Source organism: Neolewinella marina (genome assembly GCF_002631205.1).
Classification (GTDB): Bacteria; Bacteroidota; Bacteroidia; order Chitinophagales; family Saprospiraceae; genus Neolewinella; species Neolewinella marina.
This window is the reverse complement of record NZ_PDLO01000012.1, coordinates 1-57,671: the sequence shown is the minus strand read 5'-3', so window position 1 is coordinate 57,671 and position 57,671 is coordinate 1. Positions and strand designations below refer to the sequence as shown.

The following is a 57,671-nucleotide window of genomic DNA, read 5'->3' as shown; positions in this document are numbered from 1 at the left end:
GTCCGCCGGAAAACTCTTCACCTGGGTAAAGGCTCCCTCGTGCTGGAAGACGGGAATGAAGTTGGTCCCCATCTGGTAGATGTTCCGGTGGTCAAAACTGCCGTCGCCGAACAGCAGGAGGTACCGCAGGTTCGGGTCTCGCTCGTACACCATGCGGACGAAGTTGCGGATCGCGGCCGGGTCGTCGCGGCCTCCACTGAACTCGTGGTAGATCTGCTGGGTGGTGACGAGCTGTACGGTGTACCCGTTGTGGCTGCGCCGGTGGTCCGCCAGTTTCTCGGCCTGGGCCAGGAAATCGGGGTGGGTGACGATCACCATGTCGGCCGTGCGGATGGCGTGGAGGTTCTGATTGGGGACCTGGCCCAGCGCCACGGGGGTGAGCAAGGAGCTCCCCGGGCGGAAAGCAACGTATTCATACAGCTTGCCACCGGCTGGGGCGTTGAACGCCGATCCCGCCAGGGATGCCTCCCGCACGTCGGCCCCGTCGATCCGCCACACCCGGGCGTCGGCCGGCAGGGTGCCCCCGAAGCGGTAAGTGACGGTAGCCTGCTCCCGGGTCCGGGTATCGCGGAAGGCAAACTGCTCCTGGTTGGCGAAAGTCAGCCGCCGCCGGCCCCGGAGCTGGATCCAGTCGAGCCACCCCTCGCTGCGATCCGTACCGGCCGGGATCGGGTAGATCACCGATACGTCCACCTGGGGTCCCGTAGCGGGGGCCGTCCCGTTGAGCTCGGTGGGTATGACGGCCGAGCGCTGCTCTTCGGCCCCGAACACCACGGCCGCGGCCGTTCCGCTGCTGATCTGGCTGCCGTTCACTTCCAGCACGAAGCGGCTGCTCGCGGCCGAGCGCAGGCCCATGCGGGCCCGGACGCCCAAAGGCTCTTCCGTGACGAGGTCCGGGAAGGTGACCAGCTTGGTAAACTTCTTTTCCCGGGAAACCTTGAAGAACTCCCCGAACCAGGTCTGTCCCGACCCGTGGTTGTTCCCGCCCAGCTCGTGGAGCACGTTATAGCGGTCTTCCTCGTAGTGGAAGAGGGCGTCGTAGGTATCGGTGACGGCACCCCCACCGGCCCCGGCGGCCAGCGGAGTTACCCGGCGCCCGCGCCCCGCGCCCCCGATCTGCAGGTAGTAGTAGCTGCGCTGGGTGTAAATGTTGGGGGTAAAGGAAAAACGGTCGGTGACCGGGTCATAGCTCCGCGCATTGGGGCCCTCGGCGTAAAGGAGGATGTAATCTCCGCCGTCGAAAGTACCGTCGCCTTCACCGGCTATATATACGGCCTGCTCGTAGAGGTCGTCGGGCGGCATGGCGTTCACCGTTTCGGGGAGCATACCGCCGGGCTGACCGTAGATCTTGATGTCCCGGGGGTCGATGCCGCCGAGGTTGGCCACCTTGAGCTGGTCGGCGAGGAAGGAACGGGTGAGCTTGTGCATTCCCGTAGTCGTCACCGCGAATCGGTAGATCTCGCCTTCGCGCAGTACGGATTGGGATGCAAAAGTGGTCCGCCCCGCCCCGGGGCCGGTCGCCGCAGCGGGCGTCAGGCGCAATTCCACGGACAGCAACCGCTGGAGGCCGGCCGGCGTACGAATGATGGCCGGTCCGCTGACTTTCCCTCGCCAGCCCTCCGGTTGCCGGACCGCGCTGTACGCAAAGGTGAATTCCGTAAGGGGTTCGGCGGCGAAGCCCGCGGGTGCCGTGAAGGGTTCGCTTTCCAGGCCGATGATTTCCACCGACTGCGCCGCCCCCGAGCCCACCGGGAAGGTGTGGACAAAGGAGGGAAGTTCCCCCGATTTCTCCACGCCGGGACCGCTGGTTCCGGGAGTATGGAGGGTAAACGACAGGATCACCCGTCGGCTTCCCTCCCATTCGATGGTGGTCGGCGGGTTCCAGCGGAGTTCCTGACGGATGCCGGACTGGGCCGCGAGCGAGAGCGAGAAAATCAGGCAAAAAAAGGAAAGAAAGTGCTGCAGCATGGTTCGGCCTTGGACCTGAAAATAAGATACGCTCCCGGGGCGGAAACGTTGTTCCCGCTGGCAAGATTGCCGGGGGGGTGGGGCGGGCTGTCGGAGTGCCGACCGCCGGATGAGGAAATTTGGAAAGTGGCGGTTCAGCGATTAGCTTTAGGCATGCGCACCCTGGGTATCGTATTGGTCTGGCTGTTTTGCTGTTTCGGCCGGGGAACGGCCCAGGATGCGGTATTCTCCCAGTTTTACGCCTCCCCCCTGCAACTGAACCCGGCCTTCGCCGGAGTAAGCGCCGCGCCGCGCATCACCCTGAACTACCGCAGCCAGCACACCAGCTACCCGAGCGCCTTCACCACCTTCGCGGCGAGTTACGAGCAACCCATTCAGAACTCCCCGTCCAACTTCGGCTTCCGGATGCTGACGGACAGCCAGCTCGAGGGGCTCTACCGCAACAGCCAGTTTGCCTTCGTCTACGCCTACGAGGTCCGGATCAACCGCGACTTCTACGCCCGCATCGGGCTGAGTGCCGGACTCCTCAGCAGCAAGCTGGATTTTGGCGGACTCATTTTCGGGGACATCATCGACCCGGCCACCGGAGCGGGTGGCGTCACCCAGGAAGAACTGGCCGGCGTTTCCAAAACCTCGGTGGATCTGGGAACCGGCGTGCTGTTCTACGCCCACAACGTATACGGAGGCCTCAGCATCGAGCACCTCAACCGCCCGGAAGAGGGATTGCTGGCCCTCGACAACAACCTCTACGCCGGACGGCCCCAGCGGTTGAGCCTCCATACCGGAGCCCAGTTCGACGTCAAACGATACAGCAATCCGCGGCGGCCCGTCTACGTGACACCCAACCTGCTGTTTACCAGCCAGGCCAGTTTCCAGCAATTGAACGTGGGGGCCTACTTCGGGTACGGTCTTTTCTCCCTGGGAGGGTGGTACCGCCACGCTTTCGGGAACCCGGACGGCTTTATTGCCGCGGTAACCTTTCGTGAGGACATATTAAAAATCGGCCTCAGCTACGACAGCGTGATTTCCGGGTTAAGGAACGTGCCGGGCGGACTGGGAGCCACCTTTGAACTGAGTTTTGCCATTGATTTCGGCAGCAGCGCCGAGGTGCAGCGCCGGCGTTACGCCGATCGCTACAACGATTGCCTTGGTATGTTCCGCTAATCCTTTAACAAATTAGCAGAAAAGCCATGGAAGTGGTACATTTGGCGCATTAGTATCCGGTAGGCACAAAAAAAGCGCCAACCGGATGGCGGTTGGCGCTGTCGTTATAATTTCGCTAAACCGGTTAGCTGACACGAGGCTAGTTATGTCAACCACTCCTTTGATGAAATTAGAACCCCACATTCAAGGGTTGCGAACTATAACTAAAGAGACACTATGAACAAACACAATTTCATAAAACTCAAGAATTAGATCTTTAAAAGGGTAGTTTTAGGTGTTTTTCCGTTTTCGATGATACAAATATAGAGGGGGGTAGGGCACGAAAAACAAGCAAAATCGCCTCTTTTGAAGCACGTATTTTGGCCCGTTTTTGGGGGGTACTTTTGCTAATTGATTGATTAGCTTTATCTTAGAGGCTCCGAAATTTGTCACAAACCCCCATTTTCGGAACATCCCGATGGAAGATATTAGAGAGCTTTTAGAGGTTGCCCCCACGAATAAAGTGGGAAAACTTCTGAAAATCACCCAGTTAAAGGGCAAACCGTCGATGATCGGCGAGTTGCACACACTGGTTAACAAGGGCGATCTGACCGAAGAAGAGGTCGTCGAGCGCCTGTACGGCAAGGATTACACCCCGAGCTATCCGGCCTACCGGGCCCTGAAGGGGCGCCTGCGGGATTTGTTGACGACGGCCATTATGGACGACAACGTCTACTCCTCCAACTACCGCACCTACGACAGCGCCCTGGTCAATGGCTATCAGCAGCTGAACCTGATCACCCTGCTGATGAACCGTCGGGCCTGGCAGAGCGTGAAGTACCTGGCTCACCTGACCCTGCGGCGGGTACAGGAGTACGAGATCCTGCCGATCAACAGCCGGCTTACGTCCATTCTCGCGGGCCTTTACCTGGGGGTGGGCTTCGATGAGAAGCAATTTCTTAAGTACCAGGAGCAATCCGACTACTACGCCGAAGCCGAACAGGTACTGAACAAGGTGACGAGCTACTACCGGGAGATGCGGCGACTGATCTACGCCCACAAGCTCTTGCCCAACGAGATCGGCAGCAAGGTGGCGGAATTCGTCGCGGAATGTGAACCCCTCGTGGTCAAGTATCCCAAGGTGTCGGCCATGCAGGCGACCTTCTACATTATGAAGGTGCACGGGCTAACGCTGCTGGGAAATTACCTGGAAGCCATCCAGACGGCCAACCGGGCGGAGACGGTACTGCTGGGCTGTAAGGGTGCGGGTTATCAGTCTTTGTCGCTGATGGCGCTCACGCGGGTGGAATGCTCGGTCAAGCTGCGGGACTTCAAGGAAGGCTACCTGCAGGTAAAACGGGCCCGGACCATGATCGCCGAAAATTCGATCAACGACCTGAAACTTTCGGAATACGCCATTACGCTGGGATTGCAGACCGGCCACTTCGACTACGCCTACGAACAGCTGGCGCAGGTAGACCGGCGGGCACTGGACCGCATGCTGAAGCAGCAACACGTAGAGTACTGGCTCATCCTCGAGGCGTACATCAACATCCTCGTGCTGGCCGGAAAGATCGATCCGGAGAAGATGAACGGCAAGCTGCCGGATTTCAAGCTGTACAAGTTCGTCAATAACGTCCCGTCCTATTCCAAGGACAAACAGGGGATGAACGTCCAGATTCTGATCCTCCAGGTGATTTACTTCATCATCCAGAAACAGTACGGAAAGATCATCGACCGGACGGATGCCCTGGCGCGGTACGGAAGCCGCTACCTGATGAATAACGAAAACCTGAGGAACAACTGCTTCTTTAAGCTGCTGCTGACCGCTGAGAAGTGCAACTTCCATCGCGCGGCCACGACGCGGAAGTCCAATAAAACCTACCAGAAGATGACCAGCCCGCAGGCTAAGCTTCTGGGCAGGGCGAACAGCACGGAAATCGTGCGGTACGAAACCCTGTGGGAAGTTGTGCTCGACAACCTGGAAACTACGAGTACCGACGGAAGAAAGCTGCGGGCGAGGGCCAAGTAAGGATGGCAGCGGCGTCGGAGTGGGGCCCTCGGAAGGGTCTAGTAGATGATATCTTCAACCATGAGTAAGGGTTTTGTGACCCAGCGGGCCATGTGTATAGGTGTTTGGGAAAAATCTTGGCTGCTTCGCCTTGCTACGGCTAAATCGTAAATCGCCCAGGGTGTTCGAAGCAGGCGGATAAAAATTTCGTTCGGGTAGTTTTGTGGCACTGGGCCGACAAATGGTGCCGGAACTTAACGAGCCGGCGGTCACTGTATTGCCGGTTTCGATAAAAGGGAACAGCAACTGCCGTTCTGGGGGGATGTCCGGCTGGCGGACATCAGGTCATTGGTCCTGTCGGGTGACCTGACTAGGCGCGCATGATGATGTCCTCGACAACGATGCTGTTGCTGGCCATTTCGGCACCGCGCATGATGATGTCCTCGACGACGATGTTGCTGCTGGCTACCTCGGCACCGCGCATGATGATGTCCTCGACGACGATGTTGTTGCTGGCTACTTCGGCACCGCGCATGATGATGTCCTCGACGACGATGTTGTTGCTGGCCATTTCGGCACCGCGCATGATGATGTCTTCGACGACGATGTTGTTGCTGGCTACTTCGGCACCGCGCATGATGATGTCCTCAACAACGATGTTGTTGCTGGCTACTTCGGCACCGCGCATGATGATGTCTTCGACGACGATGTTGTTGCTGGCTACTTCGGCACCGCGCATGATGATGTCCTCAACAACGATGTTGTTGCTGGCGACTTCGGAACCGCGCATGATGATGTCTTCGACGACGATCTGGCTGGACAGGCTGCCGAGAAAGTCGACGGCGGCTTGGGCGGTTTGGATTACTTCGGGGGAGAGGAGTTCGTTAAAGAAAGACATGACACTATGAAATTGGAGATGAGAGAGATTGGGGGCCCGTAAACGGGTAGTTTTTCGGTGAGAGGGCGGCAGTTGCTGTGGCGGACTCTTACAGGATGATATCTTCTACCATGGTGGGATGAATTATGGCGTGGGACGGCCGGGTGAAGGTGGTTGGTGTGGTTTATTTCACGAGATGCACAATCATTGTGCGTTATCGATGTCCCAAAGATGCCATGCCGGGGTGCCCCACAAACAGGCACTTTTCGGTCGATTCAAACACGAAAACGGGGGCTTAAACAATCGCATTCTCCCTAAAACACTGAAAGCCAATGGTTTGCACCATTGGCTTTCGCAGCGTCCGTAACGTAGGAACGAATTTTATATTTCCTCTTCAGGAAGATTTTCTTGTAAAAAATCTCCTTTCCGGCTTCTGCCCGGAGGTCCCAGGCGCTCAAACGTGCTTTCCGGGGGCGGCCCGAAGCGGCCGCGGCCCTCGGCTTCGTCGTCGGCGTCGTAGGCTTTGATGATGGCCTTGACGAGGCGGTGACGGACGACATCCTCTGCGCTGAGCCGGATGACCGCAATGCCCTTGATGGGGGCCAACAGATTGATCGCCCGCCGCAAACCAGATACCTGGTTGCGGGGAAGGTCTACCTGACTGAGGTCTCCGGTGACGATACACTTGGCGGAAGGACCCAAACGGGTCAGAAACATCTTAATCTGGGAGGTCGTGGTGTTTTGCGCCTCATCCATGATTACGAAGCAATTATCCAGCGTTCGTCCCCGCATGTACGCCAGGGGAGCGATTTCTATTGTGCCGTCCTCCCGAAATTTGTCCAATCGTTCCCGGGGGAGCATGTCGTCCAGGGCGTCGTAGAGGGGGCGCAGGTAGGGGTCGATCTTGTCCTGGAGGTCGCCCGGCAGGAAGCCCAGGCTTTCGCCGGCCTCCACGGCGGGGCGCGTCAGGATGATCTTCTTGACCAGCTTGTTCTTGAGGGCCCGGATGGCCAGTGCAACCGCCGTATAGGTCTTGCCGGTACCCGCGGGGCCCACCGCGAAGACGATGTCGTTGGCTTCCGCCGCTTCGATCATCAACATCTGGTTGGGGGTGCGGGCCTTGATGGGGCGCCCGTTCCGGCCGAAGACGATGGTCTTGTTCTTGCTGCCCGTGCCCAACCTGGTCTGGAAGGGATTTTCGCCGGCCAGGAGATCCTCCACGGTATGGGTACTCAGCTCGCGGTTGTCCTGCAACAACCGCATCATGAGTTCCAGATGGTGTTTAATCTGCTGGGCTTCCGGTTTCTCCGCCTTGATCTTGACGTTGGTACCCCGCTGGGTAACCGTAGCCTGAGGATAGGCGGCACGGATCAGGTTCAGCTTCTTGTTGTTCTCGCCAAGAAGCTCTACGGGGTCGACCCCGTTAATGGACATTACAATTTCGCTCAAACGTATAAGTTTTGGCCGTGAGGAAAGGTCACGGCAACTGGCTTATTAAACTGAAATTGTAAGGTCAAAGTTTCAGGAACGCGTCAGGTGCGCACCCTGAAACGTAACGCCCTCAGTCCGTTAACCGATTGCAGGGGGTCCAGCACTAGGTACTCGATTTCGCCATCGATGTAGCCCGCCTGGTGGAGGTAGCGGAGGTAGTCGTCGTACTCCTCCCGGTCGCGATCCTGGAGGTAAACGATGCTCACCATCCCCGGCTGGGTGAGCCGTTCGCTGCCCTGGTGGATGGTGGCCTTGTCGATCCGCTTTTTGAGGATTTCGTAGCGGACGTTGTAGTCGCCATCCACGTCGAACCGCTTTTCGTCCATGCGGAAGCGGATGTTCAACGGGGAGGTATAGGCGAACACCAGTTGGGCGGTCCGCAGGGGCATGGGCAGGGTAGCGCTGTGTTCCGCCACCCGGCGGGTCAGGTCGCAGAGGTCGACCAGCTGGCTGAGGCGCAGGTTCTTCAGGTGGATGTTGGAGAACTTTTGCCGCTTGAGCAGGCTCTGGCCGGCGTAGATTTCGTATTCCACCCCGTCGGTCTTGTATTTCTCGAAGTAGTGGGGCAGGATGCGCTGGGCGGCCTGGTTGCGCTCGGTCAGGAAATCGCTGATGAGGCGGTTCAGGCTGTGCACGCTCTGCTCGTAGTCGCGGCGCACGCGGTAGAACAGGCCCAGGTCGGGGCTCAGCTGGTCCTCGTATTGCTGGTAAAGGTCGCGGAGCTCCGGCAGTTGTTGGCCCAGCTGGCGCACCAGCGGGGTGAGTTGCTTCTGGATGAAGTCGCCGATCCGGATCTCGTGGCTGTTGTCGAAGTCACCAAGGGTGGTCGCCAGGTGGGTGTCTAGCGTCATGATCACCTGGTCGATGATGGGGAAAACCGCAAGATCCAGGGCCCGCACCAGGAACAGCCGCCCGGCCCGCAGGTTATCGATCAGATCCTGATAGATGGCGGCGTTGCGCAGGTTGCTGCTGCCCACGATGTCCGCCTGCCCGTACAGGGGGAATACTTTTTTGAAGCGGATCTCCTCGTTGATCTGGGGCAGCCCCTCTTCCTGCCGCTTGAGGATGTTAAAGGCCGCCTCGGTAAAGCGCCACTCCACGGTGGGGTGGAGGCTGGTGAACTGCTCGCGCATGATCACCTCGATGAGGTTATCGATGTACTCCCGGCTGCGCTCCACGGCCGTACGGAACAGTCCGCGGATTTCCTCAAACTTCCGTTCCATGAAGGCATTGAGGGCGTAGGGCACCGGACTGGCCAGTTCCACCAGCCCGATCACGTTCTTTTCCTGGCTCAGCAGGGGGGCCAGCAGCATGCTGCGGTAGCCCAGGTCGATGAGTTTGTCTTCGAGAAAGGTAGTAGTGGGCAGGTCACGCAGGTCCTGGATGACCATCATTTCCCCGGAGCGAAAGACCTGGTCGTAGATGCTGCCCGCGTAGTTTCGGTCGGTGAGGCGGTCCACCTCATCCGAGAGCAGGTTGTACCGGATGCGGTATTCGTGGTCGATGGCGCGTTCGATGGGGTAGTCCACGGCCGTAAGCCCCAATTGCAGGTGGGGGCGCTGAAAGTGCAGCCGCACCAGGTTCGCCAGTTCCTTCACCCGCTCCACGTCCAGCACCGCATCGCGGCTGATCAGGCGGTGCTTGAGGCGGCTCAGGCTTTCCTCCTCCGTGACTTCGTAAAGGTGGGCCAGGGAAAAGCCCTGGAAACTGAATCGATCCGGGGGCAGCATTTTCAACCAGAGGTCGGTATCGTGGAGGTTGTTGAGCAGGCGCCGGATGTCGGCCTCGCTAAGGTCGGGAAGCTCCCCCTCCACGACAACTTCGGCGTAATCCTCATTGAGCAGGGGCTTATAAAAGCGTTTGAGGCCGGTAGCCGGGTCGGGCACGGTGAGCATGACGTGTACGTTTATGTCCACGTCCACCCCGTAACACTGCTGCAGAATGATGCAGCCAATGGTGATGAGGTGCTTCTGGAGGACCTCTCCGGCCTTTTCGCTGAAGGTGTAGCAGACGTCCTGCTTACCCATCATCCGGAGCAGGGATTGGCTGGTCAGCAGGGGCTCAAAATGAAAGGGAAGGCAAACCTTGAAGAGCTGGGACGACCGGTCGACGGGGGAGGTGACGAACAGCATCAGCAGGTCCACGATTTCGCGGTGCTGGTCGAGGAGGGTGAGGTCGCGTATGGGGCCGCGCAGCTGCGGGGTGTCTTCCAGCCGCTCGAGGATGGCGTTGGCCAGGAAGCGGGTGCCCGAATCGCCGGTCTCTTTGAGCCGTACGATTTCCCGGATCAGCACCTCGAAGGAGAGGATGCTGGTGTAGGGCACCGCGAGGGGATCAAAGGGGGATACCCCCTGGGGGGTATCCCGGTATTGTCGCGGTACCCCCGCCCCCTGATTCCGCTCGTTGACTACGATTTCCACATCCATAGATAACAAACGCTCCGGCGGGGGGGGAGGGTTGGCTTCAGGCGCGAATCGCCTTGATACCAGGCAGTTCCTTGCCTTCCAGCAGTTCAAGCATGGCGCCGCCGCCGGTGGAGACGAAGCTCACCTGATCGGCCAGGCCGGCCTGGTTGATGGCCGATACCGAGTCGCCACCACCGATGAGGCTGTAGGCGCCGTTGTTCTTCGTCGCGTCGGCTACGGCTTCGGCGATGGCGTTGGTGCCCTTGGCGAAGTTCTTCATCTCGAAGACGCCCATGGGGCCGTTCCAGAGGATGGATTTGCTGCGGGCGATCACCTCCTTGAACAGTTCCACGGATTTGGGACCGATGTCGAGGCCCTGCCACTCGTCGCCGATCTCGCCAGCGGCCACCACGTCGGAGGGGGTTTCGTTGCTGAATTCCTTGCCGACCACCGTATCCACGGGCAGGTAGATCCTGGTTCCTTTCTCCTCGGCCTTCTTGAGCAGGGCCAGGGCGTTATCGGTTTTGTTGCGCTCCACGAGGGAGTTGCCCACCTTGCCGCCCTGGGCCAGGCTGAAGGTGTAGGCCATGGCGCCACCGATGATGATGTTGTCGGCGAAGTCGAGCAGCTTCTCCAGGAGCAGGATCTTGTCGCTCACCTTGGCGCCGCCCACGATGGCGGTCACCGGGCGGGCGGGGTTGTTCAGCAGCCGGTCGGCGCCGTCGAGTTCGGCTCCCATGAGGAAGCCGAAGCTTTTCTTGTCGGCGGGGAAGAACTTCGCTACCGTAGCCGTAGAGGCGTGCTCGCGGTGGGCGGTGCCGAAGGCATCGTTCACGTAGATGTCGGCCAGCTCGGCCATGGCCTTGGCCAGGTCCTGGTCGCCCTTTTCCTCACCGGCGTAGAAGCGGGTGTTTTCCAGCAGCAGTACCTGTCCGGACTCCAGCTGCTGCACGGCGGCCTTTGCCTGCTCGCCGATGGTGTCCTCCACGAACTGCACCTGGCAGCCCACGTGGTCCTCCAGGGTGGTGATCACCGGGGCCAGGGTGAAGGCTTCCTTGTCCACCGTGCCGTCCTCCAGCTTTTCCTGCTGGGGGCGTCCGAGGTGGGACATGAGTACGACGGCGGCACCGTGCTCGAGCAGGTAGCGGATGGTGGGGGCGGCCTTCTCGATGCGGGTGGCGTCGGTGACTTGTCCGTCCTCGTCGACGGGTACGTTGAAGTCGACCCGGACCAATACGGTCTTGTCCTTTACATCTAGATCTTCGAGTTTCATAGCGGAGGGTGCTTATCAGAAAGTAAAAAGGGGCGCGCCGGACCGGCGCGCCCCCCATGGGTTGATTGTGTTACAGGCTGGCGATGCGCTCGCAAAGGTCGGCGAGGCGGGCGCTGTAGCCGGCTTCGTTGTCGTACCAGGCGACCACCTTTACCAGGCTGCCACTGACGATGGTCTGGTCCTTGTCGTAGAGGCTGCTGTACTTGCTGCCCACGATGTCGCTGCTCACGTAGGGGGCGTCGACGTAGGCCAGGATGCCCTTCAGGTCACCCTCGGCGGCCTGCTTGAAGGCGTTGTCTACCTCCTCCAGGGTCACGTCGCGCTTGACGATGGCCGTCAGGTCGGTCAGCGAGCCGGTGGGGACGGGTACGCGCATGGCACCACCATCGAGCTTGCCGTTGAGGTGGGGCAGTACCAGACCTACGGCCTTGGCGGCACCGGTAGTGGTAGGTACGATGTTGATGGCGGCGGCGCGGGCGCGGCGCAGGTCCTTGTGGGGGCCGTCCTGGATGTTCTGGTCCGAGGTGTAGGCGTGTACCGTGGTGATGAAGCCCTTCTCAACGCCGAAGGCGTCGTCCAGTACCTTCACCATGGGGGCCAGACAGTTGGTGGTACAGCTGGCGTTGCTGTAAATCTTGGTTTCGGCATCGATCACGTCGTCGTTGACGCCGAGGACTACGGTGGCTACGTCGCCCTTGGCGGGAGCCGAGATGAGCACCTTCTTGGCGCCGGCCTGCAGGTGCTGGCTCGCGCTGTCCTTGTCTACGAAGCGGCCGGTGCACTCCAGCACTACGTCCACGCCCAGATCGCCCCAGGGCAGTTTGCTTGGATCGCGCTGGCTCAGGGCATCGATCTTCTTGCCGTCGATGTAGATGTAATCATCGTCGGAAGTTACCTCACCGGGGTAGTTGCCCTGTACGCTGTCGTACTTGAAGAGGTGGGCCAGGGTGGCGTTGTCGGTCAGGTCGTTGATGGCTACTACGTCCAGTCCCTTTTCCAGGAGGTTACGCAGCGTGATACGTCCGATGCGGCCGAAGCCGTTAATTGCAATCTTTGCCATAGGTGGGAAGTGATTTTGTCTGTTGTTGGGTTTCCCCGCCGGTTTCGGGGCGGCGAAAGCGCAGGTGCCGTGGCGGGTGAATACGGCGCCTACATAAAGGTTTGCCCGCCGGAATGTTCAAAGGTAAGACACTTAGTGTAAATTGTACATTTAGTCTGTGTCCTTTCTTCGCCCAGGCTGACGAGGCGCCAAAGGTAAAAGCCAGCCACCCAATCCCGTAGGAATTTCCCGACGAACTTTGCACCCGCGGCCGCGCCCGAGAGTGGTGGTCATGCGGTGGTGCTCAATGGGAATGCCCTCAATCAGCCCCCCTGACCGGCACGGCGGGCACCGGAAAGGGCCGCACCACCTCCCGCTTTCCGAAGGAATACGTCAGCGTAAGGTTCCACAGGAAGCTCCTACTGCCGTCAATCTCAGTGCGAATGACCTTGTTGACCAGGGAGGAGAGTGACAGCGGGCTACCCGGCCGGCGAACCGTAAACGACGAAGTGGCGTAGAACCCCCGGTCGCCGTACAGTTTCAGGTAGTAGACCTGGGGCACCACGGTAAGCCGGTACTTCCCGGCCAGGGGGATGTCGGAAACCACCGTATTCAGGGTGACGAACCGGGTAAGCTGGTTATTCCCCACATCGAATCCCCGGGCGAATAACATATATGATCCTACGCTGATCCTGTTGGTCAGGGCATAGGAGGGACTGAGCTCACCAACCAGGTAGCGCTCGGTCAGGATGACGTCGCGCGGATTCCGGTTGCCGGGCCAGCGGGCGCTGATGTAGTTCAGGCCCAGGTGGGTGCCGAGGCCCATTCGGAAACGGCCGGCTTCCGGCAGGCGGTACCGCAACCAGAACAGGGCGTACCAGGGCTTGCCCTCCCAGGAAAAGGTGAATTCCGGTTCCAGGCTGAAGCGGCCCCGGGTGAGCGAAAGGTTGAAGATGGCCGCCGGTTGTTCCAGCGAAAAGCTCGGAATGAGGGAAATTCCGTTGTGGGTGACCCCCGCCGAGCCCGCTACCGTACCGACCTGCACGGTACTGTCGGCAGTCTGACTGTATACCGGAGAAATCAGGCCCAAGAGGCAAAACACTAGTAGTGATATTTTCTGAAGCATGAAAGCAGTTGATCGGATCGCAGCCGGCAGGGCGACAGCCTTCAAGCGGGCTTTTATTAGTTAAAGGATGGCAGACAGCAGTGTCTGGCTCACTGGCCTCGTTCAAGCCGTACGGCCACGGACCCCGCCCCGAGTGCGGCCTTGAGACCGGATACATTCCCGATCCGGCCGAGCTTCGTGTATCGGTATGAGGTAGGGAATGTCTCGTAAAAGATCACCAGGGTAGTGCTGCCGTAAAGCATGACGTCGCCGGCCTGAATTTCGCCCGGCTTGTAAGGGGAAGTGGGCAGGGCGCGGGGCAATTCCGCGTACTTTTCATTGGCGTGCAGGTCCTCCATTTCGAGCGTCAGGGGAAGTAGCGAAAGCAGTTCGGTGGTGGAGGCCGATTCCGTAAGGAGGACCTCGAAGGTATCCTGGCCGATGTGGAGGGTCCTGTTGGCTTGGCTGAGTTGCGGATCGGTGTCATCCGACAGGGAGTTTCCGGTGGGTTGAGCACAGGCAGGGCCCCCGAATACCAGCCAGCCGCTCAGGAGGACAAATGCCGGAGACAATAGGGGCAGTGATTTAGCAAACATTGGTCGCAGGGTGTTTGCCGGTGCCGGGCGGGTGACCCAGGAACCAGCGGATTACTTATCCGCAAAAGTAGGTTTACCCCCTCCCTGCTCACTTATGCTCTCCAAAGGAATACCTATAATATTCAAAGCAGCGACTTGCGCACGGCCCGGGGCGACTGGCCGGTAAGCTTTTTGAAGAAATTGCTGAAGTAAGTGGGGTAGTCGAAGCCCAGGGCGTAGCCAATCGCGCTGATGTTCCAGTCGGTGTGCTCCAGCAGTGCCCGCGCTTCGGCGACGATCCGGTCGGAAATGTGGGCGGAAGTGGTCTTGCCGGTTACGGACTTTACCGAGCTGTTCAGGTGATTGACGTGTACCGACAGTTGGTGGGCGTAGTCCTGCGGGCTTTTCAATTCCAGTGGCCGGTCGGGGGTTTCCACCGGAAACTGCCGTTCGAGGAGTTCCAGGAAAACCGCCGTCAGCCGCGACGCCGCATTGCCAACCGGATCGGCGGGGTTGGCCACGGGGTGCAACTTCAGTGCCTCATGAACAATCAGCTGGATGTAGTTTCTGATCAGCTCGTCCTTGTAGGGATAGTCGGTTTCCTGTTCATCGATCATTTTCTGAAAGATGGCCGCCAGGAAATCACACCGCCCGGGATCGATGGTGAGTACCGGGGTGCCGCCGAGCCGGAAGAGGGGGGATTGCAGTACGGCCTCCGAACGTTCCGACAATTGCAGGAAACGCTCCGAAAAAAGACAGGTATACCCGGTGTAGGTCCGGGATCTAGTTTCCCAGGAATAGGGAATGTGGGGGTTGCCGAAAAAGAGCACCGTGCCTTTCTGCTCAAAACTGCGGCTGGCGTAGTGAATGAAACTACGGCCGGTGGTCAGGCAGATCTTGTAAAAGTCCTTCCTGCTGTACACGCGGGTGGCCGCTCCGTCCTCCTCGATCCGGAACGCCTTGAATCCGCGCAACTTGAGTTCGGAATTGAAGGCCGAAACCGATCGGGCAGTCGGGGTGCTCATGCCTTCAAAGATAAGGTAATCAAATGATGCACGGCGGGGATGGTCAGGCCTGCTACTCCGCCCAGATACCGGTTTCCAGGGTCCAGTCGTAATCCTTGTACTCCCGGCGGATGTTTTTGCGGGTGGGTTCCACGACACCGTAGTTCACCAGGAAGTCGTCGACGCCGTCGTGGTCGCGGAAATCCCCCCGGAACCAGGAGAAGAGGGGAGAGGTGACGAGCACTGGTTCCCCGTCCTCCTCGCGGATCGCCGAGTGGGTGGCCAGGTAGCTGCGCACGCGTGTGTTGATCTGCTCATCGAAGGTGTCGGGGGCGTAGATGGCTACCGGCGGACAGTCGCTGGCCCCGCAGTTGAGGGCGAAGTGGATACGGGAATCGCCGCCCCGGATGCGGAAGGTGCGTTCGAACTTGCTGGGGAAGAACTGGGGGATGAAGCCCAGCCCAAAACGGTTCTCCCCGCCGCGGATGATGCCGTGCTCGATCTCGTTCGGGCTCAGCGGCTGACCGGCCACCGTAAACCGGGGGGTGTCGAAGAAGTCGGCACGGTCGTCGTAGAGCTCCGGATTCCTGGTGAGCAGGTACTGCACCATGCCGTTGTAGACGTTGATCCAGAAGGCCAGCTGCTCGTTGCGGGAATCGAGGGCGGCGGAAAGTTTGCCGGGGTCATAGGCGGCGAGCTGATCGACGATGTCCGTAACCTCACGCCCGTCCCGCAGGCCCTCCAGGAATTGTTGGCTCAGCGCATTGGGGGAGGGCTGAAGCTCCCCGCCGGCGAATCCGGCCGGGGCCTGGTAACGACCACAGGCCAGCAGCAGAAGGGGGAGGAGATAGAAAATTCGGGACATGGTGGTCGGTTTGATTACCACCAACAGTTACGCAGGTATTTGGCTCAGGGATTTATGACGAAATGGAATACAACGGACGGTTCACTCCCCGAACTCCAGCCGCGCATCGAAGAAGGGGAGCATATCGGTGGGGACCCGCCCGTCGCGGGTGAAGATGCCGCTGGTGTGGGTGCCGATGTATTCTTCCGCCTGGTGGGCGATGCCCACATTCTCGAGCCGCTGGCTGAACATCTCGCACTGCCGCACGAAGCGGTCCCCGGCGTTGCGGCCCCAGTCAAGGGCGATGCCCGACAGCGAGCGCAGGGCCGGCAGGTGGTCCTCTATCAGGTGGAGGGGCATCTCGTCGTACCACTTATCGAGGATTTCGGGGTGGACCACCAGGCTGTCGCCTACGTATTCAAAGGGCAGGTCCACGTAGAAGGGCGGCTTGTCGGGATTCGGCGACCAGGCCCGCCCAAAGGCCACGATCACCTTCGGGAAGTAGGCGTCCATCAGCGTTTCCATATCCTTGATGCCGGCCAGTTCCTGAAAGGTGTAGCTGTTGGGGCCGTATTCGCCCACCACCGTCAGTCCCCCGGGGCTCAGGGCATAGACGCTGCTGAAGGTCTCGGGGTGGCGCATGGCCAGTTTCAGGGCCCCGTAGCCCCCCATGCTGTGGCCAGTGATGCCGCGGCTCGCGCGGCGGGGGAGGGTGCGGTAATTTTCGTCGGCGTAGCGGACCAGGTCGATGGCCACGAAGTCCTCCCAGTCGCCGAACAGCTCGGAATTGCTGTAGAAGCTGCCGTCGATCCGGGTGCGGTTGTCGGCCACCACCAGAATGAACGGCCGCACCCGGCGGTGGGCGATGGCGTAGTCGAGGGCGTCCACCATTTCCGCCGTAAGGGTATGGTCGTTCAGGAAACCGTGGAGGTAATAGATCACCGGGTAGCGCCCGCTTCCCTCGGCGTAGCCCGGGGGCAGGTACACGGAAACGGCCCGGGTGGGATTTTCGCCGTAGTCGTTTTCCAGTCGTTCGGAGTAGAGGGAGTCCACTACCACCCGGCCCTGCGGCCAGGACTGGGCGGTCAGCAGGGTGGGCAGGAGGAGCCACAGGATGAGGAGGAAGCCTTGGTACATGACGACGATTTCCGGCAAGGTAAGCAGGCGGCACCGCCCCATTCCCCGGCACCCGCGTCCGCGCCCGGAAACGAAACGGGTGGATTACCTTGTAGCGTTCCGAATGTCCCCTCCTATGCTCCGATTCCTTACCGGCCTCACCCTGCTGCTCATGCTCTCCTCCGTCCTTTCCGCCCAGCGGGAGCCCCTCCGCGTGGGGATTGCCGGCCTGACCCACACCCACGTCCACGGCATCTTCAACAGCGAAGGCCGGGGCGACATCGAGATCGTCGGCATCGCTGAACCCAACCGGGCACTGGCCCAGCGCTACGCCGAGCAGTACGGCTTCCCGATGGAGATGGTGTACGACGACCTCGAAAGCTTGATCGAGGCCCGCAAACCTGAGGCGGTAACGGCCTTCAACTCCATCTACGAGCACCTGGCGGTGGTGGAAGCTTGCGCGCCGCGCGGGATCCACGTAATGGTCGAAAAGCCCCTGGCGGTGAGCCTCGACCACGCCCGTCGGATGCAGGCCCTCGCCGAAACCCACGGCATCCACCTGCTGACCAACTACGAAACGACCTGGTACCCCACCAACCACCGGGCCTACGCCATGGTGCAGGACAGCCTGGTGGGCGAGATCCGCAAGGTGGTCATCCGCGACGGCCACCGCGGACCGAAGAAAATCGGCGTCGACCCGGAATTCCTGGAGTGGCTCACCGATCCGGTGCTGAACGGCGGAGGGGCCATCATCGACTTCGGCTGCTACGGCGCCAACCTCATGACCTGGCTGATGGAGGGCCGCCGCCCCGAGACGGTCACCGCCGTCACCCAGCAACTGCAGCCGCAGAACAACCCGAAGGTAGACGACGAAGCCCTCATCATCCTCACCTACTCGAACGCGGTGGCCGTGATCCAGGCCTCCTGGAACTGGACCATCGGCCGCAAGGACATGGAAATATACGGCCTCGACGGGGTCATCTACGCCGACAACCGCAGCGACCTGCGGCTGCGCATCCCCGAAGGCTACGACGGCTTCGAGGAAAAGTCCATGACCCTGGAGGATCGCCCCGCCCCCTACGATGACGCCTTCTCCTACCTGGCCGCGGTGATCGCCGGGGAAGTGGAGGTGGAACCGGCGGACCTGTCCGCCCTGGAGAACAACCTGACCGTGGTGGAAATACTGGACGCGGCGGTGCGTAGTGCGCAGACTGGGGAGACGGTGCGGCTGGAGTAGGGGCGGGGTGCGCGGCCGGAGGCCGCATTTTGCTGGCGCCCCGATGGCTGTCGGGGAGGCCGCTTTGTACTGCGCGGCCGGAAGCAGCTTTGTACATTAGGCGGTAAATAACCGATCATGCCGAACAACCGCCGAGACTTCATCAAGAATGCCGCCCTCCTGCCCGCCGCCCTGGCGGGGAGTGCCGCCCTGCCGCACCCCGCCGCCATGCCCGCCAACCCGCCCGATCAGCTCACCGTCCTCTTCCAGGGCGACTCCATCACCGACGCCGGCCGCGACCGCGAACGGCAGGAAGCCAACGACTACGGCAAAATGGGGGTAGGCTACTCCCTACTGGCCTCCGCCATGCTGGTGGGCCGCTACCCGGAAACGGAGCTGACCTACTACAACCGCGGCATCAGCGGCAACAAGGTCTACCAGCTCGACGAACGGTGGGAGGAAGATGCCTTGGCCCTTCAGCCCGACGTCGTCAGCATCCTCATCGGCGTGAACGATTTCTGGCACATGCTCAACGGGAAATACAACGGCACCGTCGAGGTATACCACAACGACTTCACCGACCTGCTGAAGCGGACCCGTGAGGCCCTTCCGAAGGTGAAGTTCATCATCGGTGAGCCGTTCATCATCCGCGGCGGCAAGGCCGTTACGGACGCGCGCTGGAAACAGGAGTTCCCCGCCTACCAGGCCGCCGCCCGGGAGGTCGCCGACGCCTTCGATGCCGCCTGGATCCCCTACCAGCGGGTATTCGACGAGGCCCTCGAAGACGCCCCCGCCGCCCACTGGAGCCACGACGGAGTGCACCCCAGCCTCGCCGGCAGCTACATCATGGCGGAAGCCTGGATGAAGGCGTTCAAGAAACTCTGGTAGGGGGGAGCGGTAACCCAGACGCTCAGAGGTGCTGTGCACACTCCGAGGTCCTGGTGCTGGCCGTAAAATTTGGTGCGTAGGACCTCGGTGTGTCGCCCTGCGCAGCGAGCGACTCGGGAGTGTCCGCTTGTTGCTGGTAGCCCGGACGCTCAGAGGTGCTGTGCACACTCCGAGGTCCTGGAGTTGGCCGTAAAATTTGGTGCGAGGGACCTCGGAGTGTCGCCCTGCGCAGCGGGTGACCTCAGATTGTCCGGTAAATCACCACGGGGGGGCTTCTCTTTATACCTCCGCAACTCAGTGGTTCCAATGCTACTCGGCCCGGAGGGCCTCGACCTGGGAAAGTTCCTGAGCGATCACCCGGTAAAGTAGAGGTAAGCCACCAGGATCAGCACGATCACGAGTACGGAGAAGATGATGTCGATCGTCCGGACGCTGGACCGGGTTTCCGCCCGTTGTTCTGCCGATACGGTTGATACCGTCAGTCCGTCCACCTTAACTGCGGGCGGGGGGGCGGTAGCGTAACTCACGGCGACCATGGTGATGGCCGAAACCAGGAAGATCAACAGGCTGTAGTACTGGAAGAACATGTTGTTCATGATCCAGAAGAAGCTGCCTTCGGCGTAGGCGAAGCCCTCGTTGAGCATGACGGGGGTATCGATCATCAGCCGAAACAGGCCGAGGGCAAAGCCCACTAGCATGGCCGCCAGGGCGCCGTTGGCGTTGAGCCGCTGGTTGAACACCCCGAAGAAGAAAACCACGAAGATCGGTGGGGCCAGGTAGCCCTGCACGCTCTGGAGGTAGTCGTAGAGCCCGCGGCTGCCCTGGATCACCGGGATCCACAGCAGGCCGATCACCACCATCACGGCGGTGGCGATGCGGCCAACCCGCACCAGCTGGGCCTCGCTTACGTTGGGCCGGAACTTGGAATATAGGTCCATGGTAAACAGGGTGGACGAGGCGTTGAACACCCCGGCCAGTGAAGACATCAGCGCGGCCAGCAGGCCGGCCACCACCAGTCCCCGGATGCCCGCGGGCAGCACCTTGGCTACCAGCATGGGAAAGACCTGTTGGGCGTTGGCATTGATGATGTTGCCGTCGGCGTCGAGCAGGTTTTCGGCCAGCTGTGGCATTTTGCCGCTGGCCGCGAGGGCAAAGGTGATGATGCCGGGAATGATGAAGATGAAGACCGGTAGCAATTTGAAAAATGCCGCGGCGATGGTGCCACGGCGCGCTTCCGTGAGGTTCGCGGCTCCGAGCATCCGCTGGACGATATACTGGTCCGTACACCAGTACCACAGGCCGATGATGGGGGCGCAGAACAGCATGCCCACCCAGGGGTAGTTGGTATTGAAGTACCACGCCATCCGGGTCTCGGTCTTGACGGGTGCCCAGGTACCCTCTACACCTTCGGGGACCAGGGGTTTCCAGAGGTTGAACATTTCGGAGCCGGCAATGCGCTTCAGCTCTTCCCAGCCTCCGATGGCGTCCAGGCCGTACACCGTTACCGTGACCGCGCCAAATATGAGGATGACCGTCTGGATGGCTTCCGTGTAGGCCACCGCCTTCAGTCCGCCGAGGATGGTATAGGCACCGGTGAGAAGGATCATCAGGATAGATCCTACCCAGAAACTGTCAAGACCCATGAAGTTAACGTCAGGCAACAGCACGCCGAAGACGATTCCCCCGGCGAAGATCCCTACGGCCACCTTGGTCAGCACGTAGGCGATCAGGGAAATGATCGACAGTACCCAGCGGGAGGCCGGACTGAAGCGCTTCTCCAGGAATTCCGGCATGGTATAGATCTTGGACCGCATATAAAAGGGTGCCAGGACCCAGCCCAAAACCAGCAGGCACCAGGCGTGTAGTTCGTAGTGGGCCATGGCTACACCATCCGTTGCCCCGGACCCGGCCAGCCCGACGATGTGCTCCGAGCCAATGTTGGAGGCGAAAATGGAGGAACCGATCACGAACCACCCGAGGTTGCGCCCGGCCAGGAAGTAATCGTCGGAGGTATTGTTCTTCTGCCGGATCACCCACCAGGCAATGCCGAGAATCAGGACGAAGTAGAGGAGGATGATTACCCAGTCAAGGGTAGCTAGTACGGACATCGCGATCAGATATTACTTGGTGGAAAACTGGTAGGTGGTCGTGGTGGCGTAGGCCTCCCCGGGGCGCAGGACCACGGAGGGGAATCCGTCCTGGTTGGGAGAATCCGGGAAGTGCTGCGTTTCCAGACAGAGACCGGTCCGATGACCGTAGGTCCCGCCGCCGGGAGCGGGCAGGGTGCCGTCCAGGAAGTTGCCGCTGTAGAACTGCAGGCCGGGCTCATCGGTAAATACTTCCACCCGACGGCCGCTGCCGGGGTGGTGGAGGGTGGCCACGGGAGCCTCCCCACCGGGGGCGTCCAGCACCCAGCAGTGGTCGTAGCCCTTGCCCCGCCGCAGTTGCTCGTGCTCCTGCCCAATTTCTTTCCCGATCGCTTTAGGCTCGGTAAAGTCGAACGGAGTACCCGCCACCTCCTCCAGCTCACCGGTGGGGATCAGGGTGGGGTCGACCGGCAGGTACCGCTCGGCGTCGATGGACAGCACGTGGTCGAGGATGTCGCGGGAGGGGTCGGCCGACAGGTTGAAGTACGTATGCTGCGTCAGGTTAACGATCGTGGGCCGGTCGGTGGTGGCTTCGTAGGCTACCTCCAGGCGGTTGTCCTCACCCAGGGTGTAGGTCACGGTGGTGGACAGGTTGCCCGGGTAGCCCCCCGCGCCATCCGGGCTCAGGTGGGTGAGGCGCAGTCCGGGGTCGGTCGCCGAAGGTAGTTCAGTGGCCTCCCATACCACCTTGTCGAAACCGGTCACCCCCCCGTGGAGGTGATTGGGCCCGTCGTTGGTTTCCAGTTGGTAGGTCTCCCCGTCAAGTTGGAAGTTGCCTCCGGCGATCCGGTTGCCGTAGCGCCCGATGAGGGCACCGAAGTACGGATTGCTGGCCTCGTACTGCCCGAGGCTGTCGTAGCCCAGCACCACGTTTTCGAATTTCCCTTCGCGATCCGGGGCGGTCAGCGCGGTAATGATTCCTCCGTAGGTGATGATGGTGACTTCCATCCCGGCGGCATTGCGGAGGGTGTAGCTTTCTACCGGCTCTCCCGCCGTGGTGGTGCCGTAGTCTGCGCGGACAATGGAGGCGGCAGCGGGTGCCGCCTCGGGAACCGGTGCCGCTTGGTCGCCGCACCCAGGCGTAAGGATGAGGAGCAGGAAAAGACCGGCAAACGTGGGGACGTAGCCGCTGAAGTTGGTGTGCATGATACTTGTTTTAGGAAGGTCAGTAGCCGTGCTGGAACAGGTGATAGTAGGCCTCGTTGGCGTTGAGGTGGTCCTTGAATTCGCGGACGCGGGTGCGGTCGTCGATGACTGCCAGTTCGATGCCGGCGATGTCCGCCAGGTCTTCGAGGTACTCGGTAGTCAGGGCCTGGGTGTATACCGTATGGTGGGCACCGCCCGCCAGGATCCAGGCGGTAGCGGCCACGTCCAGATTGGGTTGGGGGTCCCAGAGGACGCGGGCCACTGGAAGGTTCGGCAGGGCTTCGGTCGGTTTTACGCTTTCCACCTCGTTCACCAGCAGGCGGAAGCGGTTGCCCATGTCGATCAGGGAGGCGTTCAGGGCCTTGCCCGCCCTCCCGTCGAAGACCAGGCGTACGGGGTCGCTCTTGCCCCCGATGCCGAGGGGGTGGATCTCGCAGGAGGGTTTGCCCGCTGCGATAGAGGGGCAAATCTCCAGCATGTGGGAGCCCAGTACGTAAGACCGCTCCGGGGTAAAGTGGTAGGTGTAGTCTTCCATGAAGGAGGTGCCGCCGTCCAGTCCTTCGGCCATCACCTTCATGCAGCGCAGCAGGGCGGCGGTCTTCCAGTCGCCCTCGGCCCCGAAGCCGTAGCCCTGCTGCATCAGCCGCTGAACGGCCAGGCCGGGCAGCTGGGTGAACTCGCCCAGGTTCTCGAAGGTATCGGTGAAGGCCCCGAAACCGCCCGCCTCCAGGAAGGACTTCAGGGTCAGCTCGATACGGGCGGCTTCCAGCAGGGATTCCCGTTGCTGCCCCCCCGCCCGCAGGGCATCCGTGAGGCGGTAAGTCGCTTCGTATTCCTCTACGAGCTGTTGGACGGCGGATTCGGTCGCGGCGGACCGGTGGGCCAGCACGTCCGATACGGCGTATCCGTTCACGCTGAACCCGAAGCGCATTTCGGCGGAAACCTTGTTGCCCTCGGTGACGGCCACCTGCCGCATATTATCTCCAATGCGCGCCACCCGCAACCGCTGAAGCTCTGCCCAACCGCGGGCGACCCGGGCCCATACGTTCAGCTTCTGGAGAATAACTGGGCTTTGCCAGTGGCCAACGATCACCTTGCGCTTCTTGCGCATACGCGACATCATGAAACCGAACTCCCGGTCGCCGTGGGCCGACTGGTTCAGGTTCATGAAGTCCATATCGATGGTTCCCCAGGGAATCTCGGCGTTGAACTGGGTGTGAAGGTGGCAGAGGGGCCTGGTCAGGACGGTAAGGCCACGGATCCACATCTTGGCCGGGGAGAAGGTGTGCATCCACACCACCACTCCGATGCAGTCGGCGTCGGTATTGGCGCGTTGGCAGACGCTCAGGATCTCGTCCGGGGTGGTCACCACCGGCTGGGCGACCAGCTTGACGGGCAGGCTTCCCTGCTCGTTGATGCCCGCCACTACGGTGGCGGAGTTGCGGGCGACCTGCGCAAGGGTTTCGGCACCGTAGAGGTGTTGGCTGCCGGTGATGAACCAGAGCGTTTGATTATTCTTCAGCATAATTTCTTGGTGGGGTTATTGGCCGTAGTAGGCGGATTTGCCGTGTTTTCTTTCGTAGTGCTTGCGGATGAGGGCCTCCTTGAGTCGCGGCGCCCCGGGGTTAATCTGGCGGGTGAGGAAGGCCATGCGGGCCACCTCTTCCAGCACCTTGCTGTGGTAGACTGCCTTGGCGGCGCTGTCGCCCCAGGTGAAGGGGCCGTGGTTGCCGAGCAGTACCATGGGCACCTCCCCGTAGTCGAGTCCCCGTTCCCGGAAGCAGTCGGTGATCTGCCGGCCCGTGTTGTGCTCGTAGTTGCCACTGATGAGTTCGTCGCTCATCGGCGGAGCACAGGGCACGTCCTCGGTCAGGTGGTCGGCGTGGGTGGTCCCCAGGATGGGGATGTCCATCTGGGCCTGGGCCCAGGATACGGAGTAGGTGGCGTGGGTGTGGGCGATGCCGCCAATGCCTTCCCAGCTGCGGTAGAGCCAGGCGTGGGTCTTGGTATCCGAAGAGGGGCGCAGTTTGCCTTCCACCACCTGGTTGTCGAAGTCCACGATGACGATGTCTTCCGGCCGCAGGGCGTCGTAGGCTACCCCGCTGGGTTTGATGGCGAAGGTGCCGCGGTCGCGGTCCACCGCGCTGACGTTGCCGAAGGTATAGATCACCAGCCCGAGGGTGTTGAGCTCGAGGTTGGCTTCGTAGCAGGCGCGTTTCAGTTCTTTGTAGGCCATGGCTTGGGTGGTTTTGGGGTGGGGCGGATCAGGCGGTCTGGGCGACGTGGGTGGCGCTGGTTTGCTCCTCCACGAATTGCCCGAGGGCCTCGTAGCGGCGGAACAGCGGACGCAGTTGCCGCACCTGCTCCGGGTCGGGTTGGTATTCGGCTTCGTAGCGACTGGCCAGCCGGGCGCTGGCGGTGAGGATATCGGGGTAGAGGCCCGCGGCTACGGCGGCGTAAATGGCCGCCCCGAGGGCCGGGGCGTAATCCGAGGTGGCCACCGCGATCGGCCGGTCGAGCACGTTGGCCAGGGTCTGCATGATGTAGGGTGACTTGCGCGCCACCCCGCCGATACCGATCACTTTGTCGATGCGCACGCCTTCCGACTCGAACCGTTCCACGATCTTGCGGGAACCGAAGCAGATGGCGTGTACCAGCGCCTGAAACAGTTCCGGGGCACCGGTGCCCAGAGAGATGTTCATGATGGCGCTCTTCAGCGACTGGTCAGCGTCGGGCGTCCGGCGGCCGTTCACCCAGTCCAGGGCGGTAGGCAGCTGATCGGACAGGGGCAGGGCTGCGGCCCGGTCGCTGAGCGTCCGGATCAGGGCCCCGTCGAGGTCGTCGGCCAGCCGTTGCCGCTGCTCGTCGGAGAGCCAGTCGCTGGCGGGCAGCAGCTCGCGGGTAGGCCAGAGCAGTACCGACTTGAACCACGCCAGTACGTCGCCGAAGGCGGACTGCCCGGCTTCCAGGCCGATCATGCCGGGGATGATGGACCCGTCGACCTGCCCGCAAATGCCCCGCACGGCGTGGCCGTCGAGCACCTCCGGGGAGGCCACCATCATATCACAGGTAGAGGTACCCATCACTCGCACCAGGCAGTTCTCGGTGATGCCCGCCCCGATGGCGCCAGCGTGGGCGTCGAAGGTGCCTACGGCCACCACGGTATCGGTGGTCAGCCCCAGCCGCCCCGCCCATTCCGGACTGAGGTGGCCGGCGGCGGTGTCGCTGGTGTAGGTGTCCCGGTAGAGGCGATCGCGCAGTTCGGCCAGGTGGGGGTGGAGGCGGACCAGGAAGTCGCGGGGCGGCAGGCCGTCCCAGTCTTCGTGCCACATCGCCTTGTGGCCGGCGGCGCAGCGGCTGCGCTTCAGCTCGGCGATATCGGAATGGCCGGTAAGCAGGTGGGTCATCAGGTCGCAGTGCTCCACCCAGGAGTAGGCCCGCTCCCGCACGGCGGCGTCTTCGCGGATCACGTGCAGGATCTTGGCCCAGAACCACTCGGAGGAATAGATCCCCCCCTCGTAGCGGGTGTAATCCTCCCCGCCCCAGGAACGGGCCAGGGCGTTGATCTCCTCGGCCTCGGCCAGGGCGGTGTGGTCCTTCCAGAGGACCATCATGGCATTCGGATTCTCTTCCATCCCCGGTTCAAGGCAGAGGGGGGTGCCGGCCCGGGTGACGGGCACCGGGGAGCTGCCCGTGGTGTCCACGCAGATGCCGCGCACCCGCCGGGGCTCCACGCCGCTGTTGGTGACGACGGCCCGGACGGTGGTTTCCAGTCCCTCGATGTGATCCAGGGGGTGTTGGCGGAACTGGTTGCGCGCCGGATCGCAGTAGCGTCCCGCCTTCCAGCGGGGGTACCAGTAAACTTCGGAGGCCAGTTCCCGGCCGTTGGCGGCATCGATCAGGACGGCCCGTACGGAATCGGAGCCGTAGTCGAGGCCGATGACGTAGTTCTTGTCTTCAGTCATATCACAGTTTCAGTTTGTACACCACGAAGGCGTGGGAAGGTACCTCGACGTCCAGTTGGTTGCGCTGCAGGGCAACGGTGGATTCCGCCGGACTGAGTTTTGTCGGCGCCGTAAATGAATTTACGGCCTCCAGGTCGTCGGATGCCATGGTCAGGACGGTGACGGTGGCACCTGGTTTGGCGCCCTTAATGTTGATGGTCAGCCGCTGGGGGCTGGTACCCGTATTGGCCACCTTGAGGTAGATTTCATTTTTCCCGGCATCCTTGACGGCCGAGGCGTACAGCTCCCGTTGCCCGGTGAGTGGTTGCCCGCCTTCGGTGATGGTGAGCAGGTCGGTACCCGCGTGGTTGGCGTACAGCTTCTGTACGTAGTAATTCGCCGTGCCGTAAGATTCCAGGTTGTTGAACCAGATCATGTCGGGGGTCCACTGCCAGGCATCCGCGTGGGCCATCAGGGGGGCGTAGGAGGTCATCACGACCAGGTCGGCGTTGCGTTCCATGCCGGTCATGTAGGCCGCTTCGGAGAGGGCGGTGTTCCAGTTGTTCTTGTTGTCGGGGCTGGCGATGGCCACGCTCTGGGCGGCGTATTCCCCGGCGAAGATTTTGGGCCCGCTGCGGTCGTAGTTGTCGTAGCGGGTGGCATTTTCCCGGAACCACTCCGGTGAGCGGTAGTAGTGCTCGTCCACGAGCTCCGCGCCGAGCGCCGTGAGCTGCTCCATGCCGTACTCGAAGAACTCTCCATCCGGGAAGGGCCCGCTCCCCGATACGATGACGATGTCCGGATAGGCTTCCTTGATCGCGTCATTGAAGACCTTGTACCGCTCGATGTATTCGGGGCCCCACTGTTCATTGCCCACGCCGATGTACTTCAGGTTGAAGGGTTCCGGGTGGCCCATATCGCGGCGCACCTTGCCCCAGGGAGTGCTTACGTCCCCGTTGGCGAATTCGATCAGGTCCAGGGCGTCCTGTACGTAGGGGTCCAGTTCATCCAGGGGCACGAGTTCCCCGGTGTTGAACTGGCAGGCCATACCGCAGCTCAGGATGGGCAGGGGTTCGGCGCCCATATCCTCGGCCAGCTGGAAGTACTCGAAGAAGCCCAGCCCGAAACTCTGGTAGTAGTCGGGCGTGGGGCGGTGGTTGAACTCGGTGTTCCAGCGGTTCACCAAGTACTCCCGCTCGGCTACGGGGCCGACCGTCTTCTTCCACTGGTAGCGGCGGGCCAGGGTACGGCCTTCCACGATGCAGCCCCCAGGGAAGCGGAGGAAGCCGGGGTCCATGTCGTCGAGCAGTTGAACGAGGTCCTTGCGCAGCCCCTTTTTACGTCCCTTCCAGGTGTCGCGGGGAAAGAGAGAGATCATGTCCAGGTCCACCACGCCGGTGCCCTGGAAAGAGATGCGCAGCCGGGCCTTGGCCGCCGTGCCCCCGGATTTGAGGGTCCCCGAATATTCCTTCCAGTCCGAGCCGGACAGCTTCACGCTGGTGGCGCCGAGCACACTTCCCGCCGTATCGATCAGTTCGAACCGGGCCTCCGAGATGGAGCCGTCCCCCACGGCGGCGTCGAAGGTCAGGTCATACTCCGCGCCGACCTTGACACCCATGCCCCGGAATCCTTCGTTGATCAGTACGTAGTCGGGCCCCTTCACGGTCACCCGGAGGAAGTTTACGTTGGCCTGGTCCTGCCCCGTTTTGATGACGTCGCTCTTGCCGGAGCGGGCATTCAGGGAAAACTGGTCGGTCTGTGGCTCCAGCCACCCGGTCTTCGGCAGGGTGAATTCGAAGCTCCGGTTCTTGACCATTTCGGCGTAGAGCCCCCCGTCGGCGGCGAAGTTGATGTCCTCGAAAAAGATCCCGTACATGGTGGGCTGGATGGCCGCCACGGAGGTAGCCGCGTTGAGCTCCAGGGTGCGGGCGTCGGATTGGCCGGTCAGGACCCGGGGGCTGCAGCCGCTCAGGAACAGCAGCAGGAGGCAGGCGGTGAGTAATGGTCGCATGGATGGGTAGTGTTGCATTTTATTTCTTTTTGCGGCGGGGCGCGGGTGCCGGGGAACGGCTACTTGCCCCTTGCCGACAGCATCACCACCGAGAAGGGGGGCAGCTCCAGGGAAATGGTTCCGTTGGCGAGGCGGGCACCGTCGAAGGGCCGGGTGGTCACGCGGTTGGGCTGGTCGAAGGTGTTGTGGTCCTGGAGGGCTTCGGAGGCCAGAATCTCTCCGGAGAGGGATTGCAGGTTGAGGGCCGATACGTCCAGGCGCACGGTGTGGGGCTTATGGGCGTCGATGTTGACCAGGGAGACGTGCACCTCGCCGAGGGAATCGCGGGAAGCCGAGGCGGAGATGGCCGGCAGGGATTCCCCCTGGTAGCTGTAGGTGGGCGATTCAAACTCCAGGGGGATGAGGGTGGCGTCGTGGTGGTCGGCGTACATCTTCATCACGTGGTAGGTGGGGGTGAGCAGCATCTTCTCCTCATCGGTGAGGATGACGGCCTGCAGTACGTTCACGGCCTGGGCCAGGTTGGCCATCTTCACCCGGTCGGCGTGGTTGTTGAAGATGTTCAGGGTTGCTCCGGCGACCATGGCGTCGCGCATGGTGTTCTGCTGGTAGAGGAATCCGGGGTTGGTACCGGGTTCCACCTCGTACCAGCCGCCCCATTCGTCGACGAAGAGGTCGACCTTCTTTTTGGGGTCGTGCTCGTCCATGATGGCCACGTGCTTGGTCACCAGCTCGTCCATTCGCAGGGCTTCACGCATGATGGCGAAGTAGTGGTCCTCGGTGAAGTCCTTGGCCGGCCCCTTGTTGCCCCAGTCGATCACCGAGTAGTGGTGGAGCGCGATGGCGTCGATCAGGTTTTTGGGGATGTTCTTCATGAGCACCTCCGTCCACTTGTAGTCGCTGCTGCTGGCGCCCGAGGCGATCTTGTAGATGCCGTCGGAGTTGTTCCAGTCGCTGGCGTAGGTGGCGAATTGGCGGTAGACGTCGGCGTAGTACTCGGGGCGCATATTACCGCCACAGCCCCAGGCCTCGTTGCCGATACCCCAGTACTTGACCCCCCAGGGTTTTTCGCGGCCGTTCTCCGCCCGCAGGTTCGGCATCGGGCTGGTACCGGCGGGGTGGTTGGTGTATTTGATCCAATCGGCGAATTCCTGGGGAGTGCCGCTACCCACGTTGGCCGACAGGTAGGGCTCCGTACCGAGGAGTTCACACATGTTCAGGAATTCGTGGGTGCCGAAGCTGTTGTCTTCCTTCACGTTGCCCCACCAGACGTTGAGGATGGACGGACGGTCTTCCTTGGGGCCAATACCGTCCTTCCAGTGGTAGGTGTCGGCAAAGCAGCCACCCGGCCAGCGGAGGTTGGGGATCTTCAGCTCGCGGAGGGCCTCGATGATGTCGTTGCGCACCCCTTGGGTGTTCGGGATGGGGCTGTCCTCACCCACGTAAAAGCCACCATAGATGTTGCGGCCGAGGTGCTCGGCGAAGTGGCCGTAGATGTGGCGGCTGATGGTGGGGGCGTCGGGCTGGGGGGCGGCCCGCATGGCTACCGTTTGGGCCTCCAGCACCGCCGTGCCAGCCAACAATAAGGCAACGATCAGGAAGGGGATCCATTTTGAGGGATAAAATGCGGAGGGCTTCAAGGCCGTGACTATTTCGTTCGTTGTCATGGGAGCGGATTGATGGTTTATAAGTGTGATTGTTACACTTACAAATGTAATCCCCCGTTCGGTACTCACCAAAATTATATTCCCCGTGGCTGGGGTATGGTCTTATTTAATTTCACGGGAGGGCTCATCCACCATGCTGTTTTGGTGTATACTTTACACTTATCTTGACATCGGATGTTGGGTGAAAACCATAGGTTTGCAGCACCTGGAAACCTGTTCACCTATTTCCCCGGCAGTCATGTATGATCACACGGACAAGGAGCGGCTGCTGCTGGCGGTCGACTGTATCATCTTCGGATTCGACGGGGAAAAGCTGAAAATTCTCCTCATCAAGCGCGGTTTCGAGCCCGAGCGCGGCAAGTGGTCGCTGGTGGGGGGATTCCTGCACAAGAGCGAGGTGCTCCACGACGCCGCCACCCGCATCCTGAATCGTTACACCGGTCTGGACGACATCTACATGGAGCAGGTGGGCACCTTCAGCGACATCGACCGCGACCCCGAGGAGCGGACGGTCTCCACGGCCTACTACGCCCTCATCAACATCAAGAACCACAGCCAGAAGCTGAACCGGCAGTTCTCCGCCCAGTGGTTCAGCGTGGAGGAGGCCCCGCCCCTGATTTTCGACCACGACAAGATGGTCCGCCACGCCCTGAAGCGGCTGCGCACCAAGGCGGAAACCGAGCCCATCGGCTTCGAACTGCTCCCCGAGAAGTTCACCATGCGGCAGTTGCAAAACCTGTACGAAGCCATCTGGAACGTCTCCCTCGACAAGCGCAACTTCATCAGCAAGGTCCGCTCCCTCGACATCCTGGAAAAGCTGGACGAAAAGGACAAGACCTCCTCCCGCAAGGGGTCCTTCCTCTACCGCTTCGATGCCGAGAAGTATAAGACGGTGGAGCGGAACCGCTCGTCGCTGAATCTCTAGGGCCGGGGCGGAACATTCCCCCAATCGGCTTAGCTTCACGACTACGGGACGGTGAACAGCCACCCGCCGTCCCCGCGACATATGCTCGCGGACAATTCCTGCGCCCCATGTACCTGCACCTCCTCTCGCTTGCTTTCCTCCTGCCCGCCCTCATGTTCGCCCAGCCTCCAACCTACAGTAACCTCGTCCTGACCGATGTCTTCGAGGAGCCCGTCACCCAAAACAGTCACGCTTCGACGATCGTCGAACTCGGACCGGACCGGTTGCTCGTTGCCTGGTTCGGGGGCAGCCATGAGGGGGCCAAGGACGTCGGCATCTACGCCAGCAACCGGGAAGGAGGAAGTTGGTCAGAACCCCGGCAATTGGTGACTCCCCTGGTCACCGAAGGCGACACCCTGCCGTGCTGGAATCCAGTGCTGTACCGCAGCCTGGGTGGAAAGCTGTACCTCTTCTACAAGGTGGGAAAGAACCCCCGGGAGTGGTTCGGCGCCATGTTGACCTCCGACGACGACGGAGCGCAGTGGAGCGCCCCCCGCTACCTGCCGGACGGCTTCCTCGGGCCAATACGCAACAAGCCCATCGAGCCGGAACCGGGCGTACTGCTCTGCGGCAGCAGCACGGAAAACCCCACCACCGATGCCTGGCGCGTTCACCTAGAACAGTACAATGAATCCGCGGGAAGCTGGGAAAGGATCGCCGTGCCGAACCCGCAAGACTTCGAGATCATCCAGCCTACCTTCCTCCAACACGGCGGCGATACCCTGCAGATCCTGTGCCGCAGCAAGCACGACCGCCTCGTAAGCAGCTGGTCTTACGACAAGGGCAACAACTGGACGGAGGCGGACACCGTGGCCGTCCCCAATTCAAACTCCGGCGTCGATGCCGTGACCCTCGCTTCCGGCGACTTCCTGCTGGTCAACAACCCCCTCCCACGGGGCAAAAACTGGTGGAACGGCCGCAGCGTCCTGGACGTGGAGTGGTCCACCGACGGGCTGGAGTGGCAGTCGCTCTTCGACCTCGAGCGCCACGCGGAGGGGGAATACAGCTACCCGGCCATCATCCAGGCGGCGGACGGGACCGTGCACGTGGTCTATACCTACGACCGGCGGACGATCCGGCACGCGAGCTTCCGGCTCGGGGAGCGATGATCCTTCACCTTTACCTCCCGGGGCAGACCGAGATTAGGCCCCGCCAACTTAGCTTCACCACTACCGGGCGGTAATCCGCCGCCCGTCACCCGCCCTCATGACTCCCTGGCTGATCACCGGTGTTACCGTAGTGCTTACCTATCTGCTGGACCGGTGGGATACCCCCTGGTTCCGCCGGCTGTTCGCCTGGGTGCCTGCTATCCTGCTGGCCTACCTGCTGCCGGCGGGCGTTTCCTGGGTTACGGGGGCGGACTACTCTGGGCACACCATCCACGACTACAGCCGGGCCTACTTTATCCCGCTGGCCATCGTGGCCGTGATGAGCGGGCTATCGGTAGGGCAGCTCCGTTCCATTGGCTGGAAGCCGCTGGCGGTATTCGTGGCCGGATCGGCGTGGATCGCCGTTTTTCCAGCGGTACTGGCCTTTTTCCTGGCCGGTTCGGACTTCGTAACCGATACCCTGGTCTCGGCCGGCTACTGGAAGGGCCTGCCCCCCATCGTCGGCAGCTGGATCGGGGGCAGCAGCAGCCAGCTGGTGCTCAAGGTGGCGGTGGATTGCCCGGAGCACATCTTCCTGTCGATCCTCGTCCTCGACAACATCCTGGTCAATATCTGGACCATCCTCATGTTCCAGGGCATCAAGCGCAGCGACGCCCTGAATGATCGCCTGGGGATCACCGACCGCACCATGCCGGCCGACCTGAGTCCCCGAATGGGGGAGCCCCTCCACCCGCTGTGGTCTATCGCCCTGCTGGTGGGGAGCGTGCTGGTGATCAACCACCTCGTGGAGTCCTTCGTGGCTGGCGTGCTCATCCTTTCAGCGGCCGGACTGCTGTTCGGCAACCTGCTCCCCCGCTGGAACCACGCCGTGGCCCTCCGGGTGGGGGCGGTGATGATCCTGGTGGTCATGGCCGTACTGGGCCTGCGGCTGCGGTTCGACCTGGTGCGGTTCGACGGTGCCCTGACGGGCTTTCTAGTGGTTTGGCTCAGCAGCCACTTCGCCTTCATGTTGCTCGTGGCCCGGGCCCTCAACGTGAACGCCGCCTGGGTACCCATTGGCAGCATGGCCAACGTGGGGGGCATCGCCACGGCACCCGCGGTCACCGCCGCCTACGAAAAGCGCTGGATGCCCCACGCCGTACTGCTCGCGATCCTGAGCATGGCGACCGGAACGGTATGGGGGCTGCTCACGATCTACCTGTTCGAATGGTGGGTGGTGTAGGGGGTTAGTCCGTCACCTTCAGTTCCCGCCGCAGTTCCCGCAGTTCCGTTTGTAGCCGTTCCTTTTCCGCGGCCAGTGCGGGATCGTCGATCCGGTTTTCCATTTCCTGGGGGTCCTCCCGCAGGTCGTAGAGCTCGTAGCCCTCGAAGCCCGGCTCGGTGAAGTGGATCAGCTTGTAGCGCTCGCCGCGTACCCCCTCGTGGCGGGCCACCCGGTGGAAGCTGTTCATTTCCTGGTAGTAGCGGTAGTAGATATGGTCGCGCCAGTTGTCGGGCGTAGTTCCGTTGAAGAGTGGCGTCAGGCTCCTCCCCTGCAAATCAGCGGGCACTTCGACGCCGGCGAGCTCCAGCAGGGTGGTGGCCAGGTCGATATTCATCACCAGGGCATCCGAGGTAGTCCCGCCTTCGATTTGCTCGGGATACTTAATGAGCAGGGGCGTCCGGTGACTTTCCTCGTACATGAAGCGCTTGTCGTACCAGCCATGCTCACCCAGGTAGAAGCCCTGGTCGCTGGTGTAGATGACGATGGTGTTCTCGTCGAGGCCGCTTTCTTCCAGGTAGTCCAGCACCCGCCCCACGTTGTCGTCGACGCTTTTCACGCTGGCCAGGTAGTCCTGCATGTACCGCTGGTAACGCCAGCCAAGTTCCTGGTCGGTACCCTTAACGGACTGCCATTCCTCGCCGACCCGCTTAAGGAAGGGTTCCCAGGCGGCCCGTTGTGCGGGGTTCAGCCGGTCGATCTCCCGGTAGAAGTACTCGGCCATGTATTTCGTGCCATCCGGCCAGAAGGTCGCGCCGCCGGTACCGGGGTCATTGGGCTCGTACTCTTTCAGCACCTTCAGGTCCTGGCTCACGAACATATCAGCGATGCGCATATCGGCATTTGCCGCGGCGGGCCGGCCGGCGTAGTCGTCGCGCAGGTTCGCGGGCTCGGGGTAGCGCTTGTCCAGCAGTCCCGCCAGGTCACTCGTGTCGGGCATCCAGTTGCGGTGGGGCGCCTTGTGCCAGTACAGCATCATGAAGGGCTGGTCGCTCTCCGCGTTCCGCTTCAGTTCCGCCAGGGCGTAGTCGGTGATCAGGGTGGTGGTGTACCCCTCGGTGGGGGCCAAAGTATCCCCGTTGTGCACGAAGGTGGGGTTGTAGTAGTCTCCCTGGTCGATCAGGGCCCGGTACTCGTCCAGGCCGTGGGGGATTTCCTTCAGGTGGTGCTTGCCGAAGAGGCTGGTCCGGTATCCGGCCCGGTGCAGGGCCTCGGGGAAGGTCCACTGGTTGGGATCGAAGGGGCTCAGGTTATCGATCTTGCCGTTGATGTGGCTGTACTTTCCGGTCAGGATGGCCGCGCGGCTGGGCGCACAGATGGAGTTGGTCACGAAGCTGTTGCGGAAGAGCATCCCCCCGTCCGCGATCCGGTCCAGGTTCGGCGTTTCGGTCAGCTCATCGGTATAGGCGGAAAGGGCCCGCTGGGCGTGGTCGTCCGACATGATGAAGATGATGTTCGGGCGGCCGTTGCGCGCCTGGGTCCCGGCGGAACTTTCGGTTTCGGGGGCGGGGCCGCAGGAGCCAAGGATCAGGGCCAGGAGCAGGGTGTAAAGCTTACGCATGAAGGGAGGGTAATTATTTAGGGTGCGGATTTGGAGCAAGCAAGGTACCGAATCGCCTACCGTTCTTCGACGTCACTGAGCTGATCGGGCCCCTTTACCATATCGCGGTTGTGGGCTTCCACGACGGTCCGGATTTCGGCCAGGACTTCCGGGTGGTCTTCCGCGATGTTGTGGATTTCGGAGGGGTCCACGTTCACATTGTACAACAGGGGGGTGGCGTGTACCGTCCGGGCTTCCCCTCCGTAGCCACCTTCCGTGATGAAGTGGGCCTTGTAGGCGCCTACCCGGACGGCGTAGAGTTCGGCGCTGCGGTAGTAGAACACGGTGTTGCGCGGACTCCTCCCCCCACCGAATAGCACCGGGGACAGGTCCAGGCCATCAATGATGCGGTCTTGTGGCTCCGCCACCCCCGCCAGCTTGCTGAAGGTGGTGAAGAGGTCCATGGTGGTACCCAGTTCCGTGACTACCCCGGGGGCGATCCGGCCCGGGCCCCAGGCGATGAACGGTTCCCGCATTCCCCCTTCCCAGGTCGTCCCCTTGCCGTCGCGCAGCAGGCCGGCGCTGCCGCCCTGCACCCCGAAGGGCAGCCAGGGGCCATTGTCGGAGGTGAATACCACGATGGTATTCTCGGCGATCCCTTCCGCTTCGAGCAGGTCGAGGATTTGGCCGACGCCGGCGTCGATCTCCTCCACCACGTCGCCGTACAGCCCCCGTTCACTTTTTCCCACGAAGGCATCCGAAGCAAAGAGGGGGATGTGGGGCAGGTTGTGGGCCAGGTAGACAAAAAACGGCCCGTCGCGGTGGTTGCGGATGAAGTCCATCGTTTCCCGGGTATACCGGTCGGTAATGGTGTGCTGGTTCGCCGGCCGCTCGATGATCTCGGTATTCCGCATCAGGGGCACGTGGTAGCTCTCCGTGTCGTAGCTGGCCTGGCTGGTGAAGAAGTTGTAGTAGCCGCCCTCGGCTTCCAGGTCGGCCACGATGTCCATATCGTTGGAGTAGGGAATGCCGAAGTAGTAGTCGAAGCCGTTACGGGTGGGCAGGTATTGGGGGCGGTGGCCCAGGTGCCATTTGCCGATGCAGGCCGTGGCGTAGCCGGCCGACTTCAACTGGTCGGCCAGGGTGATTTCTTCTTCCGGCAATCCCCTTCTGGAGTGGGGGTAGAGCACCCGTTTGGGCCGGCTGACCATCCCGCTCCTTACCGGCAGCCGACCGGTCAGTAGCGCCACGCGGCTGGGGGTGCATACGCTGGCGCCCACGTAGAAGTTGGTCCACTTCTGGCCGGTGGCGGCCATACGGTCGAGGTTTGGAGTGCGGATCGTCGGGTGGCCGTACGCCCCCAGGTCACCGTAGCCGAGGTCGTCGGCGAAGATGACGATGATGTTCGGCGGTTGCGAGGGGGGTGGGGATGCCTGCGCTCTTGCTCCCGCAGGCGGGAGCAGGAGCAGCAGACAGCAGAGAGTGGCCCATTGGTGGGCGGAAAGCAGGTTGCCGATGGTCATCTAGTACCCCGTATTTTGCTCCAAGAGGTTGTTGGCGTTCATTTCCACCTGGGGCAGGGGGAAGAGGACGTGGAAGTCCTCCGCATTGTGGCCCCGGTCGCGGGCCTGGGCAATGAAGCGGCCGTGGCGCAGCTGGTCTTCCCGGCGCTTGGCTTCGAACCAGAATTCCCACTCGCGCTCCCGCAGGATGGCGTCGCGCAGGGAGGCCTGGTCGTAGTCGGCCAGCCGGAGGGGTTCGGCACCCGCGCGCTGCCGCACCTGGCTCACCAGATCGATGGCCTCCTGGGTGGGGCCTTCCAACTCGTTCAGGGCCTCGGCCCGGCTGATCAGGATGTCGGCGTAGCGGACGACGGGCAGGTCGTTGCCGGAGTTGACGCCAACCGAGTTCGGGTCGAATTCATATTTGTAGGGGAAGGAGCGGTCGAAGCCCAATCCGCCCACCCGCTGACCGGAGGAGGTACTTACGTATTCGGTGACGATCATATCCCGGCGGGTGTCCCCCTCGGCGAAGGAATTCACGAAGTCGTCGAAGAGGTAGGTCCGGGCCGCGAAGACGCCATTGTTGGGGTAGGGGCGGGGGTAGTCGGGGGGGAAGAGCAGGGCGTTGATGGCCTGGCCGGTCGTACCGGAAACCGACGATTTGGGCAGGGCCCACACCATTTCCCGGTTGCCTTCATTGGCTACCGCGAATACGTCAGAGTAGACCGGTACCAGTCCGTAGTCCCCGGAGTCGATGACCCGCTGGGCCATGTCGGCGGCCTTTTGCCACTGCCGGGTGTTGAGGTAGAATTTGGTCAGGATGCCCATGGCCGCTCCCCGGGTGGCCTTGCCGTACGCCAGGGGCTCCGCGGGCAGTCCTTCGATGGCCAGCTGGAGTTCCGTTTCGATCAGGGCGCGCATCTCCGCATCGCTGGCCCGGGGTTGCAGGGGGGCGTCGGTGGAGGAGGTGTACACCGGAACGGGGCCGTACAGGTTGTATAACTCGGCGTAGTTCCAGCCCCGGAGAAAGTGAACCTCGGCGGCGGCCCGTTGGCGGAAGTCGGCGCTCAGCGCTTCATTGTCCAGGTTGTCCAGCACGAGGTTAGCGTCGCGGATGGCGTTGTAGTAGACCGTCCACATCGCCAGCACGTGGGCGTGGTTGGCGTCCCAGGTGAAGGTGATCAGGCTGGCCCAGAGGGATTCTATCGAGCCCCCGAGTCCGTGAGCCTCCCCGGCGGTCATGCCCTGCATGAACAGCGGTGCCCAGGATTCCTGGTAGCCGGAACGGTGGCTGTAGGCGTAGGCCGAGTTGAGGACCGCCTCGATCCCGCTTTCGGAAGTGAAGAGGGTAGAGGGGGCCAGTTCGCTGAAGATCTCCTCTTCCAGGGGGCCTTCACAGGCGGTGAATCCGACGAAACAAACGACAAGGAGGTAGTGATATATGGCTTTCATGATCTTTGTATTTTTTCCGGTTAGAAGCTGGCGTTCAATCCTACGATGTACGTCCGGGCCAGGGGGTAGCTGCTGTAGTCTACCCGCACGTTGCTGCGGCCGAAGGAGTTAGCCTCGGGGTCGAAGCCGATGTAATCGGTGATGGTGAAGAGGTTCTGCCCCGTGACGTACAACCGCAGGTTGCTCAGCAGGCCCTGGCCGGTGGTGGGCACGGTATAGCTGAGCTGTACGTTCTTCAGGCGGAAGTAGGAGGCGTCCTGGAGCACCAGGGTATTGACCTTCCCAGCCCCGTAGGCGTTGGGGTCGACGCCGGAGGGCCACTTCGCGTTCGGGTTCTGGGGCGTCCAGCGGTCGAGGGACTGCTCCGCCAGGCGGTTGCGGCGGAAGTTGGCTGGGTAGAGGCTCTCGATCACGTTGATGTTGAGGAGGTCCGCCCCCTGCTGCCCCTGGAAGAAGATGTCCAGCTGCCAGTTGCCGTAAGAGAAGGAGTTCGACAGGCCGTAGGTGAAGTCGGGGAACGGACTGCCAATGATGGTCTGGTCGGCCGGGGTGATGACGCCGTCGCCGTTGCGGTCCTCGAAGATGGGGAAGCCCGCCCGGGCATTGGGCTGGGGCGATTCGCCGATGTTGTCGCTCTCCTGGAAGATGCCCGTGACCACGTAGCCGTAGTAGGAAGCCAGCGGCTGCCCCACCTGGATGACGGCGGTGTTCCCCACGGACTGGATGTCGCCCGTCACGATGGAGGAAGCGCGTCCCAGGTCAAGGACCTCATTTTTGATCGTCGAAAAGTTGAGGGAAGACTTCCACTTGATGCGGGCGGTGGAGACGTTGACGGAGTTGGCCAGGAGCTCAAATCCCTGGTTGCGTACCTCTCCCACGTTCGTTAGCACGGACTGGAAGCCGGAGGACCGCGGCAGCGGCAGGTTGAACAGCAGGTCCTTGGTGTTCTTCACGAAGTAGTCCACCGAGCCGTAGATGCGGCCGTTCAGGATGCTGGCGTCGATGCCTACGTTGAACTGCTCGGTGGTTTCCCACCGCAGGTCGGGGTTGGCGATGCGCCGGGGGGTGACGCTACCCTGGACGTTGCCGTTGAAAACCACGCTGGGGCCCGTACCGAAGGTCAACTGGGAGGCGTAGTTGCCGATCTCCTGGTTGCCCGTCTGCCCCCAGCTGGCGCGCAGCTTGAGCTCCTCGAATACCGCCGGCACGAAGGGCTCGCCCGAAAGCTTGTAGCCCACGGCGAAGGAGGGGAAGTAGCCGTATTTCTGGTTCTCCCCGAAGCGGGAGGAGCCGTCGGCCCGGATGGAGGCCGTGAAGAGGAACTTGTCGTAGAGGTTGTAGTTGGCGCGCGCCAGGTAGGACAGCAGGGTGTTTTCTTCCCGCCCGCTCACCAGGGCGTCGGTATTCGTGTCGCCCAGGCTCAGGTTGCCGGTACCGATCTCGTCGGTGGGGAAGCCGCTGATGCTACCGCCGAAGATCCGGTTCTGGAACCACTGGTAGGTAACCCCGCCCAGGAAGGTGAAGGCGTGGTTCTCGTTCAGCGAGGTGTTGTAGTTCATGGTGTACTCCAGCAGGGTGCTGGAACGCTCCAGGTTCACGATGTTGGCGATACCGCCCGCCGGGCCGCCGTAGAAGGTGGCGCGGGTGTTGTAGATGTCCCTCCGGGTCGACTGCCGGTCGGTGCCGAAGTTGAGCTTGGCCGTCAGGTTGGGCAGGGCCTCGACGGAGAGGAAGGCGTTGCCCAGGGTGCGGTTCGTCTGCCCCTGGCTCTGCACGCCCCGGATCAGGGCCACGGGGTTGTTGACGGTCAGGTTGGTCGACTGGTTGTAACTGCCGTCGGGGGCGAAGATGGGCTCCGTGGGGTCGTACAGCAGGGAGGAGTAGATGGGGCCGGCATTCTCGTTCGTCTGGATGCCGTCGATGTTGTTGTTGTCGGAAACCAGGCTGGTGTTGATGTTGATGCCCGTGGTTACCCGGTCGCTGAGTTCAGACTCCACGTTGATGCGGCCGATGAATTTCTCGATTCCGGAATTCTCCACTACCCCCTGCTGGTTGAAGTAGTTCACCGAGGCGTACATCGAGGTGCTGCCCGCCCGTCCGCTCAGCGAGAGGTTGTGGTCGGTGACCGGCGCATCGCGGTACACCTCATCCTGCCAGTTGGTGCCGGCGCCGATCGCGGCAATGTCGGAGGCGCTGAACACGGGGTCCTGTCCGCGGGCTACCGAAAGGTCGTTCATCAGGGTGATGTACTCCTCGGTGGACAGAATGTCCATTTGCCGGGCTACGGTCTGCAAACCGGCGTAGGCGTTGTAGTTCACCGACAGCTGTTCACCCTTCCCCTTCTTCGTAGTAATGATGATCACCCCGTTGGCGCCCCGCGAACCGTAAATGGCGGTTGCGGAGGCGTCCTTCAGGATTTCAATGGAAGCGATATCATTGGGGTTAAGGGAGTTGAGGGGGTTGCGGGGGCTTTCGTTGGCGCCGATCCCGCCGGCTCCACCGGAGGAGAGGTTCGGGCTGTTGTCGATGGGGAATCCGTCGATGACGTAGAGCGGCTCGTTGCCGGCATTGATGGAACTGGCGCCGCGTACCCGGATGGATAGTCCGCCGCCGGGCTCGGCGCTGCTCTGATTGATCTGTACACCGGCGGCGCGCCCCTGCATCATCTGGTCGACGGAGGCGTTCGCCCCGGGGTTCAGGTCCTCGGTCTTCAGGGAGGACACCGCCCCCGTCAGGTCGCTCTTCTTCACGGTGCCGTAGCCGACCACCACGACCTCGTCCATGGCGATGCCCTCGGAGAGGACGATGTTGAGGTCGCCGGTAGCCGGTACCTCCTGGGAGGCGTAGCCGGTATAGGAGAAGACCAGGGTATTGGTGTCCGCCACTTCTTCGAGGGTGAAGTCGCCGTTAAAGTCCGTAATGGTGCCGCGGGTAGTCCCCTTCACCATGATGGTGGCCCCGATGAGGGGTTCCCCGTCGGTGCCGGAGACATTGCCGCTTACCGTCTGGGCAAGGATGTTGGCCGTGCAGAACAGGCTGCAGGTCAGGATGTAGAGTAGTGATTTCATGATCGATAGTTGATAAGTTTGAACCTGATGAATGCGAGGGGCCTAGGAGGCTCAGAAGCCGAGTTGCGACAGTACCGCGCGGGCCGGATCATTGATGTCGTCGAAGATGGGCCGGACCTCTTCCATTTCCTCCTCGTGCTGCCGCACCAGTTCGCGCAGCCTGCGCACCACGTCGCCGTGGCGGGCGCTCACTTCGTACTGCTCACTGGGGTCGTGGTCGAGGTGGTACAGCTGGGGACGAGTGTAGAGGGTCACGTTGCTGTAGGATTCGATGGACTTGAGGTGCATCTTCCAGGGGCCCGACCGTACTGCGTAGAGCTGGTCGAGGTGGTAGTAGAAAAGGGTCTCCGTAGCTTCCTCCTGCTCCCCCTTCCAGACGGGCATGAGGTCGTTCCCGTCGACGGGGCGGTCCGTAGGCACCCGCCCGCCGCCGGCCTTGATCAGGGTGGTGTAGAGGTCCATGGTGGTCCCCAGCGACTGGATGATCTGGTCGCCGGGGATCGTGCCCGGCCACTGCACCACGGCGGGGACCCGCATGCCCCCCTCCCAGCAGCTTCCCTTGCCGCCGCGGAGGAGACCGGCGGACCCCCCTTCCTCGTCCTGGGTAGTCCAGGGGCCGTTGTCGCTGGTGAACACGACGATGGTGTTTTCCTCCAGCCCGTGCTGACGCAGGCGGTCGAGGATCTGCCCCACGCTCCAGTCGAGTTCCTCGACCACGTCGCCGTACAGCCCGCGGCGGGTACTGCCCTCGAAGGCTTCACTCGCGTAGAGGGGCACGTGGGGAAAGTTCGGGGCGTAGTACATGAAGAAGGGCTCCTGCCGGTGGTCGTCGATGTAGTCGAGTACTTTTTCCGTGTAGTCGATGGTCAGCTGGTGCTGGTCCACGTCTTCGATCACCACGTTCTCCCCCTCCAGCATATAGAGGGTGGAGTAGAGCTGCTTCAGCGGCCCTTCGGAGTCGCTGTTGGACCGCATGTCATTGGAGTAGGGGATGCCGTAGTAGTAGTCGAAGCCGTGGCGGGTGGGCAGGTAGTCCGGCAGGTGCCCCAGGTGCCACTTGCCCACCATGCCGGTGGCGTACCCGGCGTCCCGGAGGGCTTCCGCCAGGGTAACTTCCGTCTGGGGCATGCCGCCCGTGGAGAAGGGGAAGAGTACCCCCAGTTTTTCGCCTACCATTCCGCTGCGGACGGGCAGGCGACCGGTGAGCAGGGCGGCCCGGCTCGGGGAGCAGACGTTGGCCCCTACGTAGAAGCTGGTCAGTTTGGCCCCCCGGCGGCCGATGCCGTCGATGTGGGGGGTGCGGATGGTGGGATGACCGAAGGAGCTGAGGTCGCCGTAACCCAGGTCGTCGGTGAAGACGACCACAATGTTGGGTGGCCGCTCCTGGGCCTGGGCCGTCAGGGAGAGCAGTATGAGGAAGAAGATTGGGGCAAATGTGCGCATGACCATATTTTGTTCCAAATTTCGGCCCGTTGCACCCCGTTTGCCTTCTACATATCGGTCAAATGCGTTGAAATATCGGTCACGATAGTGCCTTGTCGCGGTGCTGCGACTGAAATTCGGAGGGCGTCATCTGGTACAGCCGCTTGAAGCAGGTGGAAAAGTAGCGGGGGTCGGAAAAGCCCGTCTGGTAGCCCACCTCGGCGATGGACAGCTTCGTCCGCTGCAGCAGCCCCAGGGCGCGTTTCAGGCGGATGGTGCGGATGAATTCGTTGCCGCTGAGGTCCGTCAGGCTCTTGAGTTTGCGGTAAAAGGTGGAGGACGACATCCCCAGGGCCTCCGAGATGTCGGTTACCTCGAGGGTACAGTCGTCCAGCCGCTGGTCGATGTAGGCGATGACCCGATCGATGAACTCCTGGTCGGCGTGGTTGAGCGCGAGGTCGTCGGTGGCCAGCAGGGTGGAGTGGAGGAAAGACTGCTTGAGGCGCTTGCGGGATTGCAACAAGTTCTCCACCCGGGCCCGCAGCAGGCTGGTGGGGAAGGGCTTGGTTACGTAGGCGTCGGCGCCGGTGCGGAGCCCTTCTATTTCGTGGTCGGTGGAGTTCAGGGCGGTCAGCAGGACAATCGGGATGTGGCCCAGCAGGAAATCGGCTTTGGCCGTTGCGCACAGGGCGTACCCGTCCATTCCGGGCATCATGACGTCGCTGATGATGAGGTCCGGCATCTCCGACCGGGCCAGCTCCAGCGCGCGTTCGCCCGAATCGGCGGTAACCACGGTGTGGGTATCCGCGAACATTTCCTCGATGAGCTCACGCACGTCGGGCTCGTCGTCCACCACCAGCAGCTTGCTGCTTTCCGCAGGGGGCGTAGTGCGGTTTTCCTGGACATCACCGGCGGCCACCGCCGGAGGGACGGTACTGGCCCGGGGTTGCTGGGGTTCCTCGCTCATGAGGTCGAGGTCGGCCTTCGGCAGCGTGAGTGAAAAGGTGGTCCCCACGTCGGGGGTCGACGCCACCTCGATCGTGCCGCGGTGGAGGGTGGTGAGCTGTTTGACCATATGGAGGCCCAGGCCTGAACCCAGCCGCTTTTCCCCCCGCTGTTCCTGGAAGAAGGTGGTGAATACCTGGTCGAGGTTTTCGGGCAGTATCCCCCGGCCGGTATCCCTGACCCGGATGGTGAAGTGGGTGGGGTGGGGGGCGTGCTCCGGCTCCATCACTTCTACGGATACGCTGCCGCGGTCCGTAAACTTCACGGCGTTGGCCACCAGGTTGACGAGGATTTTTTCCAGGATGTCCCGGTCGAAGAGTACGTAGGGGTACTTCTCCATATTCGTCTCGAAGTGGAGGGCTATCCCTTTCTCCTCCGCCATCCCCAGGAAGCTGTACAGGGTGTCTTCGGCAAAGGCTACGATGTTCCCTTTTTTCGCAAATACTTTCATGTCGGATTGCTCTATTTTCCTGAAGTCCAGAATCTGGTTGACGCGGTGGAGGAGTTTGTGGGTGTTGCGGTGGATGAGCCTCAGCAACCGGCCTTCCCCGCCCCCTCCCCGCCGGCTGATGATCTCTTCCAGCGGCCCGATGATCAGGGTCAGGGGCGTCCGGAGTTCGTGGGTGATCTGGGTGAAGAAGTCGATCTTGAAGTTGTACAACTCCTCCATTTTCTCCCGCTGGATCCGCTGCACTGCCACCTCCTTCCACAGCCGGCGCCGGTTGCGGCGGTAGAGGAAAAACTGGCGGGCCAGGAGGAAAAGTACGATGCCGTACCCCAGGTAGGCCCAGCCGCTCTGCCAGGGTTTCGGGGGCATGTACAGGGAAAGGCTGGCCGTCTGGTCGGTGAAGGTCCCGTCCGGGGCCAGGTACCTTACCTCGAAGTTGTACGCCCCGGCGGGCAGGTCGCGGTAGGTGGCGTAATTGCGGTTGCCCACGTAGTTCCACTCCTTCTCGTAGGGGTGGAGGCGGTAGGCGTAGTTCAGCCGCGAGGGGTTGTGGTAATCCAGGGCGGTGTACTCGAAAGTGACCAGGTTCTGGTAGACCGGCAGGCGCAGTCCGTCGAGGTACATCAGGTCCCCCGGTACGCGGAACCCGGCCACCTCCGACTCCACCGCCGACCGGTTCATCAGCAGGAAATCCGTAAGGTGCACCTGGGCGTTCGGCGGGGGCGCGGCGAGGAGGTTGCGCGGGTCGAAAGCGTACATGCCGCTGTTGCCCCCTACGACGACTTCCCCCCCGGGGGTGGTGGCCAGTCCATTCCGACTGAAGTAGGTGGGCTGAAATCCCTCATTGTGGTCGAGCACGTTGCGCACCTTCCACTGTTCGTCGACCTGCACCAGCCCCTGGTTCGTGGCCAGCCAGTAGCCCTCCGTAGGGTCTTCGCACACGGCCATCACCGTCAGATGCTTGTCCGCGACCAGCCCGCTCAGCTTTTCGTAGGTGGTGAGGTCCGGGCTGTAGCGGATCTGCCCCTGGTGGTCCGAGCAGATGATCAGCCGGTTGCGGGTGTCGAGGTAGAGGGTGGTAAGGTTGGTGGGCTGCGGTTGGTCGGCGGGGAAGGCGTGGCGGCGCAGGCTGCGTTCCCGTTTGGAAAATACGTAGAGGGTCCCCGAACGGGTAGAGAGGTAGACCACGCTGTCGTTGTGGACCAGCGCGGTGACCATGTGTTCGGGCTCGGGATTGGGCAGGGGGTAGTTTTCCAGCCCCCCGGTCTTGAGGTCATAGATCTGCAGGCCGTCCAGGTTGGACAGGTAGATGGTATCGCCGTCCTGGACCATGGAACTGACCAGGCTGCCGGGCCGCAGTTTCTTGCTGCGGTTGGAGTGGTGGAAGTATTTCCAACGGCCAGTGGCGAGGTGGTAGTCGTAAAATCCGCTGAGGGTGCCAATCAGGAGGTGGTCCTCCGCTTCCGTGAGCAGCAGGCTGATGATGTAATTGTTTTCCTTGCGCGTGCCCAGGTTCAGTGAGTCGGAATCGGTGGGCGTGAACTTCTCAAACCGGTCCGCGCTCCGGTCGTAGAACAGCAGGCCTTCCTCGCCGGCCCCTACCCACAGGTCGTTATTTTTGGTCGGGGCGAAGGAGGTGATGTAGTTGCTGTTGATCCCGTTGTTTTCTCCCTTCGGGAAAAACAGGTTGTAGCGCATCTGGTGCTGGTGGTAGTACTCCAGGCCACTCGTGAAGGTGCCGATCCAGATGCCCCCGTTGTTGTCCGCGTAAATGCAGGAAAGGGAGTTGGTGACGAAATTGCTCTCCGGCTGATCTCCGTACAGCATCACCTCTACGGCCCCCGTGGCGGGATCCAGGATGTTCAGCCCGTTGCGCCCGGTGCACACCCAGATCCGCCCCTCCCGGTCCTCGATGACCCCGTTGATGTAGCGGGAGCTGAGGCCCGCTACTACCGTCCATTCCCGGTGGCCGGGGTCGTAGTACCGCAGGCCATTGCCCCGGTCACTGACCCAGATGCGGTCCGCTGAATCCACGTAGATGGTAGATACGAACTCGATTACCCCCGGCTCGCGGCGGAAGTCGTCGCCCAGGGGATCGGTCAGCCGCCCCGCTTCCGGTTCGTACCGCCGCAGGCCCAGGTTCGTATTGATCCAGACGTTCCGCTGGTCATCGACGTGGAGGGCGGTCATGGCCTCCATCCCGGGAGCCGAGGATAGGTCCTCCAACCGGGTTTCCCGGACCACCTGCAGTTGTTCGTTCAACTGCAGCAGCACGCGGTCGGTAACCACGAATACCCGCCCCCGATGGTCCCCGGAAATTGCGTTGATGGCCCCGGCGCGCAGCGCCGGATGGGCGAAGCGCCGGAACCTTGAGGTGTGGCGGTCGTAGACGTTCAGCCCTACCTCGGTCCCCACCCACAGCTGGTCCTGCCCGTCTTCGTACAGGGCCGTGATCTCATCATTGGACAGGCGGGTGCTGTCGGCCGGGTCCGCCAGGTGAACGGCTACCTGCCGGCTGTCGTAGCGGTTCAGTCCCAGGTGGGTACCCACCCAGATGAACCCCTTGCGGTCCTGCAGGATGCACGTCACCCGGGGGAAGGAAAGTCCCTCCCGCGTTGAGATATTCTTGAAGTGGATCTGCTTGCTGAGCTGGGCGTCCAGCCGCGGGGCGAACGCGATCAGGCACAGCAGGATGAACCCCACAACCGGGCGGTAAACAAGTGGCATGCAACGACTTTGGCGGGGCGTACCCGGATAGGGAAGATACAACTTTGGTGATAGCTTATTTCGCTCCTTCCAGACCAGGCGGAATTTCCGTCGCCACGCGCCGGTGCCAAAAACCCCGTGGAACAGCCCTTGCATCCCTCCTGCCAATTCCTTAATTTTCGGGTACTTCCCCCTTAAGACCGCCCCGCCTGAATACCCATTCAGTTATCCGCCCCGGCCCTGCACCCCCCTGCAGGCCTACCGGCGATTGTATTCACCCACTCACACACACTATGAGCAAGAAAATTCTCAAAATCGGACTCTACCTTCTGGCTGGCCTCCTCGTCGTGGTCACCGGGGTATTGATTTACGTATCAACGGCGCTGCCCGCCGTCGACCCGGCCCCGGACCTGAAGGTGGAACTCACCCCCGAGCGCGTCGCCCGCGGGGAGTATCTGGCCAACTACGTCATGTCGTGCACCGACTGCCACTCCCCCCGCGACTGGTCGCAGTACGCCGCCCCCCTGGTTCCACATTCCCTCGGTCGGGGTGGGGAAATATTCGACCAGCAAATGGGCCTGCCGGGGCGCTATGTATCCGCCAACCTGACCCCCGCCCACCTCGGCGACTGGACAGACGGCGAGATCTTCCGCGCCATCACCTCCGGGGTAAGTCGGGACGGGCGCGCCCTGTTCCCCATCATGCCGTATCCGGCCTACGGCAAGGCCGCCGAGGAGGACATCCACGCCGTGATCGCCTACCTGCGCACCCTGCCCCCCATCGACTATGTGCCTGAGCCCTCCCGCTCCGATTTTCCGATGAACTTCATCATCAACACCATCCCGCAGAACCCCCAACTGTCGGATCCGCCCGACCCGGCGGACCGCGTCCGCTACGGGGAATACCTGGTCAATATCGCCGCCTGCGCGGAGTGCCATACCAAGCAGGAGGGGGGGCAGATCACCGGTAAGCCCTACGCCGGCGGCACCGTCTTTCCCCTCCCCAACCGATCGACCGTCACCTCGGCAAACCTGACCCCCCACCCAAGTGGCCTCGGGAACTGGACGGAAGATCAGTTCGTGGCCCGGTTCAAGCAGTACCGCGACTCCAGTTACCAGTCCCCCGCCGTCGGCGACGGTGATCCCCAGACCATCATGCCCTGGATGATGTACAGCCAGATGAAGGAGGAAGACCTGCGCGCCATCTACGCTTACCTGCGTACCCTGGAACCGGTGGATTCGCGCATCCAGCATTTCCAGGCATCGCTGAAGTAACGGGCTGGAGATTGCCGGCGCGCGTCCTACTTTAGGGCAACCCAATCCCCCCGCCGATGCGCCCGACCTGTCTTTGCTGCTTCCTGCTCCTGGCCCTGCTGATCCCCCACCGGGCTACCGCCCAGAAGGTGGCCCCGGAGTTCCTGCAACAGCCGTGGCCCGCCGCCTGGATCACCCAGCCGACGGGCGACGCGGAAGCTTACGGCGTCCACTATTTTGGCAAACGCATTGAATTGGCCGCCGCCGTCGACTCCTTTCCCGTATTCCTCTCGGCCGACAACCAATACGCCCTCTTCGTGAACGGTGAACTCGCCGCCCGGGGCCCCGCCAAGGGCGACCTGGACCACTGGAACTACGACCGCCTTGACCTGGCGCCCTTCCTGCAGCCGGGCACCAATACCCTGGTCGCCCGGGTCTGGAACGCCGGCGACTACCGGCAGGAAGCCCAGATCACCTACATGACTGGCCTGATCGTGCAGGGGGCCACGCCCCAGTCGGCCCGGGTCAATACCGATACCAGCTGGGCCTACCTGCAGGACGACAGCTTCCGACCGGTACCGGTGAGCGTCTACGGCCCCCGCCCGGACATGATCGGCATGTACGGCTACTACGTGGCCGGCCCCGGCGACTGGGTGGAGATGGCCCGCCGCGTGGACCCCCGCACCGCCGACCCGACCAGCTGGGTACCCGCCCGCGTCGTTTCCTACGGGGTGCCGCGCAACAGCGTGGGCATGGACGCCCGCGAACCCTGGCGGCTGCAGCCCTCCCTGCTGCCCCAAATGGGGCGGACGGCGGAGCGCTTCGCCGCCGTGCGGCGGGCCAGCGGGGTGACCCCGCCGGCGGGATTCCCGGCCCGGCCGGTACCCCTGGTGGTACCCCCCCGGACCACGGCCACCCTGCTGCTCGACCAGTCGTACCTCACCAACGCCTACCCCACCTTCACCTTCCGTGGCGGAGCCGGGGGGCGAGTGGTACTTACCTACGCCGAAGCGCTCTACGAGGAGGACCTGCGCACCAAGAACAACCGCAACGACATCGATGGGAAGGTCATCCTGGGCCGCCAGGACAGCCTCTTCACCGACGGCTCCCCCCGGCAGGTGTTTACCCCGCTGTCCTACCGCACCTACCGCTACGTGGAGGTGGCCATCCGCACCGCCGACGATCCGCTGGTCATCGAGGACATCACGGCCGAGGCGGTCGGCTACCCCTTCGAGCGGCGGGCCCGGCTGACGGGGGCGGACCCCGCCGTGGAGGCCCTGCTCGACGTGGGCTGGCGCACGGCCCGCCTCTGCGCCATGGATACCTATATGGACTGCCCCTACTGGGAGCAGCTGCAGTACATCGGCGATACCCGCATCCAGGCCATGGTAACCCTCTACAACACCGGCGACGACCGCCTGGTGAAGAACGCCCTGAACCTCATGCACCAGTCGCGGCAACCCGAGGGCGTCACCCTGAGCCGTTACCCCACGAACATCAAGCAGATCATCGCCCCCTTCTCCCTCTGGTACGTGGGGATGCTGCGAGATTACATGATGTACGGGGCCGACCGTGAATTCGTCCAGGAACAGCTCTTCGGGGCCCGGCAGGTGATGGACTACTTCGCCGGTTTCCAGGCGGCCGACGGCTCGCTGGTCAACTTGCCCAACTGGTCCTTCACCGACTGGGTGGAGGAGTGGCCCCGCGGCATCCCTCCCATGGGACCCCGGGGGCAGTCGGCCATCCTCGACCTCCAGCTGCTGCTGGCCTACCAGAACGCCGAGGCCCTGGAACGGGAGCTGGGCATGGCGGCCTTCGCGGAGCAGTACCGCAATCGGGCCGAACAGCTGGCCACCACCATCCAGGCCAAGTACTGGAATGCCGGCCGCGGACTATACGCCGATACGCCGGAACACGACACCTACTCCCAGCACGCCAATACCCTGGCCATCCTGGCGGGCCTGGTAGGTGAGGAGGAAATGCCCCGCCTGGCCGACCGACTGCTCACCGGGGAGGGGTTATCTCCCGCCTCTATCTATTTCCGCTACTACCTGCACCGGGCCCTGGTGCGGGCGGGCCGCGGCGACGATTACCTCAGCTGGCTCGACGTCTGGCGCACCAACTTGGACCTGGGCCTGACCACCTGGGCGGAGGACTCGAACGTGGCCGGGGCCCGCTCGGACTGCCACGCCTGGGGGTCGAGCCCCAACGTGGAGCTCTACCGCACCGTGCTCGGCATCGACTCGGCCTCCCCCCACTTCCGTACGGTACGCATCGAGCCCCACCTGGGCGCTTTGCGGAAGATCGGCGGCGAGATGCCCCACCCGGCGGGGACCATCGCGGTGGACTACGATCTGGACGCCGGCCGCGCCACCGTCACCCTGCCGGAGGGAGTGACCGGCGAATTTATCTGGGAGGGTACCACCACCCCCCTGAGCGGCGGCACCAACGCGGTGGCCCTGTGAACCCGGGCCCTGCGGACCCGTCACACGGCACCCGCCCCCCGGGGCCAAAAAAACTTTAAAAGATTTTTAAGAAAAGATGTGACCGAACGGCGGCCGTGCGTCTTCACCATGTCTTTCACCCGATCGCCGCGCCACGTTGGCCAGGGCGCAGGGGGGAGGGCAGTTCACATAACCTTCAGATTACCATGAAACACGTTTTGATTGCAGGCTTTCTCGGCCTCGTTTTTGCCAGCTGTAGCGATTCTTCTTCCACCGAGACCGTTGACGGTACCGAGCAGGAACTCACCCCCGGCATGGAAGTAGCCGCCGAACCCGTTGAAATGGAGGACGCCGCCATGATGGAGGACGCCACCGCTTACACCACCCACTTCGAAGCCGCCCTGGCTGACATCGACGGTGGTCAGTTCGCTACCGCCGCCGAAAAAATGGAACTCGGTATCTCCTCGCTGGAGAACCAGGTGACCATGCTGGAAGGCGATGCCCAACAGCAACTGGAGAACGTAATCGAGCAGCTCGACACCGTCACCGAAGGCGTACGCGCCGGTGAGGTAACCGACCGCACCGAAATCGAAACCCTGCTGGCTCAGGTTCAGCAGGTACTCGGCTCCGTACAGCAATAATCCCAAAGCTTCGGCTTTATTGATCAGCGCAGGCCCGTAGCGATACGGGCCTGCGTTTTTTTGTCCCGCCGTATCTTATGGAGGTGATGTACGCCTTACTCACCTTCCATACTCCCCGGCCGTGATGCCCCGCGATCCCGCCCGCCCGCGCCCCGATCTGCCGCCCACCCCCGGCGATCAGCGGCTCGCCCTGGCCGGCTGGCTGGGGGTGATCGCCCACTTCACCGTGGTGCTGCTGGCCTACGGCGAACTGCCGGAGCGCATACCCCTCCACTTCGACCTGTTCGGAATGCCCGACCGCTACGGCGACAAGGTCCACATCTGGTGGCTGGTGGGGCTGGGACTGCTGCTGCAGGTCGGCAGCTACTGGGCGGCCCGACACCCCCACACCTTCAATTACCCCCGCCGCATCACCCACGAGAACGCCCGCCGGCAGTACCGCAATGCCATCCGGATGGTGAGGGCCGTGACGGCGGTGACCGTCTGGGCCTTCGTCTACATCACCTCCGCTACGGTGCGGGTGGCCCTGGGGCAGCAGGACGGACTGGGCGCCTGGTTCACCCCCCTCTTCCTGCTGGCCGTATTCGGTACCCTGGCCGTGTTCGCCTACCGGGCCGTCCGGGACACCTGAATTCCCGCATTGGGGAGGCCAAAAGCCGTTATCTTACTGGTAAGCCAACGGTCGAATCATGCGCCCCGCCCTCGCTGCCTTGCTGAGTATCTGCCTGTTCCTGGGCTGCCACACCCTGCGGCCCCGCCCGGCGGGCTGGCGCGTCCTCGTGGTCGAACAGGGCAGTGGGCAGGTGAAGCTGCTCGACGCCAGCGGCACCACCCTCGACAGCGTTCGGGTGGGCTATAATCCCCACGAAATTGAACTGGATGGCCCCCGGCGCCTGGCCTACGTTTCCAATTTCGGGGTGGAGGACTACGACTACACCATCGGCGTGCCGGGCACCACGGTGTCGGTCATCAGTACTGACGACCTCGCTACCGCGGCCCACTGGCCCACCTACCGCCCCGGAGCGGTGGACAGCAGCCGGGGCCCCCACGGCATCCGCCTGCGGCCCGGCCACCCCCGCGAGCTGTTCGTGAACGTGGAGTATGGCGACTCGATGCTGGTGTACGACACCCGCGACGGCCACATCCGGCGTTCCTTTCCCCTGCCGGCGGGCAACCACAACTTCACCTTTTCTCCCGACGGTGCCACCGTCTATCTCCAGGCCGGGCCGGCGGGCCTCCACCGCTTCGACGCTACTACGGGGGCGCCGCGGGGACACTTCGCTACCGATAGTCCGCTGCGGGGCGTGGCTCCGCTGGACGATCACCGCCGGCTGCTGCTGAGCTGCCGCGACGAGCTCTACGTGATCGACACCAGTGACCTGTCGGTAGTCCGCCACCTCCGGGGCTTCGGGGTGGGGCAGCTCCTCTATTCCGCCCTCAGCGCCGACGAGCGGCTGATCTTCGCGCCGGCTCCCTTCGACAACGTGGTGCTGGTGATTGACGCCGCCACCGGTGCGGTGCTCCACCGACTCAACTGTGGCCGGGCCCCCATCTACGTACAGCTGACGCCCGACGGGGCCCACGCCCTGGTCAGCAACGCCATGGACGACCACCTGAGCCGGATCGACCTGACCGACTTCAGCGTCGCGCCCTTCGGGCGGGTGAATCGCCCCAACGGTTTCGTTTTTCTGCCGCGGTGAAGACCGGCTTTCCCGTTGCGGCGGCAATACGTACTTTGAGCAGCGGGGAGGGGGAAAACTGAATTCGTCGATCTTACATGCACAATCCTGAAGTCCGGCCCCGGCGTATCCTCTCCATTGACGTGTTGCGGGGATTCGACATGCTGATGATCATCGTGGCCGACCGCTTTTTCGCCCAGCTGCACCAGGCGGCCGACACCCCGGTTACCGCGGCCGTGGCCGGGCAGTTCAACCACCCGGAGTGGTTCGGTTCCACGGCCTACGACATCATCATGCCCCTCTTCCTCTTCGTGGTGGGGGCCGTCATCCCCTTCAGCCTTTCCCGGCGGATGCAGGAGGAGACGACCCGGGCGGCCATCTACCGCAAGCTGATCCGCCGCGTGGTCATCCTCTTCATCCTCGGCTGGATCGTGCAGGGCAACCTGCTGGCCTGGGACGCGGAGCGGTTCCACGTCTTCAGCAACACCCTGCAGGCCATTGCCGTGGGCTACTTCTTTTCCTGTCTGGCCTTTCTGCATCTCGACCGCCGGGGACGCTACCTCCTTTTCGCCGGCTGCCTGTTGGGGTACGCCGCCCTGCTGACCCTGCCCACGGTGCCGGGGGTGGGGCGGAGTGAGCTGCTGCCCGACCGCAACTTCGCCCTCTACGTCGACCGGCTCGTCTTCGGCCGCTTCGACGACGGACTGCAGTACACCTGGCTGCTGAGCGGACTGGGCTTCACGGCCACTACGCTGTCGGGACTGTTCGCCGGCGAACTGATCAAGTCGGCCACCCCGCCCAAAAAGATCACCCTCTACCTGGTCCTCGCCGGGGTAATCAGCCTGGCGGCGGGCCTCCTCTGGGGCACCTGGCACCCCATCGTGAAGAAGCTCTGGACGAGCAGCTTCGTACTGGCCTCCTCCGGGGTCTGCTTCCTCCTCCTGGCCCTCTTTTACTGGATCGTGGACGTGCGCGGCCACACCCGCTGGGCCTTCCCCCTGGAGGTCATCGGGGTGAACGCCATTACGGCGTACGTACTGTCGCACGTCATCAGCTTCCCCTCCATCGCCGGCGACCTGCTGTTCGGCCTGGAGCAGTTCACCGGCGACTACTATCCGGCGCTGACCACCCTGGGCGGGTTCGCCCTGCTGTACCTCCTCCTCTGGTACATGTACCGCAATCGCACCTTCATCTCGGTGTAAGGCGACACCGGATGTCCATTTTAAAAATCCCCCTATGAATCCTACGGTCGATACCTACTTCCAGAAAACGACAAAGTGGCGGCAGGCGCAGGTGCAACTGCGGGAAATCTGTCTGCAATGCGGTCTGACGGAGACCATGAAGTGGGGCAAGCCCTGCTATACCCTCGACGGCAAGAACGTAGCCATCCTGATGCCCTTCAAGGCGTACTGCGCGCTGATGTTCTTCAAGGGCGCCCTGCTCCAGGATCCGGCAGGACTGCTCGTGCAAGCCGGCGAAAACACCCAGGCGGCCCGGCAGCTGCGCTTCACCACCGCGGAGGAGATCGCCGAGCGGAAGGATACCATCGTCGCCTACCTCCGGGAAGCCATCGCCGCCGAGCGGGCGGGGAAGGAAGTGAAGCGCAAGGCCACGAAGGATTACCCGGTCCCGGAGGAATTCCGCACGGCGCTTGACCGCGACCCTGAGTTGAAATCCGCCTTCGAGGGCCTCACCCCCGGTCGGCAGCGGGCCTATTTGCTGCACTTCGCCTCTGCCAAGCAGTCGAAAACCCGCACGGCCCGGGTGGAGAAGCATATACCGCGGATTTTGGCGGGGCTGGGATTGGATGATCGGTAGGGCGGGGTTTCGCTTCCTTCGGAAGCTTGTGAATGGGTTACCGCAGATTACTTGGATTGGGCCGCAGATAGATTTAAGTGGTGTCGGCCTCCTACTCGATTGTTGTCTTCCACTCGGCGAGGGGGGGGCGGGCCGCCCACGCGCCGCGTGGGCTTATGTATAGTTCTCTTTTCTTTTTCCTTGATGAAAAAGAAACAAAAAATCAAGCCTGTACATCCGGCTTAATCGGCTGCCGAACCCCGGCAGGACTAAAATCCACAAACTCGCATGATCCTGGCCTCAACCAATTGTGCCTGCGATCCATATTGTATTTCTCCTCACCCAATAGCATTTTCCCGGCTCATACAGTGTGTATTTTTTAACGCCCTGCCGCGGCCCGTCATCCGGCCGGCTGTAAGGGCGAACCCATTACTATTTAATGTCCAGTGAGAGAGAATCTGCGTTAATCCGCGAAAATAAATCTGCGGGTATCTGCGGTAAACTGGAGGGGGGTAATACCGCAGATTGCGCGGATTTGGTCGCAGATGGTCGTAGGGTAGTGTCCTCCTAATCGATTGGTGTCTTCCACTCGGCGAGTGGAAGTGTCCGCCCACGCGCCGAGTGGGTCCTATCTGCGTTACGTGGCAAAAATTAATCTGCGTATATCTGCGGTAAACTGGAGGGATTAATACCGCAAATTACGCGGATTGGGCCGCAGATTGATTTACGTAGTGTCCTCCTTCTCGATTGTTGTCTTCCACTCGGCGAGTGGAAGTGTCCGGCCACGCGGCGCGTGGGCCTATCTGCGTTAATCGGCGAAACGAATCCGCGGCCATCCGCGGTAAAGAAACCCCTGGCACGCGAAGCGTAAGTATTCCCCCGGCACCCGCGGCCGCGCCCCCGAAAAACCCCACCGCGGTTGCCCCACTTACCCCTAGGGCCTAAATTACGAGTGAGCATAACCAGCAACCACGGGAGGACGGACGCTCAAGCCCATCCGCCCCACAACACGAGCACCATGGCACACGCACACCTGGGGGAGGGGTACGACGTATACACCGTCATTTTTGAGTTTACGGTGGAGCCGTGGCAGCAGAAGGAACTGAGCGAGAAGATACAGGCGCTGGTGCACGACATCGTGTGCCACCAACCGGGGTTCATCTCTTCCCACCTCCACCTGAGCCAGGATGGCGAGAAGGTGATCAACTACTTCCAGTGGGAGAGCCGGGACGCCTTCGACGAATTCCGGCGGGACGAGGAAAAGCAACAGCGGATCCGGCCGGTGATCGGGCCCTACAAGCCCCAGCCGCGGGCCTACGACGTCGTCTACTCCGCCCACCGGAACGTGGGATGAAAGGAGTGACACCGACTTTTGCCCTACAATGCGTAGGTTAGGGCACAACTTTTGCCGTATGACTCCCTGCAAACACCCCATGAAGCTGTCGATGGTCAGCATCTTCGTCGCGGATCCCGCGAAGGCCTTCCGTTACTATACCGAGGTGCTCGGCTTTGAGGAGGTGATGTTCATGCCCGAGGCCTACCTGGCCATCGTCAAATCGGCCGGGGCGGGGGAGGGGGCGGTGTCCATCCTGCTGGAACCCACCGAGCCGGAGGGCATCGCCATCGCACGGCAGTACAAGCGGGAACTCTACGAAATGGGGATGCCGGTGATGACCTTCAGCGCCGAGGACATCCACGCCACGACGGCGGAACTGAAGGACCGGGGCGTGGTCTTCCGCAAGGACCCCAAGCAGACCTCCTACGGCTACGAGGCCGTACTGGACGACGACAACGGCAACTACCTCCAACTTATTCAACTGACCTGATATGCCCGTTACCCTGACCACTGAAGTCCCCGCCCCCCGCGCCGAAGTGTGGGCCGCCCTCACTGAACCCGGGCGAATGCGGGAATGGTACTTCGCCAATATCCCCGACTTCCGGCCCGAAGTGGGGTTCACCACCAGCTTCACCATGCAGTCGGAGGAACGCACCTTCACCGCCCACTGGGAAGTGACCCGGGTGGTACCCGGTGAGGAGATCACCTACGTGTGGACCTACGAGGAGTACCCGGGCGCTGGCCCCGTCACCTTCCGCCTGGCCGACGCCGACGACGGCGGCACCCGGGTAACGGTATACAACGAGGGACTGGAGACCTTCCCGGATGACGTGCCGGAGTTCACCGAGGAAAGCTGCCGCGGCGGCTGGGAATACTTTCTGCAGCAGCGGCTGCCGGCGTACCTCGCCGACTCGACCACGCATTAACCGCGTAAAAATCAATCGGAGCGGGGGTAACAACCACTGCCCCCGGCGCATAGGAAGCAAAACGGAAACCGGCCCGCCTGCCGCGGCCGCAACCCAGTACGGATGAGATACCTGATCCTTCAATTGTTGCTGATGCATTTACTGGTGGGCTGTCATGACGGGGATGAACCGGATTCCGGAACCGCTCGGGGGACAGCTCTCCTGGAGGCCCGACTCGACTCCCTGTTCGCCACGGAAATCGCGCCGGACGAGCCGGGTGCCGCTTTGATGGTGGCTTACGACGGTCGCCTGGTGATCGGCAAGGGCTACGGGCTGCGCGACCTGGAGGCGGGGCAACCCATCACCGTCAATACCCAAATGCGTATGGCTTCCGTAAGCAAGCAGTTCACGGCCCTGGCGGTACTGAGCCTGGTGGACGCGGGCCGGCTGTCGCTCTCCGATACCGTCTACCGCATCTTCCCCTTTGAGGTCTTTCGTGGCGTGACCATCGAGCAATTGCTCAACCACACCTCCGGCATTCCGGACGGGGAGGAAGCCTTCTTCGAAATATGGGATTCGACCCGGATCGCTACGAACCGGGACCTGGTCGAATGGTACCAGACCAATCCGCCCACCGAATCGCCCCCGGGGGAGGTTTTCCGCTACAACAACGGCGCCTACGAGCTGCTCGCCGCCATCGTGGAGGAGGTGAGCGGACAGGACTTTGCCGCCTACGCCCGCGAGCAGGTGTTCCGGCCGGCGGGTATGGAGCATACCGTCTTCTACAATACGGCCGCACCGATAGAGCTGCCGGAGCGGGCCCGCGCCTACGACCGCGATTCCACCGGCCAGTGGAAACCGGTGGACGGACACTACCTCAACGGTCTGCTCGGCGCCGGCGGGGTGTACACCAGCGTGGCCGACTACTTCGCCTACGACCAGGCGCTGCGGGAACAGCGGATACTTTCCCCCGGGTTGCACCGGAAGATATTCCAGCCCAGCTCGATGCAGCTGGAGGAACACCCCCACGTTCCCTTCGTCTATCCCGGCGACAAATACTACGCCATGGGCTGGGAGGTGACCGACCGTTTAGCGGTGCACGGAGGGGGATGGTTTGGTACCCAAACCTTCGTCATCCACGCCCTGGACCGGCCCCTCACGATCGCCATCTTCATGAATTCGGAGCGGCTGTTTGACACTGACCTCATCGAGGAAAGCTACCGGGTGGTGACGGATTTTCTGGAAGGCTCGGCGGGGTAGGGGGGGGTGGGG

Annotated in this window: 42 protein-coding genes (1 of these 42 running past the window's edge); 18 read left to right on the top strand and 24 right to left on the bottom strand. The window is 62.3% G+C overall.

Annotated features, from left to right (window positions below):
• Positions 1–1,968, bottom strand: the 5' portion of a protein-coding gene (gene porU / locus CGL56_RS17555; RefSeq protein ID WP_099107892.1) for a type IX secretion system sortase PorU. The gene continues 1,935 nt to the left of window position 1, outside the view; 1,968 of the gene's 3,903 nt are visible here — the first part of the coding sequence; it begins with the start codon at positions 1,966–1,968; its stop codon lies off the left edge, out of view.
• A 153-nt stretch (positions 1,969–2,121) separates the two neighbouring features.
• Between porU and CGL56_RS17550 the strand changes: the two genes are divergently transcribed.
• Both CGL56_RS17550 and CGL56_RS17545 read left to right on the top strand, forming a co-directional pair.
• Positions 2,122–3,132, top strand: a complete 1,011-nt coding sequence (locus CGL56_RS17550) for a PorP/SprF family type IX secretion system membrane protein (protein WP_167641457.1) — start codon at positions 2,122–2,124, stop codon at positions 3,130–3,132.
• 559 nt (positions 3,133–3,691) lie between these two features.
• Complete coding sequence (locus CGL56_RS17545; protein WP_143470784.1) at positions 3,692–5,143, top strand: hypothetical protein; 1,452 nt, start codon at positions 3,692–3,694, stop codon at positions 5,141–5,143.
• 349 nt (positions 5,144–5,492) lie between these two features.
• Here the strand turns inward: CGL56_RS17545 and CGL56_RS17540 are convergent, their stop codons facing one another.
• The 10 genes from CGL56_RS17540 to CGL56_RS17495 form a co-directional block, all read right to left on the bottom strand.
• On the bottom strand, positions 5,493–6,020 hold the full coding sequence (locus CGL56_RS17540; RefSeq protein WP_099107890.1) for a hypothetical protein: 528 nt from the start codon (positions 6,018–6,020) through the stop codon (positions 5,493–5,495).
• A 360-nt stretch (positions 6,021–6,380) separates the two neighbouring features.
• On the bottom strand, positions 6,381–7,448 hold the full coding sequence (locus tag CGL56_RS17535) for a PhoH family protein (protein WP_245183923.1): 1,068 nt from the start codon (positions 7,446–7,448) through the stop codon (positions 6,381–6,383).
• 83 nt (positions 7,449–7,531) lie between these two features.
• Positions 7,532–9,910, bottom strand: a complete 2,379-nt coding sequence (locus CGL56_RS17530) for a GAF domain-containing protein (protein WP_167641460.1) — start codon at positions 9,908–9,910, stop codon at positions 7,532–7,534.
• Positions 9,911–9,953: 43 nt separating this feature from the next.
• On the bottom strand, positions 9,954–11,168 hold the full coding sequence (locus CGL56_RS17525) for a phosphoglycerate kinase (RefSeq protein WP_099107887.1): 1,215 nt from the start codon (positions 11,166–11,168) through the stop codon (positions 9,954–9,956).
• A 70-nt stretch (positions 11,169–11,238) separates the two neighbouring features.
• The gene (gene gap / locus CGL56_RS17520) at positions 11,239–12,228 is read right to left on the bottom strand and encodes a type I glyceraldehyde-3-phosphate dehydrogenase (RefSeq protein ID WP_099107886.1); all 990 of its coding nucleotides are present in this window, start codon (positions 12,226–12,228) and stop codon (positions 11,239–11,241) included.
• Between the two features lie 298 nt (positions 12,229–12,526).
• Positions 12,527–13,309: a hypothetical protein gene (locus CGL56_RS17515; protein ID WP_143470783.1), complete on the bottom strand. Its 783-nt coding sequence runs from the start codon at positions 13,307–13,309 to the stop codon at positions 12,527–12,529.
• Positions 13,310–13,422: 113 nt separating this feature from the next.
• The gene (locus CGL56_RS17510) at positions 13,423–13,908 is read right to left on the bottom strand and encodes a cyclophilin-like fold protein (RefSeq protein ID WP_143470782.1); all 486 of its coding nucleotides are present in this window, start codon (positions 13,906–13,908) and stop codon (positions 13,423–13,425) included.
• Positions 13,909–14,030: 122 nt separating this feature from the next.
• On the bottom strand, positions 14,031–14,912 hold the full coding sequence (locus CGL56_RS17505; protein ID WP_099107883.1) for a helix-turn-helix domain-containing protein: 882 nt from the start codon (positions 14,910–14,912) through the stop codon (positions 14,031–14,033).
• 52 nt (positions 14,913–14,964) lie between these two features.
• Positions 14,965–15,756 (bottom strand): DUF547 domain-containing protein, encoded by a 792-nt coding sequence (locus tag CGL56_RS17500; protein ID WP_143470781.1) that lies wholly within the window; start codon positions 15,754–15,756, stop codon positions 14,965–14,967.
• An 81-nt stretch (positions 15,757–15,837) separates the two neighbouring features.
• Positions 15,838–16,872: an alpha/beta hydrolase gene (locus CGL56_RS17495; RefSeq protein WP_099107881.1), complete on the bottom strand. Its 1,035-nt coding sequence runs from the start codon at positions 16,870–16,872 to the stop codon at positions 15,838–15,840.
• A gap of 115 nt (positions 16,873–16,987) precedes the next feature.
• On the opposite strand from CGL56_RS17495, the gene CGL56_RS17490 reads away from it, so the two are divergent.
• Both CGL56_RS17490 and CGL56_RS17485 read left to right on the top strand, forming a co-directional pair.
• On the top strand, positions 16,988–18,088 hold the full coding sequence (locus CGL56_RS17490) for a Gfo/Idh/MocA family protein (RefSeq protein ID WP_245183924.1): 1,101 nt from the start codon (positions 16,988–16,990) through the stop codon (positions 18,086–18,088).
• A 117-nt stretch (positions 18,089–18,205) separates the two neighbouring features.
• Positions 18,206–18,955, top strand: a complete 750-nt coding sequence (locus CGL56_RS17485; RefSeq protein WP_099107879.1) for an SGNH/GDSL hydrolase family protein — start codon at positions 18,206–18,208, stop codon at positions 18,953–18,955.
• A 353-nt stretch (positions 18,956–19,308) separates the two neighbouring features.
• Here the strand turns inward: CGL56_RS17485 and CGL56_RS17480 are convergent, their stop codons facing one another.
• From CGL56_RS17480 to CGL56_RS17450, 7 genes are read right to left on the bottom strand one after another with little or no spacing between them, the layout of a single operon-like run.
• Positions 19,309–21,063 (bottom strand): sodium:solute symporter, encoded by a 1,755-nt coding sequence (locus tag CGL56_RS17480; protein ID WP_099107878.1) that lies wholly within the window; start codon positions 21,061–21,063, stop codon positions 19,309–19,311.
• Positions 21,064–21,075: 12 nt separating this feature from the next.
• Positions 21,076–22,248: an aldose epimerase family protein gene (locus CGL56_RS17475; RefSeq protein WP_099107877.1), complete on the bottom strand. Its 1,173-nt coding sequence runs from the start codon at positions 22,246–22,248 to the stop codon at positions 21,076–21,078.
• A 19-nt stretch (positions 22,249–22,267) separates the two neighbouring features.
• Complete coding sequence (gene araA / locus CGL56_RS17470; RefSeq protein WP_099107876.1) at positions 22,268–23,773, bottom strand: L-arabinose isomerase; 1,506 nt, start codon at positions 23,771–23,773, stop codon at positions 22,268–22,270.
• A gap of 15 nt (positions 23,774–23,788) precedes the next feature.
• Entirely contained in the window at positions 23,789–24,484 is a 696-nt protein-coding gene (locus tag CGL56_RS17465; protein ID WP_099107875.1) for an L-ribulose-5-phosphate 4-epimerase, read from the bottom strand.
• Between the two features lie 28 nt (positions 24,485–24,512).
• A complete protein-coding gene (locus CGL56_RS17460) occupies positions 24,513–26,213 on the bottom strand; it encodes a ribulokinase (RefSeq protein ID WP_099107874.1) in 1,701 nt (566 codons plus the stop codon).
• Between the two features lies 1 nt (position 26,214).
• Complete coding sequence (locus CGL56_RS17455) at positions 26,215–28,203, bottom strand: alpha-L-arabinofuranosidase C-terminal domain-containing protein (protein WP_099107873.1); 1,989 nt, start codon at positions 28,201–28,203, stop codon at positions 26,215–26,217.
• Positions 28,204–28,262: 59 nt separating this feature from the next.
• Entirely contained in the window at positions 28,263–29,867 is a 1,605-nt protein-coding gene (locus tag CGL56_RS17450; RefSeq protein WP_245183925.1) for an alpha-N-arabinofuranosidase, read from the bottom strand.
• Between the two features lie 238 nt (positions 29,868–30,105).
• On the opposite strand from CGL56_RS17450, the gene CGL56_RS17445 reads away from it, so the two are divergent.
• The 3 genes from CGL56_RS17445 (at position 30,106) to CGL56_RS17435 (ending at position 33,162) form a co-directional block, all read left to right on the top strand.
• The gene (locus tag CGL56_RS17445) at positions 30,106–30,792 is read left to right on the top strand and encodes an NUDIX hydrolase (protein ID WP_099107872.1); all 687 of its coding nucleotides are present in this window, start codon (positions 30,106–30,108) and stop codon (positions 30,790–30,792) included.
• A 107-nt stretch (positions 30,793–30,899) separates the two neighbouring features.
• On the top strand, positions 30,900–31,940 hold the full coding sequence (locus CGL56_RS17440) for a sialidase family protein (protein WP_099107871.1): 1,041 nt from the start codon (positions 30,900–30,902) through the stop codon (positions 31,938–31,940).
• 97 nt (positions 31,941–32,037) lie between these two features.
• A complete protein-coding gene (locus tag CGL56_RS17435; protein ID WP_099107870.1) occupies positions 32,038–33,162 on the top strand; it encodes a DUF819 family protein in 1,125 nt (374 codons plus the stop codon).
• Between the two features lie 4 nt (positions 33,163–33,166).
• Here CGL56_RS17435 and CGL56_RS17430 read toward each other — a convergent pair whose 3' ends face one another.
• The 6 genes from CGL56_RS17430 to CGL56_RS17405 form a co-directional block, all read right to left on the bottom strand.
• Positions 33,167–34,762, bottom strand: a complete 1,596-nt coding sequence (locus CGL56_RS17430) for a sulfatase family protein (RefSeq protein ID WP_099107869.1) — start codon at positions 34,760–34,762, stop codon at positions 33,167–33,169.
• A 56-nt stretch (positions 34,763–34,818) separates the two neighbouring features.
• A complete protein-coding gene (locus tag CGL56_RS17425; protein WP_099107868.1) occupies positions 34,819–36,264 on the bottom strand; it encodes a sulfatase family protein in 1,446 nt (481 codons plus the stop codon).
• The gene (locus CGL56_RS17420) at positions 36,265–37,695 is read right to left on the bottom strand and encodes a RagB/SusD family nutrient uptake outer membrane protein (RefSeq protein WP_099107867.1); all 1,431 of its coding nucleotides are present in this window, start codon (positions 37,693–37,695) and stop codon (positions 36,265–36,267) included.
• A 20-nt stretch (positions 37,696–37,715) separates the two neighbouring features.
• Positions 37,716–40,763: a SusC/RagA family TonB-linked outer membrane protein gene (locus CGL56_RS17415; protein WP_099107866.1), complete on the bottom strand. Its 3,048-nt coding sequence runs from the start codon at positions 40,761–40,763 to the stop codon at positions 37,716–37,718.
• Positions 40,764–40,814: 51 nt separating this feature from the next.
• Positions 40,815–42,206: a sulfatase family protein gene (locus CGL56_RS17410; RefSeq protein ID WP_099107893.1), complete on the bottom strand. Its 1,392-nt coding sequence runs from the start codon at positions 42,204–42,206 to the stop codon at positions 40,815–40,817.
• A 79-nt stretch (positions 42,207–42,285) separates the two neighbouring features.
• Complete coding sequence (locus CGL56_RS17405; RefSeq protein ID WP_167641461.1) at positions 42,286–46,365, bottom strand: two-component regulator propeller domain-containing protein; 4,080 nt, start codon at positions 46,363–46,365, stop codon at positions 42,286–42,288.
• Positions 46,366–46,637: 272 nt separating this feature from the next.
• Between CGL56_RS17405 and CGL56_RS17400 the strand changes: the two genes are divergently transcribed.
• The 11 genes from CGL56_RS17400 to CGL56_RS17350 all read left to right on the top strand — a co-directional run bounded on the left by CGL56_RS17400 (position 46,638) and on the right by CGL56_RS17350 (position 57,659).
• On the top strand, positions 46,638–47,618 hold the full coding sequence (locus CGL56_RS17400) for a c-type cytochrome (RefSeq protein ID WP_099107864.1): 981 nt from the start codon (positions 46,638–46,640) through the stop codon (positions 47,616–47,618).
• A 56-nt stretch (positions 47,619–47,674) separates the two neighbouring features.
• Positions 47,675–50,062: an alpha-L-rhamnosidase-related protein gene (locus CGL56_RS17395; RefSeq protein ID WP_099107863.1), complete on the top strand. Its 2,388-nt coding sequence runs from the start codon at positions 47,675–47,677 to the stop codon at positions 50,060–50,062.
• A 185-nt stretch (positions 50,063–50,247) separates the two neighbouring features.
• The gene (locus CGL56_RS17390; RefSeq protein ID WP_099107862.1) at positions 50,248–50,682 is read left to right on the top strand and encodes a hypothetical protein; all 435 of its coding nucleotides are present in this window, start codon (positions 50,248–50,250) and stop codon (positions 50,680–50,682) included.
• A 124-nt stretch (positions 50,683–50,806) separates the two neighbouring features.
• Complete coding sequence (locus CGL56_RS17385; RefSeq protein ID WP_099107861.1) at positions 50,807–51,313, top strand: DUF1648 domain-containing protein; 507 nt, start codon at positions 50,807–50,809, stop codon at positions 51,311–51,313.
• A gap of 58 nt (positions 51,314–51,371) precedes the next feature.
• Positions 51,372–52,382, top strand: coding sequence for a YncE family protein (locus CGL56_RS17380; RefSeq protein WP_099107860.1), 1,011 nt, complete (start codon positions 51,372–51,374; stop codon positions 52,380–52,382).
• 77 nt (positions 52,383–52,459) lie between these two features.
• Positions 52,460–53,563: an acyltransferase family protein gene (locus CGL56_RS17375; RefSeq protein ID WP_099107859.1), complete on the top strand. Its 1,104-nt coding sequence runs from the start codon at positions 52,460–52,462 to the stop codon at positions 53,561–53,563.
• 34 nt (positions 53,564–53,597) lie between these two features.
• Positions 53,598–54,179 (top strand): YdeI/OmpD-associated family protein, encoded by a 582-nt coding sequence (locus CGL56_RS17370; protein WP_099107858.1) that lies wholly within the window; start codon positions 53,598–53,600, stop codon positions 54,177–54,179.
• Positions 54,180–55,176: 997 nt separating this feature from the next.
• On the top strand, positions 55,177–55,512 hold the full coding sequence (locus CGL56_RS17365; RefSeq protein WP_099107857.1) for an antibiotic biosynthesis monooxygenase family protein: 336 nt from the start codon (positions 55,177–55,179) through the stop codon (positions 55,510–55,512).
• Between the two features lie 58 nt (positions 55,513–55,570).
• Positions 55,571–55,984 (top strand): VOC family protein, encoded by a 414-nt coding sequence (locus CGL56_RS17360; protein ID WP_167641462.1) that lies wholly within the window; start codon positions 55,571–55,573, stop codon positions 55,982–55,984.
• 1 nt (position 55,985) lies between these two features.
• Positions 55,986–56,420 carry an SRPBCC family protein gene (locus CGL56_RS17355; protein WP_099107855.1) on the top strand — a complete coding sequence of 145 codons (435 nt, stop codon included), beginning with the start codon at positions 55,986–55,988 and terminating at the stop codon, positions 56,418–56,420.
• Between the two features lie 102 nt (positions 56,421–56,522).
• A complete protein-coding gene (locus CGL56_RS17350; RefSeq protein WP_099107854.1) occupies positions 56,523–57,659 on the top strand; it encodes a serine hydrolase domain-containing protein in 1,137 nt (378 codons plus the stop codon).
• Positions 57,660–57,671 lie beyond the last annotated feature (12 nt).

Excerpts from the sequence above, each read along its gene's own strand:
- CGL56_RS17475 (WP_099107877.1), bottom strand. The coding sequence starts at position 22,248 with ATGCACACCAACTTCAGCGGCTACGTCCCCACGTTTGCCGGTCTTTTC.
- CGL56_RS17455 (WP_099107873.1), bottom strand. The coding sequence starts at position 28,203 with ATGCGACCATTACTCACCGCCTGCCTCCTGCTGCTGTTCCTGAGCGGC.
- CGL56_RS17375 (WP_099107859.1), top strand. The coding sequence starts at position 52,460 with ATGCACAATCCTGAAGTCCGGCCCCGGCGTATCCTCTCCATTGACGTG.
- CGL56_RS17485 (WP_099107879.1), top strand. The coding sequence starts at position 18,206 with ATGCCGAACAACCGCCGAGACTTCATCAAGAATGCCGCCCTCCTGCCC.
- CGL56_RS17370 (WP_099107858.1), top strand. The coding sequence starts at position 53,598 with ATGAATCCTACGGTCGATACCTACTTCCAGAAAACGACAAAGTGGCGG.
- CGL56_RS17390 (WP_099107862.1), top strand. The coding sequence starts at position 50,248 with ATGAAACACGTTTTGATTGCAGGCTTTCTCGGCCTCGTTTTTGCCAGC.
- CGL56_RS17395 (WP_099107863.1), top strand. The coding sequence starts at position 47,675 with ATGCGCCCGACCTGTCTTTGCTGCTTCCTGCTCCTGGCCCTGCTGATC.
- CGL56_RS17355 (WP_099107855.1), top strand. The coding sequence starts at position 55,986 with ATGCCCGTTACCCTGACCACTGAAGTCCCCGCCCCCCGCGCCGAAGTG.
- CGL56_RS17500 (WP_143470781.1), bottom strand. The coding sequence starts at position 15,756 with ATGTCCCGAATTTTCTATCTCCTCCCCCTTCTGCTGCTGGCCTGTGGT.
- CGL56_RS17380 (WP_099107860.1), top strand. The coding sequence starts at position 51,372 with ATGCGCCCCGCCCTCGCTGCCTTGCTGAGTATCTGCCTGTTCCTGGGC.
- CGL56_RS17450 (WP_245183925.1), bottom strand. The coding sequence starts at position 29,867 with ATGACAACGAACGAAATAGTCACGGCCTTGAAGCCCTCCGCATTTTAT.
- CGL56_RS17480 (WP_099107878.1), bottom strand. The coding sequence starts at position 21,063 with ATGTCCGTACTAGCTACCCTTGACTGGGTAATCATCCTCCTCTACTTC.
- CGL56_RS17365 (WP_099107857.1), top strand. The coding sequence starts at position 55,177 with ATGGCACACGCACACCTGGGGGAGGGGTACGACGTATACACCGTCATT.
- CGL56_RS17550 (WP_167641457.1), top strand. The coding sequence starts at position 2,122 with ATGCGCACCCTGGGTATCGTATTGGTCTGGCTGTTTTGCTGTTTCGGC.
- gap (WP_099107886.1), bottom strand. The coding sequence starts at position 12,228 with ATGGCAAAGATTGCAATTAACGGCTTCGGCCGCATCGGACGTATCACG.
- CGL56_RS17495 (WP_099107881.1), bottom strand. The coding sequence starts at position 16,872 with ATGTACCAAGGCTTCCTCCTCATCCTGTGGCTCCTCCTGCCCACCCTG.
- CGL56_RS17430 (WP_099107869.1), bottom strand. The coding sequence starts at position 34,762 with ATGCGTAAGCTTTACACCCTGCTCCTGGCCCTGATCCTTGGCTCCTGC.
- CGL56_RS17415 (WP_099107866.1), bottom strand. The coding sequence starts at position 40,763 with ATGAAATCACTACTCTACATCCTGACCTGCAGCCTGTTCTGCACGGCC.
- CGL56_RS17405 (WP_167641461.1), bottom strand. The coding sequence starts at position 46,365 with ATGCCACTTGTTTACCGCCCGGTTGTGGGGTTCATCCTGCTGTGCCTG.
- CGL56_RS17525 (WP_099107887.1), bottom strand. The coding sequence starts at position 11,168 with ATGAAACTCGAAGATCTAGATGTAAAGGACAAGACCGTATTGGTCCGG.
- CGL56_RS17400 (WP_099107864.1), top strand. The coding sequence starts at position 46,638 with ATGAGCAAGAAAATTCTCAAAATCGGACTCTACCTTCTGGCTGGCCTC.
- CGL56_RS17425 (WP_099107868.1), bottom strand. The coding sequence starts at position 36,264 with ATGACCATCGGCAACCTGCTTTCCGCCCACCAATGGGCCACTCTCTGC.
- CGL56_RS17465 (WP_099107875.1), bottom strand. The coding sequence starts at position 24,484 with ATGGCCTACAAAGAACTGAAACGCGCCTGCTACGAAGCCAACCTCGAG.
- CGL56_RS17350 (WP_099107854.1), top strand. The coding sequence starts at position 56,523 with ATGAGATACCTGATCCTTCAATTGTTGCTGATGCATTTACTGGTGGGC.
- CGL56_RS17460 (WP_099107874.1), bottom strand. The coding sequence starts at position 26,213 with ATGACTGAAGACAAGAACTACGTCATCGGCCTCGACTACGGCTCCGAT.
- CGL56_RS17510 (WP_143470782.1), bottom strand. The coding sequence starts at position 13,908 with ATGTTTGCTAAATCACTGCCCCTATTGTCTCCGGCATTTGTCCTCCTG.
- CGL56_RS17445 (WP_099107872.1), top strand. The coding sequence starts at position 30,106 with ATGTATGATCACACGGACAAGGAGCGGCTGCTGCTGGCGGTCGACTGT.
- araA (WP_099107876.1), bottom strand. The coding sequence starts at position 23,773 with ATGCTGAAGAATAATCAAACGCTCTGGTTCATCACCGGCAGCCAACAC.
- CGL56_RS17490 (WP_245183924.1), top strand. The coding sequence starts at position 16,988 with ATGCTCCGATTCCTTACCGGCCTCACCCTGCTGCTCATGCTCTCCTCC.
- CGL56_RS17440 (WP_099107871.1), top strand. The coding sequence starts at position 30,900 with ATGTACCTGCACCTCCTCTCGCTTGCTTTCCTCCTGCCCGCCCTCATG.
- CGL56_RS17540 (WP_099107890.1), bottom strand. The coding sequence starts at position 6,020 with ATGTCTTTCTTTAACGAACTCCTCTCCCCCGAAGTAATCCAAACCGCC.
- CGL56_RS17435 (WP_099107870.1), top strand. The coding sequence starts at position 32,038 with ATGACTCCCTGGCTGATCACCGGTGTTACCGTAGTGCTTACCTATCTG.
- CGL56_RS17410 (WP_099107893.1), bottom strand. The coding sequence starts at position 42,206 with ATGCGCACATTTGCCCCAATCTTCTTCCTCATACTGCTCTCCCTGACG.
- CGL56_RS17360 (WP_167641462.1), top strand. The coding sequence starts at position 55,571 with ATGACTCCCTGCAAACACCCCATGAAGCTGTCGATGGTCAGCATCTTC.
- CGL56_RS17420 (WP_099107867.1), bottom strand. The coding sequence starts at position 37,695 with ATGAAAGCCATATATCACTACCTCCTTGTCGTTTGTTTCGTCGGATTC.
- CGL56_RS17505 (WP_099107883.1), bottom strand. The coding sequence starts at position 14,912 with ATGAGCACCCCGACTGCCCGATCGGTTTCGGCCTTCAATTCCGAACTC.
- CGL56_RS17385 (WP_099107861.1), top strand. The coding sequence starts at position 50,807 with ATGCCCCGCGATCCCGCCCGCCCGCGCCCCGATCTGCCGCCCACCCCC.